The organism is Sorangium sp. So ce128 (assembly GCF_051525245.1).
Taxonomy (GTDB): domain Bacteria; phylum Myxococcota_A; class Polyangia; order Polyangiales; family Polyangiaceae; genus Sorangium; species Sorangium cellulosum_B.
The window spans coordinates 8731159-8788141 of sequence record NZ_CP150313.1; the positions used below are offsets into that span (position 1 = coordinate 8731159).

General features: G+C 71.1%; 48 protein-coding genes (2 of these 48 running past the window's edge). 25 read left to right on the forward strand and 23 right to left on the reverse strand.

Annotation, left to right across the window (positions count from 1 at the left end; translation table 11 throughout):
- The 4 genes in view from WME82_RS33185 to pilM are tightly spaced (each overlapping or abutting the next) and all read right to left on the reverse strand, a layout consistent with a single transcriptional unit that may run on beyond the window.
- Window positions 1–287: the beginning of a pilus assembly protein PilP gene (locus WME82_RS33185; RefSeq protein ID WP_438038570.1), read on the reverse strand. It extends 367 nt beyond the left edge of the window; only the first 287 of its 654 coding nucleotides appear in the window; its start codon is at window positions 285–287; its stop codon lies beyond the left edge, outside the window.
- Window positions 284–922 (reverse strand): type 4a pilus biogenesis protein PilO, encoded by a 639-nt coding sequence (locus WME82_RS33190; RefSeq protein WP_437740496.1) that lies wholly within the window; start codon window positions 920–922, stop codon window positions 284–286. The genes WME82_RS33185 and WME82_RS33190 overlap by 4 nt, the downstream gene beginning before the upstream one ends.
- Window positions 922–1566, reverse strand: a complete 645-nt coding sequence (locus tag WME82_RS33195; protein ID WP_438038571.1) for a PilN domain-containing protein — start codon at window positions 1564–1566, stop codon at window positions 922–924. The genes WME82_RS33190 and WME82_RS33195 overlap by 1 nt, the downstream gene beginning before the upstream one ends.
- Window positions 1563–2624 carry a type IV pilus assembly protein PilM gene (gene pilM / locus WME82_RS33200; RefSeq protein WP_012238809.1) on the reverse strand — a complete coding sequence of 354 codons (1062 nt, stop codon included), beginning with the start codon at window positions 2622–2624 and terminating at the stop codon, window positions 1563–1565. The genes WME82_RS33195 and pilM overlap by 4 nt, the downstream gene beginning before the upstream one ends.
- A 294-nt stretch (window positions 2625–2918) precedes the next feature.
- Between pilM and WME82_RS33205 the strand changes: the two genes are divergently transcribed.
- Together WME82_RS33205 and WME82_RS33210 are read left to right on the forward strand one after the other, a co-directional pair.
- Window positions 2919–4091, forward strand: a complete 1173-nt coding sequence (locus tag WME82_RS33205) for a DUF882 domain-containing protein (RefSeq protein WP_438038572.1) — start codon at window positions 2919–2921, stop codon at window positions 4089–4091.
- A gap of 380 nt (window positions 4092–4471) precedes the next feature.
- The gene (locus tag WME82_RS33210) at window positions 4472–5209 is read left to right on the forward strand and encodes a sigma-70 family RNA polymerase sigma factor (RefSeq protein WP_438038573.1); all 738 of its coding nucleotides are present in this window, start codon (window positions 4472–4474) and stop codon (window positions 5207–5209) included.
- 13 nt (window positions 5210–5222) lie between these two features.
- On the opposite strand, the gene WME82_RS33215 is transcribed toward WME82_RS33210, so the two are convergent.
- Both WME82_RS33215 and WME82_RS33220 read right to left on the reverse strand, forming a co-directional pair.
- Entirely contained in the window at window positions 5223–7961 is a 2739-nt protein-coding gene (locus WME82_RS33215; protein ID WP_438038574.1) for a hypothetical protein, read from the reverse strand.
- Window positions 7958–9340 (reverse strand): 3-keto-5-aminohexanoate cleavage protein, encoded by a 1383-nt coding sequence (locus WME82_RS33220; protein ID WP_437851583.1) that lies wholly within the window; start codon window positions 9338–9340, stop codon window positions 7958–7960. Before WME82_RS33220 ends, WME82_RS33215 begins: the two co-directional genes overlap by 4 nt.
- Window positions 9341–9398: 58 nt before the next feature.
- Here WME82_RS33220 and uppS point away from each other — a divergent pair, with 58 nt between their 5' ends.
- The 3 genes from uppS (at window position 9399) to WME82_RS33235 (ending at window position 12646) form a co-directional block, all read left to right on the forward strand.
- Window positions 9399–10250: a polyprenyl diphosphate synthase gene (gene uppS / locus WME82_RS33225; protein ID WP_438038575.1), complete on the forward strand. Its 852-nt coding sequence runs from the start codon at window positions 9399–9401 to the stop codon at window positions 10248–10250.
- Between the two features lie 2 nt (window positions 10251–10252).
- A complete protein-coding gene (locus WME82_RS33230; protein ID WP_438038576.1) occupies window positions 10253–11074 on the forward strand; it encodes a phosphatidate cytidylyltransferase in 822 nt (273 codons plus the stop codon).
- A 246-nt stretch (window positions 11075–11320) separates the two neighbouring features.
- On the forward strand, window positions 11321–12646 hold the full coding sequence (locus WME82_RS33235; protein ID WP_438038577.1) for a Glu/Leu/Phe/Val family dehydrogenase: 1326 nt from the start codon (window positions 11321–11323) through the stop codon (window positions 12644–12646).
- A gap of 52 nt (window positions 12647–12698) precedes the next feature.
- Here WME82_RS33235 and ygfZ read toward each other — a convergent pair whose 3' ends face one another.
- From ygfZ to WME82_RS33250, 3 genes are all read right to left on the reverse strand, one after another.
- A complete protein-coding gene (gene ygfZ, locus WME82_RS33240; protein ID WP_438038578.1) occupies window positions 12699–13697 on the reverse strand; it encodes a CAF17-like 4Fe-4S cluster assembly/insertion protein YgfZ in 999 nt (332 codons plus the stop codon).
- Between the two features lie 61 nt (window positions 13698–13758).
- Window positions 13759–14310 carry a hypothetical protein gene (locus tag WME82_RS33245; RefSeq protein WP_438038579.1) on the reverse strand — a complete coding sequence of 184 codons (552 nt, stop codon included), beginning with the start codon at window positions 14308–14310 and terminating at the stop codon, window positions 13759–13761.
- A gap of 111 nt (window positions 14311–14421) precedes the next feature.
- Window positions 14422–15000: a hypothetical protein gene (locus WME82_RS33250; RefSeq protein ID WP_438038580.1), complete on the reverse strand. Its 579-nt coding sequence runs from the start codon at window positions 14998–15000 to the stop codon at window positions 14422–14424.
- Between the two features lie 268 nt (window positions 15001–15268).
- On the opposite strand from WME82_RS33250, the gene WME82_RS33255 reads away from it, so the two are divergent.
- The 4 genes from WME82_RS33255 to WME82_RS33270 all read left to right on the forward strand — a co-directional run bounded on the left by WME82_RS33255 (window position 15269) and on the right by WME82_RS33270 (window position 19429).
- Entirely contained in the window at window positions 15269–16615 is a 1347-nt protein-coding gene (locus WME82_RS33255) for a vitamin K epoxide reductase family protein (RefSeq protein ID WP_438038581.1), read from the forward strand.
- A gap of 7 nt (window positions 16616–16622) precedes the next feature.
- Window positions 16623–17321: a hypothetical protein gene (locus tag WME82_RS33260; RefSeq protein WP_437740508.1), complete on the forward strand. Its 699-nt coding sequence runs from the start codon at window positions 16623–16625 to the stop codon at window positions 17319–17321.
- The gene (locus WME82_RS33265) at window positions 17318–18037 is read left to right on the forward strand and encodes a TlpA family protein disulfide reductase (RefSeq protein ID WP_437851596.1); all 720 of its coding nucleotides are present in this window, start codon (window positions 17318–17320) and stop codon (window positions 18035–18037) included. The genes WME82_RS33260 and WME82_RS33265 overlap by 4 nt, the downstream gene beginning before the upstream one ends.
- Window positions 18038–18127: 90 nt before the next feature.
- On the forward strand, window positions 18128–19429 hold the full coding sequence (locus tag WME82_RS33270) for a MopE-related protein (RefSeq protein ID WP_438038582.1): 1302 nt from the start codon (window positions 18128–18130) through the stop codon (window positions 19427–19429).
- On the opposite strand, the gene WME82_RS33275 is transcribed toward WME82_RS33270, so the two are convergent.
- Window positions 19394–19921, reverse strand: coding sequence for a methylated-DNA--[protein]-cysteine S-methyltransferase (locus tag WME82_RS33275; RefSeq protein WP_438038583.1), 528 nt, complete (start codon window positions 19919–19921; stop codon window positions 19394–19396). The genes WME82_RS33270 and WME82_RS33275 overlap by 36 nt on opposite strands.
- A complete protein-coding gene (locus WME82_RS33280; RefSeq protein WP_438038584.1) occupies window positions 19902–21419 on the reverse strand; it encodes an AlkA N-terminal domain-containing protein in 1518 nt (505 codons plus the stop codon). The genes WME82_RS33275 and WME82_RS33280 overlap by 20 nt, the downstream gene beginning before the upstream one ends.
- A 171-nt stretch (window positions 21420–21590) precedes the next feature.
- On the opposite strand from WME82_RS33280, the gene WME82_RS33285 reads away from it, so the two are divergent.
- On the forward strand, window positions 21591–22640 hold the full coding sequence (locus WME82_RS33285; protein WP_438038585.1) for a Glu/Leu/Phe/Val dehydrogenase dimerization domain-containing protein: 1050 nt from the start codon (window positions 21591–21593) through the stop codon (window positions 22638–22640).
- Window positions 22641–22643: 3 nt separating this feature from the next.
- On the opposite strand, the gene WME82_RS33290 is transcribed toward WME82_RS33285, so the two are convergent.
- The 3 genes from WME82_RS33290 to WME82_RS33300 all read right to left on the reverse strand — a co-directional run bounded on the left by WME82_RS33290 (window position 22644) and on the right by WME82_RS33300 (window position 26083).
- A complete protein-coding gene (locus tag WME82_RS33290) occupies window positions 22644–24407 on the reverse strand; it encodes a carbon starvation CstA family protein (RefSeq protein ID WP_438038586.1) in 1764 nt (587 codons plus the stop codon).
- Window positions 24408–24639: 232 nt separating this feature from the next.
- Window positions 24640–25443, reverse strand: coding sequence for an SDR family NAD(P)-dependent oxidoreductase (locus WME82_RS33295; RefSeq protein ID WP_438038587.1), 804 nt, complete (start codon window positions 25441–25443; stop codon window positions 24640–24642).
- 82 nt (window positions 25444–25525) lie between these two features.
- Window positions 25526–26083, reverse strand: coding sequence for a DJ-1 family glyoxalase III (locus WME82_RS33300; protein WP_437740516.1), 558 nt, complete (start codon window positions 26081–26083; stop codon window positions 25526–25528).
- A gap of 205 nt (window positions 26084–26288) precedes the next feature.
- Between WME82_RS33300 and WME82_RS33305 the strand changes: the two genes are divergently transcribed.
- Window positions 26289–28748 (forward strand): SUMF1/EgtB/PvdO family nonheme iron enzyme, encoded by a 2460-nt coding sequence (locus tag WME82_RS33305; RefSeq protein ID WP_438038588.1) that lies wholly within the window; start codon window positions 26289–26291, stop codon window positions 28746–28748.
- 359 nt (window positions 28749–29107) lie between these two features.
- Here the strand turns inward: WME82_RS33305 and WME82_RS33310 are convergent, their stop codons facing one another.
- From WME82_RS33310 to WME82_RS33320, 3 genes are all read right to left on the reverse strand, one after another.
- Window positions 29108–29698 carry a Uma2 family endonuclease gene (locus WME82_RS33310; protein ID WP_438038589.1) on the reverse strand — a complete coding sequence of 197 codons (591 nt, stop codon included), beginning with the start codon at window positions 29696–29698 and terminating at the stop codon, window positions 29108–29110.
- 192 nt (window positions 29699–29890) lie between these two features.
- Window positions 29891–31036, reverse strand: a complete 1146-nt coding sequence (locus tag WME82_RS33315) for a hypothetical protein (protein WP_438038590.1) — start codon at window positions 31034–31036, stop codon at window positions 29891–29893.
- A gap of 480 nt (window positions 31037–31516) precedes the next feature.
- Window positions 31517–32881 (reverse strand): thrombospondin type 3 repeat-containing protein, encoded by a 1365-nt coding sequence (locus WME82_RS33320; protein WP_438038591.1) that lies wholly within the window; start codon window positions 32879–32881, stop codon window positions 31517–31519.
- Window positions 32882–33391: 510 nt separating this feature from the next.
- Between WME82_RS33320 and WME82_RS33325 the strand changes: the two genes are divergently transcribed.
- Complete coding sequence (locus WME82_RS33325) at window positions 33392–34567, forward strand: hypothetical protein (RefSeq protein ID WP_438038592.1); 1176 nt, start codon at window positions 33392–33394, stop codon at window positions 34565–34567.
- Here WME82_RS33325 and WME82_RS33330 read toward each other — a convergent pair.
- Both WME82_RS33330 and WME82_RS33335 read right to left on the reverse strand, forming a co-directional pair.
- Entirely contained in the window at window positions 34454–35038 is a 585-nt protein-coding gene (locus tag WME82_RS33330) for a transposase (RefSeq protein WP_438038593.1), read from the reverse strand. The two genes, WME82_RS33325 and WME82_RS33330, sit on opposite strands and share 114 nt — an antisense overlap.
- Window positions 35035–35421, reverse strand: coding sequence for a helix-turn-helix domain-containing protein (locus tag WME82_RS33335; protein ID WP_438038594.1), 387 nt, complete (start codon window positions 35419–35421; stop codon window positions 35035–35037). The genes WME82_RS33330 and WME82_RS33335 overlap by 4 nt, the downstream gene beginning before the upstream one ends.
- A gap of 423 nt (window positions 35422–35844) precedes the next feature.
- On the opposite strand from WME82_RS33335, the gene WME82_RS33340 reads away from it, so the two are divergent.
- The gene (locus WME82_RS33340; RefSeq protein WP_438044952.1) at window positions 35845–36813 is read left to right on the forward strand and encodes an NAD(P)-dependent alcohol dehydrogenase; all 969 of its coding nucleotides are present in this window, start codon (window positions 35845–35847) and stop codon (window positions 36811–36813) included.
- Between the two features lie 13 nt (window positions 36814–36826).
- Entirely contained in the window at window positions 36827–37786 is a 960-nt protein-coding gene (locus WME82_RS33345; RefSeq protein WP_438038595.1) for a helix-turn-helix domain-containing protein, read from the forward strand.
- 33 nt (window positions 37787–37819) lie between these two features.
- On the opposite strand, the gene WME82_RS33350 is transcribed toward WME82_RS33345, so the two are convergent.
- On the reverse strand, window positions 37820–39259 hold the full coding sequence (locus WME82_RS33350) for a family 43 glycosylhydrolase (RefSeq protein ID WP_438038596.1): 1440 nt from the start codon (window positions 39257–39259) through the stop codon (window positions 37820–37822).
- 242 nt (window positions 39260–39501) lie between these two features.
- On the opposite strand from WME82_RS33350, the gene WME82_RS33355 reads away from it, so the two are divergent.
- The 8 genes from WME82_RS33355 (at window position 39502) to WME82_RS33390 (ending at window position 48819) form a co-directional block, all read left to right on the forward strand.
- Window positions 39502–39723: a helix-hairpin-helix domain-containing protein gene (locus tag WME82_RS33355; RefSeq protein ID WP_437740524.1), complete on the forward strand. Its 222-nt coding sequence runs from the start codon at window positions 39502–39504 to the stop codon at window positions 39721–39723.
- Between the two features lie 102 nt (window positions 39724–39825).
- A complete protein-coding gene (locus WME82_RS33360) occupies window positions 39826–41358 on the forward strand; it encodes a Kelch repeat-containing protein (RefSeq protein WP_438038597.1) in 1533 nt (510 codons plus the stop codon).
- A gap of 575 nt (window positions 41359–41933) precedes the next feature.
- Complete coding sequence (locus WME82_RS33365; RefSeq protein ID WP_438038598.1) at window positions 41934–43493, forward strand: S1C family serine protease; 1560 nt, start codon at window positions 41934–41936, stop codon at window positions 43491–43493.
- Window positions 43493–43930 carry a hypothetical protein gene (locus tag WME82_RS33370; RefSeq protein WP_438038599.1) on the forward strand — a complete coding sequence of 146 codons (438 nt, stop codon included), beginning with the start codon at window positions 43493–43495 and terminating at the stop codon, window positions 43928–43930. The genes WME82_RS33365 and WME82_RS33370 overlap by 1 nt, the downstream gene beginning before the upstream one ends.
- Window positions 43931–44054: 124 nt before the next feature.
- Window positions 44055–45377, forward strand: a complete 1323-nt coding sequence (locus WME82_RS33375) for an ADP-ribosylation family protein (protein WP_438038600.1) — start codon at window positions 44055–44057, stop codon at window positions 45375–45377.
- A gap of 538 nt (window positions 45378–45915) precedes the next feature.
- Window positions 45916–46479 carry an RNA polymerase sigma factor gene (locus tag WME82_RS33380; protein ID WP_438038601.1) on the forward strand — a complete coding sequence of 188 codons (564 nt, stop codon included), beginning with the start codon at window positions 45916–45918 and terminating at the stop codon, window positions 46477–46479.
- Entirely contained in the window at window positions 46469–47752 is a 1284-nt protein-coding gene (locus WME82_RS33385; protein ID WP_438038602.1) for a FecR domain-containing protein, read from the forward strand. The genes WME82_RS33380 and WME82_RS33385 overlap by 11 nt, the downstream gene beginning before the upstream one ends.
- Window positions 47749–48819 carry a hypothetical protein gene (locus tag WME82_RS33390; protein ID WP_438038603.1) on the forward strand — a complete coding sequence of 357 codons (1071 nt, stop codon included), beginning with the start codon at window positions 47749–47751 and terminating at the stop codon, window positions 48817–48819. Before WME82_RS33385 ends, WME82_RS33390 begins: the two co-directional genes overlap by 4 nt.
- Before the next feature lie 12 nt (window positions 48820–48831).
- Here WME82_RS33390 and WME82_RS33395 read toward each other — a convergent pair whose 3' ends face one another.
- Complete coding sequence (locus tag WME82_RS33395) at window positions 48832–50142, reverse strand: RICIN domain-containing protein (RefSeq protein WP_438038604.1); 1311 nt, start codon at window positions 50140–50142, stop codon at window positions 48832–48834.
- Between the two features lie 808 nt (window positions 50143–50950).
- On the opposite strand from WME82_RS33395, the gene galB reads away from it, so the two are divergent.
- Both galB and WME82_RS33405 read left to right on the forward strand, forming a co-directional pair.
- A complete protein-coding gene (galB, locus tag WME82_RS33400) occupies window positions 50951–53473 on the forward strand; it encodes a beta-galactosidase GalB (protein ID WP_438044953.1) in 2523 nt (840 codons plus the stop codon).
- A 353-nt stretch (window positions 53474–53826) separates the two neighbouring features.
- Window positions 53827–54975 (forward strand): glucuronyl esterase domain-containing protein, encoded by a 1149-nt coding sequence (locus WME82_RS33405; protein ID WP_438038605.1) that lies wholly within the window; start codon window positions 53827–53829, stop codon window positions 54973–54975.
- A gap of 43 nt (window positions 54976–55018) precedes the next feature.
- On the opposite strand, the gene WME82_RS33410 is transcribed toward WME82_RS33405, so the two are convergent.
- Window positions 55019–55276, reverse strand: coding sequence for a hypothetical protein (locus WME82_RS33410; RefSeq protein WP_437748060.1), 258 nt, complete (start codon window positions 55274–55276; stop codon window positions 55019–55021).
- Between the two features lie 273 nt (window positions 55277–55549).
- Entirely contained in the window at window positions 55550–56203 is a 654-nt protein-coding gene (locus WME82_RS33415; RefSeq protein WP_438038606.1) for a hypothetical protein, read from the reverse strand.
- A gap of 87 nt (window positions 56204–56290) precedes the next feature.
- Here WME82_RS33415 and WME82_RS33420 point away from each other — a divergent pair, with 87 nt between their 5' ends.
- Window positions 56291–56983: the 5' portion of a hypothetical protein gene (locus tag WME82_RS33420; protein WP_438038607.1), read on the forward strand. The gene runs 3 nt beyond the window's last position; only the first 693 of its 696 coding nucleotides appear in the window; it begins with the start codon at window positions 56291–56293; its stop codon lies off the right edge, out of view.

The following is a 56983-nucleotide window of genomic DNA, read 5'->3' on the forward strand; positions in this document are numbered from 1 at the left end:
AGCGACTCGAAGCTCCGGAACGGGTCGCGGCTCCGGTCGCTCTCGGAGAAGTCGGCCTCCTGGAACTCCCGGAGCGGCAGCGGCGGCAGCTCTGGCGCGCCGGCGTCCGCGGCCGCGGACGCCGCGCCGGCCGCGGGCGCGCGCGGCGGCGAGGCGGAGGCCGGCGCCCCGGGCGGGCGCGGCTGGGTGGAGGAGGTCATCGGCTCTTCCTCCTCGCACCCCGCGAGCGCGAGGGCCGCGGCGGTGGTCGCCCCGAGGGCGAGCAGCATCATCCGGCCGGCCTTCACCGCACACCTCCGCCGCTGCGACGCTTCACGCCGCTCGTCGCGGTCTCCCCGGCGCGCACGGCGCGGAACGCTGTCGCGAGGCACTCCACCTTGACCTCCACGTCGCTCCCCACGACCTTCGGCTCCTTGATCTCGACCTCCTCGAGGTTGATGATGCGATCGAGCTGACCCACGCCGTGGAAGAACTTCGCCACCTGGTGGAACTTGCCGGAGAGCGTGAGCTGCATCGGCACCTTGGAGAAGAACTCCTGCGGGATCTCCTCGGTGGGGCTCCATGACGTCAGGTTGACGCCGGAGACGGTCGCGACGCCCTGGATGGCGGAGAGGAAGGCCGGCGTCTCGGACTCGTCCGGGAGGATCTTCTTCTGCTCGCGGCTCATCTGCTCGCGGCGGGTCTTCTCGTCGAGGTCCTTCTGGTAGGCGGCCTTCGACGCCTGCGCCTTGGTGAGCTCCGCCTGGAGCACGCCCTGCTTCTGCGCGGCGCCCTCGATCTGCGAGTCGACGTCGGCGTAGAAGCCGACGAAGTACAGGATGCCGACGAGCGCCGCGAAGAGCGCGCCGACGCCGAGCTTGGCGAGCGGCGGCAGCCGGTCGAGCGCCGAGCCGGCCTGCACGGGCATGGGCTTCGTGGCCATCAGTACCTCACCTTCAGCTGCAGCGCGAACGAGACGAGCTCGAGCCGCGACTCCTTCTCGTTCTCCTTCTTCCCCGGGAGCAGCTGCACGTCGTAGAAGTACGAGGACAGCTTCAGCCGCTGGGCGAGCTCGTAGACGTCGGTGCCGTCGCGCGCGAGCCCCTCGACGCGCACGGTCCGCTCGGACTCGACGTAGCTCGTGAGCCACAGCCGGCGGCTGTCCCAGGAGGGGTTGTAGACGGCGAGCGGGTTCTCCTTGCGGAGCTGCGCGAGCTTGTCCGGGTCGGCGGTCGGCCCCTTGCCGTTCGTGAGCAGCTGCGCGAGCTCGAGGAGCACCGCGGTCGGCCCGCTGCGCGCGGCCTGGAGCTTCGCGATCGCGTCCTCGCGCGCGCGCAGCACCTCGAGCGCCTTCTTGATCTCCTCGTGGTTCGCCACGAGCGTGCGGATGTCCTGGATCTGGCTCTGCAGCAGCGAGTTCTTCCGGTTCTGCTCCTCGAGCTCCTCGACCTTCGTCTGGTGGAAGAGGAAGAGCGCGACGATCTCGAGGATCACGACGCCGAGCGTGACGAGCAGCCACCGCTGGCTCGCCTGGGGCGCGGCCCCGCGCGTGCCGCGCCGCTGCGGGAGAAGGTTGACGCGAATCACGAGCGCTTCTCCCGGTCCTTGCGCATCGCGAGCCCGAGCGAGACGCAGAACTGCGCCGCCCGGAGCCGGAGCAGCTCCTGGTTGACTTCCTTCGCTTCCACGGTGATGCGCTCCATCGGCTGGATCAGCTCGACGGCCACCCGGGCGCGCCGCCCGATCGCGGCGGGCAGCGCCGGCAGGTTGGACGAGCCGCCGGTCAGGTAGATGCGGTGCATGTCGCCCTCACCGCTCGTCGCCAGGAAGAAGTCGAGCGAGCGCTGGATCTCCCCCGCGATCGAGTCGCACACCTGCTCGATGGTCTCGATGACCTGCGCGGGCACGCCGCCCGGCCCCGAGGTCACGCTGGCGCACTTGAACTCCTCGGCCTGCTCGAAGCTGATGCCGAGCTTCCGCTGGATCTGCTCGGTGATGTAGTTGCCGCCGTTGCCGATATCGCGGGTGAACGCGCTCGCGCCGCGCGACACGATGTTGATCGACGCGAGGCTCGCGCCGACGTTGATGATGGCGAACGTCTGGTCCGGCGGGATGCCGCGGTTCACCTCGAACAGGTTCTGGACGGTGAACGCGTCGATGTCGACCACCATGGGCTTGAGCTTCGCCGTCCTGGCGATCTGGGTGTAGTCGTTGATCTCGTCGCGCTTCGCGGCGACGAGCAGGAGGTCCATCTGCCCGGCCTCGGGGCGCCGGCGCAGCACCTCGTAGTCGACGTGGACGTCCTTGATGTCGAAGGGGATGTGCTGCTCGGCCTCCCACTGGATCTGCTCGTCCAGCTCGGCGGCGGTCATGAGCGGCACCGTGATCTTGCGGATGATGACCGCCTGGCCGCTGATGCTGAGCGCGATCTCGCGCTGGCGGATCTTGGCCTCGGAGAAGGCCCGGCCGAGCGCCTCGACGATGGCCTGCGCGTTCATGACGTGGCCGTCGACGATGGCCTGCGGCGCGAGCGGCGCGTAACCGAGCCGCACGAGGCCATAGCCCCTGCGGCCTTCCTTGATCTGAGCGATCTTGATCGCGCTCGATCCGATATCGACCCCGATCAAGTTCTTGCCTTCCGACATCCCGTCCGTCCTGCTCCGCGCCCGCCGTGGTGAAGCAAGGGAAGCCCGGGCTGCGTTGCCCGGCTCCCGGGCGCCCGATCCCCTGTGATCGCCTCTGGTCGCTTCTGGCGAAGCTTCGCACCACCGACGATCGCTGGGCAAAAAACCGCTTTACGCTCGCCTCCCGCCCGCCTATCGAAGTTCGATATGCGGTGCGGCGCCGCCGGCTCGGGCCGGCGAGCGCGCGCCAGCCCAGGGTAGCACCGTCCGGGGCTCGGTCGTCGGGCACGGATGACGTCAGGTCAGAGTCCCCTCATGCATCCGGAGTTCTCCCGTTTCTGCGGCATCGGCCCCCGCGCCGGGGCCGCGATGGAGCCCACCTCTTGGTCATCGCCGCCGTCGCGGCTGCGATGTGCGCTCGCCGCCCTCGCGGCGGCCTTTCTCCTGAGCGCCGCGCCCGGCGCGGCGCTCGCAGAGGACGGCCAGCACACGGTCTACGCCGGCCAGACGCTCGGCAAGATCGCGAAGCGGTACCGCATCACGGTCGACGCGCTCCGCGAGGCGAACGGGCTCAAGCCTGGCCAGCGGATCCATCCGGGCCTCGTCCTCGTGATCCCGGAGCGGGGTGAGCCCGGCGCGCGCGCGCGGTCCACGCGCGCCGCGCCCGGCCGGGCCGCCGCGCTGCGCGACGAGCGGGAGCGGAGCCGCGGCGCCAGCGCGAAGGAGCGCGACGCCGAGGGCCGGCCCCCGGGGAAGGGGTCGACGAAGAGGGACGGGGCGATGCCGCCCAACAAGCGCTATGCGCAGCGACCCAAGCGCCCCGGATGGGTCCGCCTGGTGCGAGGCGCCGAGCGGCTGGACGTCCAGCTGCTCACGCCGAAGGGGCGGCTCGTGCCCAAGGCCCTCCCCAAGCTCAGCCGGCTGATGCGCGCGTCCCCCACCGCCTCGATTCCCATCGATCCGCGGCTCGCCACGCTGATTGGCATGGTGAGCGACCACTTCGGCGGCAGGCCCCTCCGCGTCGTCAGCGGTTATCGCCCCTACTCACCCACCCAGTACACCCCGCACTCCAACCACAACCACGGTCGCGCCGTCGATTTCATGGTCGAGGGCGTGCCCAACACCGTGGTCCGCGATTTCTGCCGAGGTTTCCGCAACGCAGGTGTCGGATATTATCCCAACTCTACGTTCGTTCACCTGGACGTCAGATCAGATAAAGTGTACTGGGTGGATTACTCGGGACCTGGAGAGGCGCCGCGCTACGGGGGAGCGAAGGGTTCTGTCGCGGCCGATGAAGCGGCGCGCGATGTCCCCGTGTCCGCAGAAGAAGAGGTATATGGGTCAGGCGAGCCCCGTGTCCCTCAGCCGCAACCCATGAATACTACAGGGACAAACTCGGACACGGTGCGCGGCGGCAGCGAGACGGAGAAGGTCCTGGGGTCAGGTTCACCCACCCCTGCTTCTGAAACTTCGCCCGCGAAAAGGTGAGCTGTCCCGGCCGCTGGCTATAATCCACACACTGAACATCCGCACCAGACACAATTGCACGGCTCTACCTTGCACGCTGCGAGAGTTGTGGCACCAATCCACCTCACGTGCAGCAATCGACCCGACTGCAGCGGGAGGGGCTCGCCCCTCCCATGTCGCTCCCCGCGTGCTGTGACGCGGGCGGGTTCGTCCAGCCGGTCGCTTTTGGCGCGACGTGTCCGGTCGTTCCGTGTGAGCACGCGCTGATCGAGGCGCCTTCCGCCCTCGGCCTCGATGGAGCGCCGAGCGTCGCGGTGCAGGAGCCGGGGGCGTCGCTCTCCCGCGAGCTTTGGGAGTCGGCGGAGGCCGCGTCAAGATGCACGCACGAAATTTGGGAATCCGTGGAGGTCACGTCGGCCTGCACCTACGAGGGTCCGTGGCAGCTGCTGGAGCCGGACAGCGAGCCGGACGTCGAGCCGGACAGCGGCCCGTGTAGCTTGCCGCGCTGTCCCGAGGCGGCCTGCACGGGCGGGCCGCGCGACCACGAGCCGACGTGCGCGCCGCTCCGCCCGGAGGTGCTGCGGGGGTACTTCCCGCTCGTCCGCAAGCTGGTGCGGCAGGTGTCGCGCCACCTGCCGCCCAACGTGCAGCGCGACGACCTGCTCAGCGCAGGGATGCTCGGGCTCGTCGACTCGCTCCGCAAGAACGGCGGGAGCGACGGCGAGACGTTCGCCGGCTACGCGAAGCTCCGGATCCGCGGCGCGATCGTCGATGAGCTCCGCGCGCAGGACTGGCTCTCGCGGCGAGCGCGCGAGGCGGTCGAGGCGGAAGCCGCCAGCAGGGTCGGCGGCGCGACGGTCTTCGTGAGCCTGAGCGAGGTGACCCCGACCGAGGAGTCGGCGCACATGTCCGGCGAAGACGACCCGATCGAGGCGATCTCGGCGCAGGCGACCCGGCGGGCGCTGTCCTTCGCGATCGCGCAGCTCCCGGAGCGGGAGCGGCGCGTGATCGGCATGTACTACTTCGAAGGGGCGAAGCTGAAGGACATTGGCGCAGAGCTCGGGATCGGCGAGCCACGCGTCTCGCAGCTGCACACGCGCGCGCTCGGCATGCTGCGAGGCATGCTGTCCCACGCCTGACCGCCGCCCGCGCTCAGGGGACGAGCCGGCGCGCCCGGCCGGGCATCGCGACGCCGACCGCGAAGAGCGCGGTTTCCTCGTAGGTCTGCTGGAGGGCGGGGTCCCCGGAGGCCCGGTGCACGAACGCGTTGCGGTGCGCGCCGCGATCGAGCGCGACCACGCGGGCGCAGCCGAGGTCGAGCAGCGCCTCGGTCGTCGCCTCGTCGCTGTCGAAGGTGGTCGTGGCCACGAGCAGCGTGCCGTCGTCGAGCACGCAGACAGCGCTGCGCCGGCGCATGGTCCCGATCTCGCGCGCCTCCGGCCGCAGCCTGCCGTCGTCGGCGGTGAGCGGCAGCTCGGTCGCGTCCGCGCCCGGCGCGAGCGGGGCGCCGCCCGCCGGGCGGATCTCGACGCGGCCCTGGCGGACCAGCAGCAAGCCTCCCTCGCCGCGGAAGCGAAGGCCGACGGTGCCGCCCACGGCGAGCCCGCGCGGGCCCCGCCGCCGGCCGGTGCCGACGCCGATCGCCGCGAGGACCTGCCGCCGCTCGTCGGCCGGCACCTCGGCGTCGAGCTTCGGCGCGCTCCGCGGCGAGATCTCGCGCGAGCCGGCGCGGAGTCGGAACAGGAACCGGCCCGGAGCGAAGGCGTGGACGCGGACCTGCGCGCCGAGGTGCACGGTGTCGGCGGCGTACACGGCCGGGCTCCACGCCGGGGGCGGCTGCGCGCCGCCGTCCTCGGCCCAGCCCACGCTCTCGCCCGGCAGCGACAGGTCCGGCGCCGGGGGACCGTGCGTCCAGCGCGACTCGAAGAAGAGAAAATGGCGCGGCGACGCGGCCGCGGCGTGCTCCGGCGGCGCGATCGACATCGCGGGCGAGAGGCGCTCGGCGGTCAAGACGCCGTCCTGCTGGGGGCTCAGGAAGGCGACGCCGAGGGGGTCCGGCGCCCTGCCCAGCGAGACGCCGGCGAGGCACCCGGCGCGCTCGAGCGCCGCCCGGAGCGCGGCCGCGTCGAGGGCGCTGCCCCACGCGTGGACCACGAAGCCGCGGTCGGTCATGCACAGCGCCGCGCGCTCGACGACGAGGTCGTCGCCGTCGTCGGGAGAGAGCGTCGCGCTGGCCGGGGCGCGCTCCGCGGGAGGGCCGGCGAGGATGGCGAGCGGGGCCGCGGCGCTCCCTGCCTCGAAGAGCGAAGGGCCCTGCCAGAGCGCCCAGGGGAAGCGCGTGGCTCCCTCCGCGCGGGGCGCGCCGGGGCTCGCCGCCGCCGGACGCTGCCATAGCGCCCAGGGGACGCGCTCGACGTCCCCGCCGGACGGCCACGCGCCGAAGTACGGCCGGCCCGAGAGGTCGACCCCGAGCGTCGCCGCGCCGTCGCGCGGGGGCACGAGCGCGCGGCCGCCGACGACCATGCCGAGCGCCTCCGTCCCCGCGTGGGGCGCGCCCGGCTCGCGCGTGGAGGCGCCGAGGCCGATGGCGCCGCGGAGCGTCGACGCGTGGGGGAGCTGCCCCGTGCCGCGCGGGCCGACGGTCGGCCTGGGGGCCTCGTATCCCGCCTGCAAGGTGAACCGGATGTGCCGCGTGTCGATCGCGAGCAGGTGGACGCGCAGCTCTGGCCGCCGCGGATCGGGCCGGAGGGTCGTCGCGGCGAACGGGCTGGAGGGGCGCTGCGGATCCTCCTCGACGCCGGGGAGCGCGCGCGGGAGCGAGGGAGCCACCAGCACCCAGGCGCCCTCCCCCGGGAGCGGGGGATCGACCGCCGGCGCGACCGGCGGCGGCGGCCAGAGCGAAGGCCACCCCTCCGGCGCGGGCTCGGCCGACGCGGGGCCGCGGGTCACGTACGCGGCGGCCGGCGCGGCGCGCAGCTTCGCCGCCGCGCGATCCGCGGCGAGCGCGAGCCGCTCGACCGCGGCCGCCGCCGTCGGACCGAGCAGGCGCTCGGCGGACGGCCCGGCGAGCTCGCCGAGCGAGGGCACGCGGCGCGGGAGGTGGTGCGCGCGGGCGACGAACGGATCACGTCCGCCCGTGTCGACCTCGCCGGTGCTGGCGTTGAGCGCCGCCGGGACCGCCTCCGGCCCGAGCGCCATCACCAGGCCCTCGTCCACGAGGTCGAGCCGCGCAGACGCGGGCGGGTTGTCGAACGAGATCTCGGTGCGCGACGCGCCGTCCACGCTCCCGGTCTCGAGCCAGCCGTCGATCGCCGCGCGGAGCCGCTCGCCGACGGGCCGCGCTCCCGCGCGCCCATCGCCGCCCAGATCGAGCTGCGTGATCCCCTGCACGACGCCGAAGGCGGTGGTGGTCACCGCGACGCGGCTGCCGCGGGCGACGAGGCCGCGATCGTCGCCGAGGGGCGTCCCGGTCAGGTTGCGCACGCCGTCCAGGCTCACCGGCCGGCCGGAGCGGGTGAGCCGCACGCGCGCCCGGTACAGGTCGGCGGCGCCGCGCCCGTCAGGCGCGCGCTCCGCCTCGGGCCCGCGCTCCGCCTCGGGCCCGCGCTCCGCGGCGCCCGGACGCGCGACGCGCGGGACGCCAAGGAACAGCACCCGGCGGCCCAGAAGCGCGTCGGAGAAGAACCCGCCGCGCTCCTCCCATACGAAGTCGTCCGGATTGACGGCGCCGCCGATCGCCTCCCCGAGCATCCCGGCGATGGCGTCCGCGGTCCGCGCCGGCGGGGGCGGGGTCGAGAGCCGCGCGACGGCCCCGAGAAGAGCGACGCCGAGCGCGATCGGGAGCCGACCGCGCAGGTGATCGATCCACGGCGAGAGCGGTCGGTCCGTCATCCCTGCGCGCGCGCGCTCCCTCCGGAAGCCGCGCCGGCCTGGGCCGCCGCGGTGCGCGGGCGGATCCCGAGGAGCTGGCGCGCGCGGTCCGGCTCGACCACCTCGCGGCCGACGCTCCGCGCGAAGGCGGCGGCGCGCGCGACGAGCGGCGCGCTCCCCTCGGCGAGCACGCCCTTGTCCAGGTAGATGTTGTCCTCCAGCCCGACCCGCGCGTGCCCGCCGAGCTGCATGGCGAGCTCGGTCATCGGGCGCTGGTGGCGGCCGACGGCGGCGACGCCCCAGGTGGCGCCCTGGGGGATCTGGGTGATCATGAACCGGAGCACGTCCTCGCGCGCCGCGATGCCGCCGGGCACCCCCAGGACGAACTGGAAGTGGAGCGGCTCCGCAAGCAGCCCCTCGGCGAAAAGGCTGAGCGCCTCATGGATATGGCCGACCTCATAGCACTCGAGCTCGGCGACGCTCCCCCCGGCGCGGATGCGGGCCGCCATGTCCCGGATGAGGGGCCGGGTGTTGTCGAAGATCCCGTCGCCGAAGTTGATCGTGCCGCAGTTCAGGGTGGCCATCTCGGGGCTGCAGAGCAGCGGCTGGGCGCGCTCGTCGACGCCCATCCCGACGGCGCCCCCGGTGGACGTCTGGACGATGACGTCCGTCTTCTCGTTGATCGCGGCGATCGCCTCGGCGAACAGCGCGCGCGACTGGCTCGGCGACCCGTCCGGGTTCCTGACGTGCAGGTGGACCACCGAGGCGCCCGCGTCGCGGCAGCGGGCGGCCTCGTCGGCGAGCTCGCGCGCCGTGATGGGGAGGTGCGGCGTCTGCGCCCGGGTCGTCTCCGCGCCGACGATCGCGGCCGTCAGGATGAGGGCGCTCTGCGGCGGCGTGACCAGGATCCGGGGGGGCGGCGTGATGATGGGCCGCGGCTCCGGGAGCTGCGCGTGGTCCGGGGGCGGCGCCGACAGCGCCGGCAGGACGAGGCGCGGCCGACGCTGGAGCTCCTTCGGGACGACACAGGTGCCGAGCGCCCGGCAGACGATGACCGGCTCGGCCAGCGCGTCGGCCGCCGAGGGCGCCACCCCGGCTTCGCGGACGCTGGCGACGACCTTGCGCGCCTCGAACGCCATCGCGCGCGACGTGGCGCCGACCTTGGTGACCACCCCGGTCGCCTCGATGAAGTCGCCTGCTCTGACCGGGGCGAGGAACTCGACGGCCTCGTACGCGCGGAAGAGCCCCTCGTCGCCGTCGAGACGGATCAGGAGCTCGGTGGCGACGTCGCCGAAGAGCGCGAGAATACGCGCTCCATCGCACAGCTCGCCCGCGTAATGTGCGTCGTGCGCGCCCATCCTGACGCGCAGCGTGACCGTGAGACCAACCCCTGTGCTCATGGGCGTGAAGACTCAACAGTCGACAGTCGGTAGTCAACAGAGGAAACTGCCCCCGCCGATGAACCTCGTAGAAGCCAGAAATCTCCCGCGCCACGTCGGAATCATCATGGATGGCAACGGTCGCTGGGCGGAGCTGCGCGGCGAGCCGCGCGAGGCCGGACACAAGGCCGGCAGCGCCGCCGTGCGGCGGATCGTGCGCGTCTGCCGGAGGCTCGGCGTCGAGGCGCTGACGCTGTACGCGTTCAGCGAGCAGAACTGGGCGCGGCCTCGGAACGAGGTCGACGCGCTGATGGGGCTGCTGCGCGAGTACCTGATGAGCGAGCGCTGCGAGATCCTCGAGAACGACATCCGCCTGGTCGCGATCGGCGACATCAGCCGGCTCCCCGAGGGCGTGCGCGACGTGCTCGACCCGCTCCGGAAGGCGTCCGCGACGAACCGCCAGATGACGCTCGCGCTGGCGCTGTCCTACGGCGCGCGCGAGGAGATCGCCGCCGCGGCGCGCGAGCTCGCGATGGAGGCGGTCGCCGGCAGGCTCGATCCGGAGTCGATCGACGGGGAGCTGCTCGCCGCGCGGCTGCCGAGCCTGAGCGTGGGCGAGCCGGATCTCATCATCCGCACCGGCGGCGAGCAGCGGCTCTCCAACTTCCTGCTCTACGGGGCCGCGTACGCCGAGCTGTCGTTCACCGAGCGGCTGTGGCCCGACTTCACCGAGGACGACCTGTTCGCCGCCATCGCGGTCTACCAGCGGCGCGACGGCGCCGCCCCGCCCGCGAACGACGCGGAGGGCGGCGCCGGGGGCGAGCCGGCCAGCGCGCGGGGCGCGCTCGACGCGGAGCGGCCGTGGCGCGCGCACGAGATCGCCGCGCCCGCCTCGCATGCTTCCCACGATGGCTCACGGACGGGGGTCTGAGATTGGCTGCTTCCAACCTCACGATGCGGGTCGTCACCGCGCTCGTGGCCGCTCCCCTGCTCCTCTCGCTGCTCTACCTCGGCCCGAGCTGGGGCTGGGCGGCGCTCGTCGCGGTCGCCTCCGCCATCGGCGCGCTCGAGCTCTTCGCGATGACCCACGCGGACGACCGCGTCGCGCGGGCCATCGGCGTCGCGCTCACCCTCGCCGTCCTCGGCGTGATCTGGCGATTCAGCGGCTCTCCTGGCGCGCTCCTCGCGCTGATCTTCCTGCTCCCGTTCGTCGCGATGCTCATCACGCTGGTGCGCCTCGGCGAGATGCGCACCGCGGCGCTGCGCGTGCTGGCGATGACCTTCGGCCCGCTCTACGTGGGCGGCGGTCTCGGCGCGCTGGCGCTCCTCCGCCGCGACGGGGGCGCCGACGGCCCCTCGTTCGTCGTGCTGGCGATGCTGCTCTCCTGGTTCTCCGACACCGGCGCCTACTTCGCCGGCCGCTTCCTCGGCCGGCGCAAGCTCTACGAGGCCGTGAGCCCGAAGAAGACCGTCGAAGGCGCGCTCGGCGGCCTGCTCTTCGCCGTGATCGGCGCGCTCCTTGCTCACTTCTGGTTCCTCCGGTCGCTGCCGCTCGTGGACGCGCTCGCGCTCGCGATCGTCGCGGGCGGCCTCGGTCAGGCGGGAGACCTCGGGGAGTCCCTGTTCAAGCGCTCCTTCGGGATCAAGGACTCTGGCGGGATCGTGCCCGGCCACGGCGGCATCCTCGACCGCGTCGATGCCCTGCTCGTGACCGGGACCATCACGTATCTGTATGTCCTGTGGTCGAGGCCCTGAACGGCGCCGCGCGCGGTGCGCCGTGCGCCGTCCGAACACCGCGCATCCATCGATGCGCGACACCCACATCGCACGCACGCGCCGCAGCCTCGCCCCCGACGCGGCTTTCCCGCCGTCAACGCGGCGCCTCCTCGCACACTGGCAGCCTGACGCATCGCTCCGCCCGTCCGGAACCGCGATGACGCATCGCATGGTTGCGCCCGACGTTGAACGGAAGGGCTCAGCGCACTAGAAAGTTACATAGCCATGGAAGAACAGCTCAGTACCAAGACCACGACTCCGCCAGTGAGCGTCCCTGCTGCTCCGAGCCACAGGCACAAATACGAGTTCTTCAAAGTCGTCCAGGGTTACCTCGACGAGGCTGCCCGACTGATCGAGCTGCCGGGTTACATCACCACGATCCTGAGCCAGCCGAAGAACGAGATCATCGTCAATTTCCCTGTACGGATGGATGACGGCAGCATCCGGCTCTTCAAGGGTTACAGGATCCAGCACAACAACCTCCTCGGGCCGTTCAAGGGGGGCATTCGATATCACGAGACGGTATCGCTCGATGACCTCAAGGCGCTGGCCGCGATGATGACGTGGAAGTGCGCGCTCATGAACCTGCCGCTCGGCGGTGGAAAGGGAGGAATCAAGTTCAACCCGAACGAGGTGTCGCGCGCCGAGCTCCAGCGGATCACCCGCCGCTTCTTCCATGCGCTCGGCGGAAACATCGGCCCGGAGACGGACATCCCGGCTCCCGACATGGGCACCGACGCAAAGACCATGGCCTGGGCCATGGACACGTACATGAACACCGTCGGCCAGCTCTTCAAGCAGGCGGTGAAGGGCGTCGTGACGGGCAAGCCGGTGGCGTCGGGCGGCACGTTCGGCCGCGAGAAGGCGACGGGCCAGGGCGTCGTCCACTGCATCACCGAGTGGGCCGAGGACAACGACGTGAACCTCGGCGGCTCAACGCTGCTCGTGCAGGGCTTCGGCAACGTCGGCTCGCACACGGCCGTGCTCCTGTCGAAGCTCGGCGCCTCGACCGTCGCTGTCGGCGATCACACCGGGTATCTCTACAATCCGGAAGGGTTCAATCCGCACAAGCTGCAGGACTACGTGAAGAAGAACCGATCGATCGCGGGCTACCCTGCCGGCAAGCCGATCAGCCGCGAGGAGTTCTTCCGGCTCAAGGCGGACATCTTCATCCCGGCGGCCCTGGAGAACCAGGTCGGCGTGGAGGAGGCGAGCTGGCTGCAGGTCCGCCTCGTGGCCGAGGGCGCGAACGGGCCATGCACGCCCGAGGGGGAGAAGATCCTCCTGGAGCGCGGGATCCATATCCTGCCCGACGTCCTCGCCAACTCGGGCGGCGTCACGGTGAGCTACTACGAGTGGGTGCAGAACAAGCGCTCGGAGACATGGACGCTCGAGGAGGTCGACTCCCGGCTCGAGAAGGCGATGAAGCGGGCCTACCGCGAGGTGACCGAGCTGGCGCGGCAGAAGAAGTGCACGCTGCGCCTCGCCGCCTATGCCGTGGCGCTGCAGCGGCTCGCCGCGGTGTATGGAGAGCGCGAGATCTTCCCCTGAAATCGCTTCTCCGCGCTCCTCTGGCCCGCCGTCCGTCCGCGACGGCGGGGCGCTAGACCTTGGCCCGACCCGGCCCGTCCCCCGCCCTCGGCGCGCGCGTGATCTCGGCCGCCCGGCCGGCGACCCGGAGCGCGGCGCCCTGGACGGCGTGTTTGTATTTGACGTAGCCGAGCGCGAGCAGCCCTGTCCCGCGCGGATCCTCGACCTGGCTCGTGACGGCGCCGACGGCCGCGCCATCGGGCAGCGCGATCTCCGCGCCCGCGGGCACGCCGCCCTCCCCCTCCACGGCGAGCTGCACGAGCCGTTTCTTGGCGTGACCGCGCGCCTGGAGCATGAACACCGTCTCCTGCCCCAGGTAGCACCCCTTGTTGAACGACACGGCGCGCTCCTCGATCGAGGCCTCCTGCGGGAAGTTCTGGTCGTCGAAGTCGACCCCGAACCGCGGGACGTTGTTCTCGACCCGGAGCACCTCCCACGCCGCCGCCGTCACCGGCAGGACCGCGCGGGCCTCGCCCTCGGCGAGGAGCGCCTCGACGACGGCGCCCTCGGCCTGCCGGGGCGCCACGAGCAGCGCGCCCCCGAGGCCGGTCCAGTCGACGATCGCGGCCTCGGCGCCGGCCGCGCGCCCGGCCGCCGCGAGCTCGGCGGACCGCGGGCCGTGGACGAACGCCCAGGCGTGCTCGCCGGAGGCGTCCTGGACCTCGGCGTCCTCCATGATGAGGTAGCGCTCGAAGATCTCCCGGAGCTGCTCGACGCGCTCCCGCAGCGCGCCGACGTAGATGCGATCGGCCGCGATCACGATCCACACCTCGGCGAAGATCCTCCCGGTCTTCCCCACGTTGAGCCCGTACGCGCCGCCCGCGGGAGGCGCGGCCTTCGCCCCGGCAGGCAGCGGCTTCTGCGGCGCGAGATCGCAGGTGACCAGGCCGTTCAACCAGGTCTGCCGGTCCGAGCCGGTGACGATCAGCGTCCCGAGCTCGGGCATGGCCTGCACGAGCGCCCCTTCGCGGAGCGCGCGCCGCCGCTCTTCCAGTCCGTGAGCGTTGCTCATCGAGGCCGGATCGTGGAGGAGGGAGCCCGCGCCGTCGAGGGGCGGCCCGAACTTTCAGCGCTCAGGGATCGACCTCGGCGACGAGCGCCGGGAACTGAGCCGACTTGTGGACGCCCGGCGGGACGATCGCCGCGTCGACGTGGCCGACGAGGCGGCGGAGCGCGTCGACGTCGGCCGAGAGCACCTCGGCGACGACGGTGAGCGCCCTCGGGAGCGACGCGACGGCCTCGATCACCGCGTCCGCCGACGCGCACCGGACAAGGACCACGCGCGCGCCGACCTTCGCGGCGGCCTCGGCCCCCTCCTTGCTCTCCGCCAGCGCGAGCGGGAGCATGCGCATCGTCCTCGCCCCCTTCGCGAGGCGGTCCCAGTCGTCGAGCGGCAGCGTCGCGTCGATGCAGACCCCGTCCGCCCCGTGGTAGCGCGCCGCGAGGGCGCCGTCGCGATCGCTCACCCGCGACAGGCAGAGCGACGGCACCGTCCTCGTCGCCAGCGCGGCCCCCTGCATCGCGGGCCCTGCCTCGGCGAACGCGAGCGCGGAGATGTTGAGCTCATGCAGCCGCGCCGCATCCTCCGCGGGCGCCTCCGAGCCGACGAGCCCGACAAGAGCCATGTTCTTCCTGCGGGTGGAGATCACCTGGAGAAGATCGCGTGTGGACGGGACGATCGATCCTGCATCGAAATCCTGCATGGGGAGGGCGGGTAGACGAGACGAACGCGCGGGTCAAGCGAGGGATCGCTCTGGGTCCTCGAGCGCGGGTCGGGAATCCGTGGCTGGAACGTCGTGCACGCGCATCCACACGGCGGTCTGATCGCCCTCGTAGCAGACGCTGCCTTCGTGACGGAACTCGAACGAATAGCGGATCATGTGCCGCTTGACGCCGAGCCGGGAGCGCGTCGCCACGCACGTCGCCTCGATGGGCGCGCCCGGCTGGACCAGCTTGCGAAAGACCACCCGGTGAATGTTGGTGCCATAACCGATCCAGCCCTCGCGGTGGCGCAACCCGAGCAGGTGGTAGGCGTGCACGAAGCCGAGCATCCCCGTCGCGTGCACCATGATGGCGCCGGCGACGTGGCGCGGGTGCAGCAGCGGATGCGCCCGCTGCGCGTCGACGAGCGGCATCGGCCTGTCGGTCGGCATACGACAGCGCACGAGGCCCTTCTCGGCGTCCATCTCGAGGAGCTCGTCGAAGAAGAGCACCGAGGGGTCGTAAGGGAGGTCCGCGAGGAACTCGGCATCGAACGGACCGAGCTTCACAGGAAGGGGCGCGCCGCTCGCCGCGCCGGGTGCAGAGGTCGTCATCGGTTGGCTCTGGGATCCCGAATCCCCCCGGGCCGGCTCCTAGCAGCGGCCGATCGCGTGGGCAACGCCGACCAGCGGCGCGCGCCGCGAGGCGCTGGGCCGGCGGGCTCGGCGAAGCCTGCCGGCGGGCTCAGCGCGGCGCGCGCGGCGCGGGGGCGATCGCCCCGTGGGCCGCGCGGTGCGCGTGCGTCATCGCGCGCGGGCGACGCCCGGGCGCACAGACGTCCTTATTTGACGCGTTGCCCGACGTCGCGTAATCCACTCGGCCATGTCAGGCAGTCGTGGACCTCGCGGGCCTGCGGCGCTCGCGCTCAGCGGGTCGCTCCTGGGACTCGCGTTCAGCGCCTCATCGACGTTCGATTACATCCGGCACCTCGACCGGCAGGTCCACGACCTGCACTGCAGCTTCGTCCCGGGGCTCGGCGCGCAGGCGGGCGCCGACACCGCGTGCCGCGTCGCCATGTACAGCCCCTACTCCGCGCTGTTCCGCGAGAGCTTCTGGGGCGGTATCCCCATCTCGCTGTTCGCCCTGGGGGCGTTCGCGTTCTTCGCGGCGTTCGCGCTCTATGTGCTGCTCTCGGCCCAGCACGCGCCGCGGCGCGCGGCGCACTTCCTGTTCGTCGCGGGCCTCACGCCGCTCGCCGTGTCGCTCCTGATGGCGACCATCTCGGCGATGCGCCTCGGGGTGTTCTGCAAGACGTGCGTCGGCATGTACATCTCGTCGGCGCTGCTCGCGGCCGGCGGCGTCTGGGCGTTCCTCGAGGACCGCAGGGCGGCCCGCGCCGCGGCCTGGTCCAGCGCGGCGCCGCGCGCGTCCTCGTCGGCAGGCGCGGCCGGGGTGGGGCCCACCGTCCCCGGGGCGCCCCTCGGGGTCGACGGGCCGGGCGGCGCCGCCGCAGCGCCCGCCGGCCCCCCGCGCCGCGTGGGCTCGCTGCTGCTCCTGCCGGGGTGGCTCGTCGCGCTCGCCGTGTGCACGGTGACGCCGGCGCTGCTCTACGCGAGCGCGCTGCCGAGCTACGCGAGCTACATGACCGGCTGCGGCAAGCTGGAGAAGCCGACCGAGCCGAACGGGGCGCTGCTCCACGTGACGCGCCCGGGCGCGGTGCAGCCGGCGACCCTCTTCGTCGACCCGCTCTGCCCGACCTGCAAGGCGTTCCACCAGCGGCTCGTGTCCGAGGGGGTGTTCGACAAGCTCGACGCGACGCTGGTGCTCTTCCCGCTGGACAGCGAGTGCAACTGGATGCTCGACCGGCCGGTGCACCCGGGCTCGTGCCTCCTCTCGAAGGCCATCCTGTGCAGCGATCACCGGGCGATGGATGTGCTCGAGTGGGCCTACGAGAACCAGGAGACGCTGCTCGAGGGCGCGAAGGCGGGCGCGGGCATCGCCAACGTGCAGGCGGCGATCCGGCAGCGCTGGCCGGGGCTCGACGCATGCATGGACTCGAAGGAGACGGCGCTGCGGCTGAACCGTATGCTCCGCTACATCGTGGACAACAAGCTCCCTGTCTCGACGCCACAGATGTTCCTGGGCACGACGCGGCTCTGCGACGAAGATACGGACATCGGGATGTCGTACGCGATAAGGCAGCTCGCGCCGGCGCTCCGGACGAAGTGAGGTGTTCATGAGAGGCGCAGGGATCATCGGGATCGTGGCCGGGTGCGCGCTTCTGGTCGCGTCCGGGGTGACGGTGCACAGCGAGGTGCAGGCCGCGTCGCAGCGCCTGAAGACGGGCGTGGCCGCGGCGGTGAAGCCGGCCGTGGCCATCGCCAACGACGCCGAGGCGCCGTATTGCACGCCCGCGTTCAAGACGGTGCTGCAGCGGGTGCTCAACGCGTGCGGCCTGGTCGGGGCGGAGGCGCGGCGCGGCTGCCAGCCGGCCGACGTGAAGACGCTCGCGTCGATCAGCGACGACGACTTCAACGCGCTCTTCACGCCGCTGAAGCAGCGCGGCGGGGTCGTGATGTTCGACGACGGCTCGGAGAAGCTCGACGACGACGGGAAGAAGATGCTCGAGGAGATGTGGCTCGACCGGCGGGGCGCCCGCTATTTCTTCATCGTCGCTCGCGCGTCGAAGACGGGGACGCCGGAGTTCAACCGGACGCTGTCGCACAAGCGCGCGAACAGCGCGTTCTTCGACATCTCCGACAAGTTCAAGGAGCAGGACCTGGACAAGAAGGTCGGGATGCTGTGGCTCGGGAACGAGTTCGCGCAGCTCGGCGCGGAATACTGCCAATGGAACGTCTCGCGCAAGAACAAGGCATGTGCGGCGGAGGCCATCAACCGGAGCGCGTTCGTCTCATGGGTGGACTGTCAGCTGTGAGCTCCGCGAGGAGGAGCGGCGCCCTCCGGGGCGCCTTCGTGGCCCTCGCCGTGGCCGCGGGGCTCGCGGGCGGGTGCGACGCGGACAGGAAGGCCGACCTGCCGCCGCCCCCGACGCCCGGCCAGGGGCGGAGCAACGCGGTGACGGCGCCGGGGGCCGCGGCGCCCGCGAGCGCCAAGGCGCCGGCGAGCGCCACGGCGGAGGCGGCGCCGGCCGCGCCGCGGCTCCTGTGCGCGGGGCAGTCTCCGCGGCCTGCGCCCTCGTCGGGCGGGCTCACGGCGGTCGCCGCCGGCGGCGCGGAGAAGCTGCCGGCGAACATCGGGTTCGGCGTCGGCAAGTGGGTGTGGGTGAACTTCTGGGCGGCGTGGTGCAAGCCGTGCCTGGAGGAGATGCCGCGGCTGCTCGGGTGGCAGCAGAAGCTGCGGGCGGCCGGCGTGCTCGTCGACCTGGCGTTCGTCTCGATCGACGACGACGAGCGGCAGCTGTCGCGGTTCCTGGAGGCGCAGCCGGGCACGGGGGTGCGCGCCTCGTACTGGCTGCCCGACGGGCCCCAGCGGGCCGGGTGGCTGCGGGCGCTCGGCGTGAAGGAGACGACCGAGCTGCCGATCCACGCCATCGCGGCGCCGAGCGGGCAGGTGACGTGCGTGATCCAGGGCGCCGTCGAGGACAGCGACTACCCGACGATCGCGGCGCTCCTGGGGGCGAAGAAGCAGTAGGCGGGGGCGCTCCTCGAGGCGCGCCGTCGCAAAGCGGCGCTCGGCTTGAGCGGAGGTCGCGGTCGAACCTATCGTCGAGGGAGCGCCCTCGTGAAAACCTCCCTGCTGAGACGCCGGTTCGCCTTTCTCTTTCGTCTGTCCTCGTTGGTCGCGTCGACGGCGCTCCTCTTCGCGAGCTGCAAGGGCAGCGCCCCGCAGCAAGGGTCAGGCGATCCCTGCGAGAGCGCGCAGGACTGCGCGGACGGCGTCCCCTGTACGGTCGATCGCTGCGTCGGCGGTCGGTGCGCGTCGGAGGCGGACGACACCCGCTGTCCGGGCGGGCGCTGTGATCGGGCGAGGGGCGCCTGCGTCAACGACAAGGCGTGCGCGACGCCGGCCGACTGCGTGGACGCGGATCCGTGCACCCAGGAAGAGCGCTGCAACGAGTCGCTCCGGCAATGCGTCTTCGAGGGGCTGGACGGCGACGGGGACGACGCGCTGCCCGCGATCTGCGGCGGCGCGGACTGCGACGATGCCGATCCGCGCAACGCCCCGACGCTCGCCGAGCTGTGCGACGGCGCCGACAACAACTGCAACGGCGCGGCCGACGAGGGCGAGGACAGCGCCCTCTGCGGCGCCGACGGCGCGCGCTGCGTGAGCGGGCGCTGCGAGTGCCCGGCCGGGCAGGGCTACTGTCCGCTCGAGTCTGCCACGGGGTTCCACTGCATCGACGTTCAGTCCGATCCGGAGAACTGCGGCGCCTGCGGGGCGCCGTGCCCCTCGATCACGACCTGCGTCGGCGGGCAGTGCACGTGCGCGGATGGCCTCGCGCTGTGCGGGTCCACGTGCGTCGACCTCTCCGAGGACGAGCGCAACTGCGGCGCGTGCGGCGAGGCGTGCGGCGAGATGGACTGCATCGACGGCGCCTGCACGGCGTGCGGCGAGGTCGGCGAGCCCTGCTGCGACGGCGTGAGCTGCCGGGACGTCCTCAGCGAGTGTGGGGAGGGCGGCACGTGCGTCGTGAAGGCGTGCGCGGAGCCGATCGAGGCGCTGCCGGACACCCACCTCCCGCGGTGCTCGGCCGACACGGAGCCGTGCATCGACGCGTGCACGGTGAGCTCGTGTGTCGACGACTGCTTCGCGGCGGACACCACGGCTCCCCGCGCGTACCGCGGTGTGTCGTTCGACTGCGCCGGCTGCGTCGACCATCAGATCCAGGCCTGCACGTCGCGGATGTGCCAGCGGAGCCTGTCCGTGGCGTCTTGCTGCGTCGTGGAGCGCTGCCGCGGGGTCATCGACAAACTGTGCGAGGGCCAGTGCGGCGAGGAGCTCGACGCGTTTTATAGCTGCTCCGACGCGACGGAGTGCGGCTTCTTCCTAGTGGCGGAGGAGCCGCTCTCCTGCTTCCCCTGAGGCGCCCTCGTGCGCGAGCAACCACCGCTTCCGCTCGATGCCGCCCGCGTAGCCCGTGAGGTCGCCGCGGGCGCCCACGACGCGGTGGCAGGGGATGACCAGGCAGACCGGGTTCCTGCCGTTCGCCAGGCCCACCGCGCGGGACGCCGACGGCTGCCCGAGGGACGCCGCGACCTCGCCGTAGGAGCGCGTCGCGCCGGGAGGAATGCGCTGGACCTCCGCCCAGACGCGGCGCTGGAACGGCGTGCCGCCGGGCTCGACCGGGATGCCTGAGAGCGCGCCGAGATCGCCGCGCCAGTAGGCCCTCAGTCGGCCGGACAGGCCGTAAGGATCCGCGGCGCTGCGCAGCGTGACCGCGCCGTAGCGCGCCTCCAGCAACGTGCGAAGGCGGGGCGCGCAGTCCGAGAAATCGAGCCCGTGGACCGCGCCGCCGCCGGCCGCGAGGAGCATGACCCCGACCGGCGACTCGACCTCATCCAGCAAGAGATCCATTCGACACCTCCCTCTCCGCGGGCCGCGCGCCCTGCGCGTCCGCCGTCCACAACAGCACCGCTGCGTAGGCGCGCCACGGGCGCCACGCCTCCGCCATCGCCGCGAGATCCGCGCCGGAGACGCCGCCGAGCGCGCGCCGCAGGCCGAGATCCGTGGCCGGGAACGCGTCCGGCTCGCGAAGCGCGCGCATCGCGATGTAGTGCGCGGTCCACGCGCCGACGCCAGGGACCGCGCAGAGCGCGCGCACCGTCTCCTCCAGGCCGCGCGAGGCGTCGAGCGCGACCTCGCCGGAGGCCACGCGCGCCGCGAGCGCCGCAATCGTCGCGGCGCGGGCGCGCGGCAGGCCGAGGTCCGTCAGATCGGCCGCGGCGAGCGCCTCGGGCGCCGGGAAGACGAAGCGGAGCCCCTCGGCGCCCTCGGGCAGGCCGCCGCGGACCGCGAGCGGCTCGCCGTGCCGCTCGACAAGGCGGCCCGCGAGCTGCGTCGCGGCGCGGACGCTCACCTGCTGGCCCAGGATCGCCCGCACCGCGAGCTCGAAGCCGTCCCACGCGCCCGGCACGCGCACGCCCGGCATCGCGAGGACCCGCGGGGCGAGCCGCGGATCGGCCCCGAGGTGCGCGGCGATCGCGTCGGGATCGGCGCCGAGGTCGAAGAGCCGCCGCAGCCGCTCCGCGCAGTGGATGAGCCCCTCGGTGCCGGGCAGCCGCAGCCGCGCGAGGAGGTACGGCTCGCCGGGCGCCGGGCGCACCTCGACGACGCCGTGGCCGCCGGCGACGCGCACCGTGCGGCGGTACGCGCCGGGTCCCGCCGACTCCACGCCGGGGATCGCGCGCGCCCCGAGGAAGCCCGCGAGCGCGCCCCAGTCGAGCGGCGGCCGGAACGGGAGGCGGAGCGCGATGTCCGGCGCGCCCCCACCCTCCCCTCCCCCGCCCCGCTTCGCTACGGCCTTTCGCAGCTCGCGCGGCGAGCGCTCGTAGGCGGCGCGGATCGCGTCGTTGAAGCGGCGGACGCTGGAGAAGCCCGACGAGAGCGCCACCTCGGTCATGGAGAGCGCTGTCTCGTCGAGGAGCTTCTTCGCGAAGAGCAGGCGCCGCGTCTGCGCCACCGCGAGCGGGGAGGCGCCGACGTGCCGCAGGAAGAGCCGCCTCAGGTGGCGCTCGCCCACGCCGAGCCGCGCCGCGAGCGCCGGGGCGTCCGCGTCGTCGAGCGCGCCCTCCGCGATGAGCCGGAGCGCCCGCGAGACGAGGGCGGACGTGCCCAGCCACGCGGGCGTCCCGGGCGAGGCCTCGGGGCGGCAGCGCAGGCACGGGCGGTAGCCGGCCTCCTGCGCGGCGGCCGCCGAGGGGAAGAACACGCAGCGCTCCCGCTTCGGCGTGCGCGCGGGGCAGATGGGGCGGCAGTAGATGCCCGTCGAGCGCACGCCCGTGAAGAAGCGACCGTCGAAGCGACGGTCGCGGGTCTCGAGCGCGCGGTAGCACGCGTCCTCGTCGATCCGCATGCAGGCGTCGTAGCGCGGGTGCCGCCGCGGCTCTGGCGCTTTTCGGACCTGTGAGGGCGGACGGGTCCCGCCGCCCCCGACCGCCCCGCCCCGACAGGCCGCTTCGGCGCGGGACGCCCGCCGAGCGCGCCGGCCCTGGCGGTCGCCGCGGAATGGTACGCTCGGCGCGGCATGAAGAGCGTGTTCGACACCCTTGCCGCCATGGGGCACGAGCAGGTGCTGTTCTGCGCGGACGAGCCCGCGGGCTACCGCGCGATCATCGCGATCCACAGCACCGCGCTGGGCCCGGCGCTCGGCGGGACGCGGCTCCTCGGGTACGCGAGCGACGAGGAGGCGCTGGTGGACGCGCTGCGCCTGTCGCGCGGGATGACCTACAAGAACGCGCTCGCCGGGATGGACGTCGGCGGCGGCAAGGCGGTCGTCCTCCGCGGCGGCGCGGGGCCGCTCGACCGGGAGCGGCTGTTCCGCGCGCACGGGCGCTTCATCGAGCGCCTCGGCGGCAGGTTCATCACGGGCGAGGACGTGGGCACCACCCCCGCGGACATGGAGCTCATCCGGCGCGAAACGCGCCACGTGAAGGGCCTCGCCGGCGAGGGTGGCGACCCGTCGCCGTGGACCGCGCGGGGCGTGCTCCGCGCGATCCAGGCCGGGGCCCGCCACCGGTGGGGCAGCGACGAGCTCGCGGGCCGGACCGTCGCGCTCCAGGGCTGCGGCAGCGTCGGCGCCCGGCTCGCGGCGGAGCTCCACCGGCTGGGCGCGCGGCTGCTCGTCGCGGACGTCGACCCGGATCGCGCCCGCCACGTCGCCGCCGAGCTCGGCGCCACGATCGTGCCGCCGGACGCGATCGCCTCGGCCCCGGCCGACATCTTCGCCCCGTGCGCGCTCGGCGGCGTCCTCGACGACCGCGCCGTGCAGGATCTGCGGGCCGAGATCGTCGCGGGCGCGGCCAACAACCAGCTCCTCGAGCCGCGCCACGGCGACGCGCTCGCCGCCCGCGGCGTCCTCTACGTCCCCGATGTCGTGGCCAACGCAGGCGGCGTGCTGAGCGGCGGCGCGGATCTCTTCGGCTGGTCCCGCGCCGAGGTCCACCGGCGCGTCCAGGCGATCTACGACACGGTCCTCAGGGTCCTCGAGATCGCGGCGAGCGACGGCGTCTCGCCGCAGCTCGCCGCCGAGCGGCTGGCCGAGGCGCGCCTGCGGCAGCGCGCCGCCGCCGGGTGATCGCTAGAGCGGTTCCCCCCCGCCGCTGGTACGAGCGTCGCGGAGCGCCGGCTCGGTGGCCGGGCCGTTCTTCAGCGCCTTCACCGACTCGACCATCAGCGACACAGCGAGCCCGATCAGCGCGAGCCCCACGACGCCGTTCATCGTCGTCGCGTTCAGCGCGAGCCCCTCGGTCCGCACGGCGGCGAACGCGGTCCGCACCTGGAGGATGAGGGCCCACACCGTGATCGTCATGACGAACACCATCGGGATCGCCGTGTACCAGATGCGCCGCTTCTCGCGGTGCAGCCAGACGGTGACCGCGAGGAGCGTCAGCGCCGCGAGCAGCTGGTTGCTCGTGCCGAACAGCGTCCAGAAGTCGAGGTACGCGGGCCGCACGCCGGGCGCGGGCGGGCGCGCGGTCATGATGAACAGCGTGGGCGGCGCCAGCGAGATCGCGGTCGCGGCCGCGGACACCACGCGCCCCTTCCAGTTGAAGAGCTCCTGGAGGATGTAGCGGCTGAGGCGCGTCGAGACGTCGAGCGTGTCGAACACGAAGGTGGAGAACGCCATGGCGCCGAACGTCGCGGCGAACAGGAAGTGCTCCTTGCCGATGATGACGGTGAGGAACTTGCCGATCCCGTCGCCGTAGATCTTGCCCGGCCCGGGCAGCTTCGTCCCCTGCGCCACGATGACGAGCGTCGCGAGCGCGATCAGCGCGACGAACGCCTCGGCCAGCATCGCGCCGTAGCCCACCGGGTGGGTGTGCGTCTCCTTCGAGATCTGCTTCGACGTCGTCCCCGAGCAGACGAGCCCGTGGAAGCCGGAGCATGCGCCGCAGGCGATGGTGACGAACAGGAACGGGAAGAGCATGCCGGTCGCGCCGCCGGTGTTGAACGTGGTGAACGCGGGCTGCCGCAGCTCGAACTCCCCGGGGTAACGGAGGTTTCCAAAGAAGATGCCGATCACGCCGACCGCGAGCGCGATGTAGAGGACGAACCCACCCAGGTAGCCGCGCGGCTGGAGGAGCAGCCAGACCGGCAGGAGCGAGGCGATGAGGCAGTAGACGAGGATGATGAGGCCGAACGCGCGCTGCGGGTTGTCGAGCGGCAGGACGAACGCCGTCGAGATCTTCGTGCCGAGCCAGACGACGCCGAGCGTCGCGGGCACGAAGAGGAGCGTGGTGAGCCAGAGCGGCGGCTTGAGGTACCGCTCGACCACGCCCATCACGATGGAGAGGCCGAGGTAAGCGGCGCTCGCCGCGGCGACGGCGCCGCCGGGGTTGAACTGGAACGCGCCGCCCTCGAACTCCTCGGTCTTGCCGACGAAGGTGCTCGCCGTGATGTCCGTGAAGGCGACGATCACGTAGGACAGCGCGAGCCAGATGAAGATCATCATCGACAGCCAGGCGCGCCGGCCGATGTGCCGCTTCGCGATCTCGGCGACGCTCTCCGCCTCGTGGCGGACGCTCGCGATGAGCGCGGAGAAGTCGTGCACCGCGCCGATGAACACGACGCCGATGGCGATCCAGAGGATGCACGGGAGCCATCCGAACGCCTGGCCGGCGAGGATGGGGCCGGCGATCGGCCCGGCGGCGGCGATGGCGCTGAAGTGCTGCCCGAAGAGGTAGAACGGCTTCGTGGGGACGTAGTCCTCACCGTCGTTCACCTTCACCGCGGGCGTCACGGCGCCGTCGTCGAGCGCGTAGTTGCGCGCGACGATCCGCCCGTAGAAGCGGTAGCCAAGGCACAGCACGACGATGACGGTCAGGGCGAGCAGCGGCAGCACGCGGCGGAGTATAAGGCCATCCGCGGGCGACGGTGATCCGGCAAACGAAGGGGAAGGGCGGCGGTGGGTCGCCGGACGGGCGCAGGCCCCCGCCCATGCCCCGCGAAGGCCGCGAGCAAGAGGGCTCGGCCGCACCGGCGGCGCCTCGGGGCTCCGGGTCGATGCAAGGCTCTACGACGCCAGAGAGCCCGATGGTGCCGTCCGGAGGAGCCCCCTCGGAGACGCGCGGCCCTCAGACGCTGGCGTTCAGCGTGTCCCAGTAGCTGTGCAGCCCACGGAGGTTGTTCCCGCCGTCGACGAACATCGTATCGCCGGTGATCCAGCGCGACTCCTCGCTGCAGAGGAACGAGACAACGGGCGCCACGTCGGTCGTCTCCCCGATCCGCCCGAGCGGCGTGCGCTCGAGGAACCTCTGGGCGCTGAGCCCCGACGTGAGCCCGAAGTCGTCGACGAGCGGGGTCCGGATGAGCCCCGGCGCCACCACGTTCACCCGGATGCCGTGGCGCCCCAGCTCGGACGCGGCCACCTTGGTGAGCTGCGCGAGGGCCGCCTTGGAGGCGCAGTAATGCGACAGGCCGTCGGTCGCCAGCACCTGGTTGATGGAGCTGATGTTGACGAAGGCGCCCGGCTGTTTCGCGGCGATGAGGCCGCGGGCGACCGCCTTCATGAAGAGGAAGGGGCCCTTCAGGTTGGTGCCGAGGACGCTGTCGAAATCCTCCTCCGGCAGGTCCGTCAGGAGCGCGAGCGTGGCGATCCCCGCGTTGTTCACGAGGATCCCCGGCAATCCGAACGCCGACGTCGCCGCCTCGACGGCGCGCGACACGTCTTCGGCGCGGGACGCGTCGCCCAGGAAGGGCAGCGCGCGCGCCGGGCCGTCGGCCGCTCGGTTCAGCGCCTCGGCCGCCGCCTCGACCTTCGCCGCCGTCCGGCCGAAGAGCAGCACGTTGCTGCCGCGACTCATGAGGTCTTTCGCGATCTCGAGACCGATCCCCTGACCACCCCCGGTAACAATTGCGCTCTTGGAAATAAGCTTCATCTCGACCTCCGTGACTGCGGAAAGCAGATCCAACGTCCTTGATTGCCCAGAGGAACTTCGGCCGACCGAGCGCCGATCTCGCTCAGTCCGTCAGCATCATCGGCGCGCGCACCTTCTCGGCGATCTCCTCGCCCCGGAGCCGCGCGACGAGCGCGAGCGCGAACGCCATCGCGGTGCCCGGCCCCTGGCTCGTGACGAGCAGCCCGTCCTCGACGACCGGGCTCGCGAGGAGCTCGCCGTGCGCCGACACCACGTCGTTCACGGACGGGTGGCACGCCATCCTGCGGCCCTGGAAGAGCCCGTGCGCCGCGAGCGCGATCGGCGCGGCGCAGATCGCCGCGACGACCCGGCCCGCCTGCGCCTGCGCATGAAGGCGCTCCCCGACGGCCGGCGAGCTGGCGAGCCGGTCGGCCCCGCCCTTGCCGCCCGGGAGGACCACCACGTCGAAGTCGCCCGTCACCGCCGAGAGATCAGCGTCCGGCACGAGGCGCACGCCTCGGCTGCAGCGCACCGGGCCCGGGCCATCGAGCCCGGCGAGGACGACCTCGACCTCGGCGCGGCGCAGGACATCGACGATGATCGTCGTTTCCATCTCCTCGGCTCCCTCGGCAAGGATCACGAGCGCTCGCGGCGTCTTCATCGGCGTCGGCATGGGGCCGCGGGCCGCCGGATGCAAGCCGGACGCAAGCCGGACGCAAACCGCGTACAAACCGAGCGCTGCGCGGACGCAGGCTGAGCGAGCGCATGCAAGCAGGTGCGAGCCGATGCAAGCGCGCGCGAGCTTGCGGTGGCGGGCGGCGCGGAAGCCCCTTTGCCTGGGCACGGCGACGCGCTAGGAGCGGGGCATGGCGGAGCCGTCCGACGATCCGTTTGGCCTCTCGGGGCAGACCATCGAGGGGAAGTACCGCGTCGCCGCCGTCATCGGCGACGGCGGGTTCGGCGTCGTCTACCGGGGGATGCACGAGGGCTTCGGCGAGCTCATCGCGATCAAGTGCCTGAAGCTGCCGGCCTCGCTCGACGCCGCGGAGCGCGACGCGCTGCTCGAGACGCTGCGGGGCGAGGGGCGGATCCTGCACCGGCTGTCGCGGGCCACCTCGGGCATCGTGCAGGCGCTCGACGTCGGCGCGTTCACCACCCAGGCCGGCGTGTGGGTGCCCTACCTGGTGCTGGAGTGGCTGGAGGGCCAGACGCTCGGGCAATACCTCCGGGAGCGGCGCGAGCGGGGCGAGGCCGGCATGTCGATCGCCGAGGCGATCCAGCTGCTCACCCCGGCCGCGCGCGCGCTCGCCGTCGCGCACGCGCACAAGGTCGCGCACCGGGACGTGAAGCCGGCGAACCTGTTCCTCACCCACGTCGGCGGGGCGCGGACGCTGAAGGTGCTCGATTTCGGCATCGCCAAGGTGCTGTCCGACCACCCGACGTTCACCGAGGCGCTCGCCGCGACCCGGCAGGGGCCGAGCGCGTTCACGCCGCGCTACGGCGCGCCCGAGCAGTTCAACAAGGCCCGCGGCGCGACGGGCCCGTGGACCGACGTGTTCGCGCTCGGGCTCATCTTCGTCGAGCTCGTGAGCGGCAGGCGCGCGCTCGAGGGGGACGACCCCACGCAGCTCTACGTCGCCTCCGCCGATCCGGCGGTGCGCCCGACGCTGCGCGCGCGCGGGCTCCCGGACGCGCCCGAGGCGATCGAGCGCGTGCTCGACAAGGCGCTCGCGATCGAGCCCAAGCACCGCTTCACGAGCGCAGGCGAGTTCTGGGACGCGCTCTCGGCCGCGGCGCACGGCGAGCGCGCGGGGTCCTTCGCGGGTCGCGGCGGCCCCTCCGCGGAGCACGCGGCGGGGCAGTCGACCGCGGAGTACGCGGCCGCGCAGGGGCTCGGCGTGGCCGTCGGGCCGAGCGAGCCGACGATGCTCGCCGACGCGCACGCGCCCGCCCCGGCGCGGCCTGCCGTCGTCAAGGTGAGCCACGGCGCGAGCGGGCCGCAGGCCGCTGGCGCGACGGGCGGCGCGGCGCCTCGGGCGAGAGACGGGGGCGGCGCGCTGGCGACGGGGGGCTCCAGGACCGCGCAGGTCGAGGACTCCATGATCGAGACGGTCGCGCCCGCCAGCCCCCCTGCGGCCGGCGCGGCCCCGCATCCCGGCGCGGCCCCGCACCCTCAGGCCGCGGCGGGCGGACCGCCGCACGCCGCGCCGCCGGTCGCAGCGCCGCCGCAGCGCCGCAGCGCCGCGCGCGCGGCGCTTCCCTGGTTCGTGGCGGCGCTCGTGCTCGGCGGCGCCGGCGCCACGGCGTATGTCCTGACGCGGGCGCCCGACAAGAAGCCGGCGAAGGCGCCGGCCGCACGCGCCACCGCGGCGTCGTCCGCCGGGCGCGCTGCGAAGACCGCGGCGGGCGTGCCGGCGCCCGCCAGCGCCGCGCCGACCGCGAGCGCCTCGGGCGCGGCGCCTTCCGCCGAGCCCGCCGCGCCCGCGGCGCCGCCGGCGGACATGGTCTTCATCGGGCCCATCTCGACCACGATCGGCGCCGCGGGCGAGGCGCGCCAGGTGACGCTCACCCGCGGGTTCTACATCGATCGCAACGAGGTGACCGTCCGCGCCTACCGGGCCTGCATGCAGCAGCGCATGTGCTCCACGGCGGATCACGTCTCGCTGACGCCCGAGCTCCTGCCCGGCGCGCAGGCGCCGGCGGCGCCCGAGGAGCAGCGGGAGGTCGAGCTCTGGACGCGGCGCTGCAACGAGCCCCGCAGCGCGACAGGGCACCCGATCAACTGCGTCGACTATTCCCAGGCCGAGAGCTACTGCCGCTTCCGCGGCCGGCGGCTGCCCACCGAGGCGGAGTGGGAGGTCGCCGCGCGCGGCGCGGCCGGCCGGGCGTTCGTCTGGGGCGACGAGGCGCCAGCCTGCGAGCGCGCCTGCTACGATCGCAACGAGAGCTGCCTCGCGCGCGGCGCCGACGTCTCGACCTGCGCGTCCGGCGCCCACCCCAGCGATCGCACCCCGGAAGGCGTCTACGATCTCGCCGGCAACGTGTCCGAGTGGGTCTCGGACGGCCTCGTCTTCCCGCCGCCCGGCGGCGAGAACCCGCAGGGCGACCCGTCCTTCCCGCTCAAGGTGGTGCGCGGCGGCAGCTTCCTGGACGGCCCGGAGAAGCTCTCCGCCACCTACCGCACCGCCGCGGCGCCGGTCACCGCGCACGCCTGGATCGGCTTCCGCTGCGCCATGGATGCGCCGGCGCAGGAGGGCGCCGCCACGCAGCCGCCCGCCCCCGAGCAGCAGGCTGCGCCGGCCGAGCAGGGAGCGGCGGCGCCCTGAGCTGAAGCGCCGAGCCCCTCGTCCTCCCGCGCGGCATGGCCGGATCCGGTGCCGTGCGTCCACGGCTCACCGATCCGACAGGGCCGGGCGGGTCGTTTCGCTCGATTCCCGAGCGTTTTCTCTGGATCCTGGGCAGATTGAGCTGGTTCCCAGAGTCGATTCTCTCGATGTGGCTTTCCATCATCTGGATCCGAGAGATGCAACTCTGGATGGAGCTTTCATTTAGCCGGAATCAGAGTTGATTCTCTAGATTACGTCTCTATTCAGCCAGTTTCCTGGCCGCATTGTCTCGGTGCCGCTGATCCCATGGCCCCGGTTCTAGGCGAGGGCGAGAAGATCGGCCCTGGGCGGCGAAGCGACTACTTCGCCCAGAGGACCGAGAGGTCGAGCTCGATCGCCTCGAAGGGCGCGACGCGAACGCGTGCGGCGTCGCGGTGGCTCGGACCGCGTTCCCAGCTTCGACCGGACACGAGAGAGAACACCTCGAGCGTGCGTGCGATCGGGTCGACCAGCCACGCGTGCCGCACGCCCTCGCGCGCGTAGATCGGCATCTTCTCCCTGCGGTCGACGTCCTCGGTCGACGGGCTCAGGACCTCGCAGATCCAGTCCGGGGCGAGCGCGAAGTACGCCGTCTCGGGCAGCTCGGGCATGCGCTCGCGGCGCCAGCCCGCGAGGTCGGGCACGAGCGCGTCGATCTCGCCGGGCGCGGTCGGGTCGGGGAAGTGCAGCTCGGGCTCGTCCAGGATCCACCAGCCGCCCGGGCCGCCCTTGCCATGGTCGAACGGGCCGGTCAGCTCGGCACCCAGGCCCGAGCTTGCGCGCGCGTGCCGCGGCGCCGGACGGGGGAACACATGCAGCGTGCCGCGAACGAGCTCCGCCACCTTGTTCGGCGGGACGGCCTCGAGGTCGGCGTACGTGGCGCGGCGCTGCTTCTCGGCGGGCTGGCCCATGGGCGAAGCCTGCCCGGGGCGGGGCGGCCGGGCAAGGCGGGGCAACGTGGTGCGCGGCGAAGCGAAGTGGCGGAACCGCGCCGCGGCATGGTGCGCACCGGCGCGTGTCGCCGCGGCTCGGCGTGAGCCCGCAGCATCACCTCACGTCGTCAGTCCTTGAAGTCGATCGACATGTGGTCCCCGCCCAGCAGCTCACAGGACGATGAACTTGTCGTCTGTGTACACGAGGACGAAGCGCGTGTCCGCCGGCGCGCCGCTGGCATCGAAGCAGGCGACGTTGACGTTCGCGTTCGTCTCGTTGCCGGACCAGCCGACGACCTTGCAGTACTCCGGTCCGGTGCCGTACGCCGTGATCTGCACGTTCGAGCCCGACGCCGACATGCCGGGCAGGCTGACGGAGTAGCGGCCTGCGGACGTGCGCCCCGCGGTGATGTCGGTCTCCACCTCGCCCAGGTCCCCCGCGATGTAGCCTTCCTGATAGGAGAGGCTCGGCGTGTACGCCGCCGCCGTGGCGTTGTTCGCCCAGGCGTAGCTGTAGGAGAGCCCGCCGTTCACCTGCCTCGAGCGCGCGAAGTTGAGGGTGAACTGGCTATCTGACGGGGCGCCCGAGCTGTCGAAGCAGCGCACGCGGACCACCGCGTCGTCTCCGGACTGCCCCCAGCTGCTGACCTTGCAGTGTTCGCTGCCCGGGCCGTAGGCCGTCACCTCGACCGTCGCGCCGCCCGCGGTCTGCCCCGGCAGGGTCACAGCATAGCAGCCCACCCCCTCGCGCGCGATCGTGTTGTTCACGCCGCTCGAGTTGAACTGGTACGTCGCGGCGGGCGTGTACGCCGACGCCGTCGGGTTGTTCGCCCAGACGTACGCCTCGTCCGAGGATCCGGTGCCCGACTTGTGGACATAGGCGACGCTGAACTGGGTGTCGACCGGCGCGCCGCCGGCGGTGAAGCAGTTGACATGAACATCCACGTCATCGCCGCTCCTGACCCAGGAATTGACCTTGCAGCGCTCGGCGCCCGCGCCGTAGGCCGTGACCTGGACATGACCGCCCGGCGCCGCGCCCACGTCCGGAAACCGCACGCGATATTGACCCGCGCCGAGCTGCGTTACGGTGTTGTTCACGCCCTGCCCGGATACGTCTCCGGAGGAGTTCCGCGAGTAGCTCGAGCTCGCGGTGAACGAGCCCGTCGCCTGGTGCGCCCACGCATACGCCCACGCACGGGACACGAACGCTTGCTGGGCGTCGCCCACCTCGCTCTCCTCGGCCTCGTACGCCACGGCGCAACCTGCGCCCATGATGCCGACGACAAGCGATCCCAGCAGCAGTGCCTTGCTCCTCATGACATGCTTCCTTTCCACGAGTTCGATGTTGGATGACGGTCATCGCTGCCCCGGCGCGACCGCGACAAGGTGACTGCAACGTGCAACGCGCATGCCGCGCGCGGCCACCCGGCGCGTCCAGCGATGGCTCTGCCTCCTGTTCCGGGGGCGAGACGCCGGATCGGGCGCGATCAGGCCGTGATCGCGACACGCCGGCCGCGACCGGCGACCGGGTTGCCGCACGTCGCCGTCACGCGCTCATGACACCCTCGCTGTCACGCTCCCATGACGGGCGTCATCTCCGCGTGTCAGCGCGAGGGGGCCAGCGAGGAGCGCGGCGCTCAGGGGATCTCCAGGCGATCGCCGGGCTCACGATCGCGCCGCTGGGTGAGCGACCTGGAACGTCGGTCGACTCGCCGAGCGCGGTGAGAGGCGGGCTTCCGGGCGCTCGCGCGCGAGCACGAGCGCCCGTGGTGGCAGAGCGCCGGGCGCGGCAGCGCCTCAGGGCCGGTGGCCGCTGAGATCGAAGACCGCCTCCGAGTAGAACTCGAAGGAGCCCGACATCGTGGTCTCCTCGAATGTCGTCCCGCGGAGCTCGTAGGTCACGGTGAGCGGCACGGCGGAGCAGAGCGGCGCGGAGAGGTAGTTGAAGCGATCATCGCGGTAGTTCGCGGGCCGGTCCATCACGAGGAGCGCCTCCGTCTCGAGGGTGCCGACGGTCGACCCGCGCTCGGCGACCATCACCAGCGGCCCCAGCGTCTCGAAGCGGAAGTGGGCGGAGTGGTCGCCGCTGTTGTAGTCGGTCTTCTCGATGATGAGGAAGCCCTCCGGCACCATGTGATAGCGGATCGTCGAGCCCTCGACCTCGACCCAGCCGAGGCTCATCCGACCCAGGGAGGTGCTTCCGGCGCCGCCATCCCACGCGCTGCCGTCGCTCAGCTGGTACTCCGCGTGGATGCCCATGATCGGCATCGACGTCCCCGAGGCGCCCCCGCCGTAGTACCGGCCGAAGCTCGCCCTATCGATGGTCTCGGGGCTCGGAGGGCTGGCAGGGTTCGGCCAGCTCGTGTCGTGGTCGGGATCGACGACCCCGACGGCCAGGCATGCCCCGCCGCGCTCGTCGATGCCCAGGTCGCAGGCGTCGCCGATTCGATTGCCGTTCACGTCGAGCTGGTCGGGGTTCACGTCGAACGGGCAGTTGTCCTCCAGGTCGGCCACACCGTCGCCGTCGTCATCCTCGTCGCACGCGTCCCCGAAGGCATCGCCGTCGAAGTCCGCCAGGTCCGCGTTCGCCACGTGGGGGCAGTTGTCCAGCGTGTTGGACACCCCGTCGCCGTCGACGTCGTCGTCACAGGCGTCGCCCCTGCCGTCTCCATCCATGTCGGCCTGGTCCGCGTTGGAGACCCACAGGCAGCTGTCCGACGCATCCACGGCGCCGTCGTCGTCGTCATCGTCGTCGCAGGCGTCGCCGTACAGGTCAAGGTCGAAGTCCGCCTGGTCGGCGTTGCCGACCGCGACGCAGTTGTCGACCGCGTTGGGCACGCCGTCGTCATCGAGGTCGTCATCGCAGGCGTCGCCGAGCCCGTCCCGATCGACGTCGCTCTGGCCGTGGTTCGGGGCCTCGGGGCAGTTGTCGATGTCGTCGTCGTATCCGTCGCCGTCGCGGTCCGTGTCGCTCGGGTCGGGCGCGCCGCCGCCGCCGCCGCCATCTCCGTCATCGTCGCTGCCGCCCTGAGCACCGGCACCGCCGCTGCCGCCGGCTCCGCCGTCACCGCCGCCGTCGCTCCCGCCCTGCGCGGGGCCGATGCACGCCGCGAGCGAAGAGCACAGCAGCACACACGTCGCGATGTGGTTCCAACGCATCATCAATCTCCTCAAGCCATGCCTGGATTCAAGGACCCGATGGCAGCCGCATGAGATCCGCCACGAGGACGAGCTGGCTCCGGTATTCGCTGACATCCGGGCCGTCACCGTGGTCGCTGGTGCAGGCGGCGAGGGCAAGCGGTAGCCATCGTCGTCGCTGCTCGGCTCCCACGGCTCGCGAGGATCGGCGCGCATCCCGTCCGTGTCCACCACACCGCAAGAGTCCAACTCGCCGGGGTCCGGGCATCGCCGACGCCGGCCGCCCCCGGGCTCGCGAACGCCGGGAGGGCCCTCACCGGTCGGGGACGGAGACCCGTGGACGCGGTCCTCGGACCAACGCTTCGAGGACGGCGGCGCGATCTGACGGGCGTCGGGCCTGCTCGCCGCCGGATCGAGCGAGCGAACCGATCTCACCGGCGTGGTGCTCAGCCAGCGTCAACCCGCAGCAGGATTGACCTTGCGGACGCCAGGTTCCTATGATGCCTGGCCCCTGAAATTTCAGGAGGGCCATCAATGACATTCATCACGCTGGCACATTCCTCGGGCAACCGCCCGCCGCTTTACATTCGGCCTCTCGCCATCGAATTTTTATTACAAGAGGAGAAGGGGACGCTCCTCAATGAACTTCATGGACGACGCCACCTGGAAAGTCGCCCGATCGAATCCTTGTTGAGCGCCATCCAAGGGGATGACCCATTCGCCAAAATTCCGTTCTCAAAGAACTCGACACCCGCATGGGGATATCTTCGCCTCAGCGCAATTGAGTATATCACGAGCATCAACGACACAACGACGGTCCACACGTCAAGCGGCCGAGATTACATGGCCGCAGAGCCGCCGAGCGAGCTCATGGCCAGGTTTCCCGACGAGACGTTCGATTGCATGCACGGCAACGAGGGACAAGTCATTTACTTTCGTCGCGAGCGATTGCTCGGAGCGTCTCCCCTCGAAGACTCGTCCACCTATGTTTACACCTTCGACAGCCGGGAGAGCATGCACAGCGACCAACTCGAGCCGAATTGGACAATGAACATGACAGCCGCTCAGGTCAAAGACGGTCGAGCATTTTTTCGGGCGAACCGGATAAAAGGCTTCCGGACGGACCAAAGCGGAACCATTGAATTACACGGCGCAATCAAGCTTGCAGGCCTACCGGCCGAGGCTGTACTGAAAGCATGCCCGATCGCGCATCCGGTGTCTTTCGCGCAATGCGCCGCCGGACAAGGCGGATCGGAATATAGATACGATTGGGTGCTGGATCGGGACACGATCCATGCGATTGTCCCGAGAAATCCGGGATTAGGCCTGGACACCCATATCGGCACCCCATTTTCAGGTCTCGACACGGTCGATCCGATCAACGAACTCATAGCTCAGCTTGATTTGACGTCATTCATTCGACTGACTCGCAATTCGGACGGACGCGGCACGAACGTTCCATCAGACTACAACAGCCAGCATCCGTGGGCCTACTATCGTCCGGAATCTATTCTGACCATGGAAGCGAGAGGCCATGGAACAGCAATCACAACGAGCACCCATTCGCATGTCGTCGATGAAACACCGGAGGAAGTTCTAGAGCGGGGAGCAGGTCCGAGGGATACAGTACCCGCAGTGGTTGAACCAGCCGCGTGCGTCCGTCGGAGTGATCGCTCCGATCGCGTGGCCCATCGACTTGTAGACGGCTGAGGGCGTTCGAGGTGCATCCGCTCGGATCGACTCTTTGATCTTGGAACCACAATTCTCGACCGGTGAAAAGTCCGGGGAGTAGGGCGGCAGGTACATCAGCTTCGCGCCAGCGCCTTCGATCGCCTCGCGAACGCCCCGCGTGCGGTGTGACCCGAGGTTGTCCGCGATGACGACCTGGCCTGGCCTCAGCGCGGGCACGAGCTGCCCCTCGACGTACGCGCGGAAGGCTACGCCGTCCATCGTGCCCTCGAACGCGAAGGGAGCGACGACACCGTCGAGGCCCAGCCCGATCGTGAGCGTGATCGTGGGGTCAGTGTTGATCGGCACCGCACCGTGGGCACGGACTCCCCGTGGCGCCCATGCATGCCTCCGCGTCATGCCCAGATTGGTCCCAAATTCGTCAATAAAAACCAGTTCTTGTGGATTGAGTCGAGCGAGCTTCTTCGCGAAGGCCTGGCGAGCCGCTGTCACATCTTCCGTGTCGCGCTCGGCTGCGTGGAGCGCTTTTTTTTCCGGGTGATGTTCAGCCGCAGCAACGCCCGGCCGACGGTATGGCGGCTGGCTACGATGTGAGCACGGCGCGCGAGCTGGTCAGCCAAATCGTCCAGGGTCGCGTCGGAGGACGTCGCCACGAGCGACCTCAGGTCATCCAGGGCTTGCCCGTCGATCTTCGGTCGCGGCCCGTTGGCGCGAGGGCGCGGCGCAACGCTGCCGGTCGTCCGGTAGAGCGTGAGATAGGACTGCACGGTTTTCGGTGCGACTTCGAACTGCTCGGCCAGGTCGCGTACCGATCCTTCCCCATTCTCGTACGCCTTGACGATGCGCTCTCGAAGGTCGAGTCCGCAGGGTCGCATCCTTGCTGCCCTCCCGCCACGGGGATGCAAGCAGCGTGCACCTCGGACCTGCGCCCCGCTCTAGAGCGACAAACGGGTTGAAACCCCAGAAAAGAGCAGGAATTTGAACCGCCAAGCGCGCCAAGGACGCCAAGATTGTGTTTTGTTCTTGGCGTCCTTGGCGCCCTGGCGGCTCATTTCTCGCTCGATCAACGTGATAGATGGGATGAGGCAGCCCAAGCGGCGCCTGGATCCACGATGCCGACCGCACCGACCCGTGCGTCTGCTCGACGCGTTCGCGCGGCGGTTCGGGCGTGGCGCGTCGCCCCGTGAGATCCCGCGCCGGCGCGCCCGCGCCGAGCACATCCCGGAAAGAGATCCATCTTTCCCGGATCCGATGCTTTCGGGCACACCCGCCGCGTCCTTAGTCTGCTCCTCATGCAGATGAAGGCAGCCGTCTACGAGCGATACGGTTCTCCATCGGTCCTCGAGCTGCGCGAGATGCCCGCGCCGGAGCCGCGGGACGATCAGGTGCGCATCCGAGTGCATGCGACCACGGCGACGGCGGCGTGCCAGATGATGCGGCGAGGCGACACGCTCATGGCGCGGGTCGTGCTCGGCTTCTTCCGGCCGCGGCGGCGCTTCCGGGTGCTCGGGATCGAGGTCGCCGGCACCGTGGAGCGCGTCGGCCGGCGCGTCACGCGGTTCCGCCCCGGCGATCGCGTGTTCGGCTTCACCGGGTTCGGGTCCGGCGGGTACGCGGAGTACGTGTGCCTGTCCGAGGACGCGTCGATCGCGCACGCCCCCGCCGGCCTGAGCCACGAAGAAGCGTGCTCGCTCGTCGACGGACCGACCACCGCGCTCTACTTCCTCCGCGACCGGGCGCGGCTCCGGACCGCCGAGCGGATCGCGATCGTCGGCGCGTCCGGGAGCATCGGCACGGCGGCCGTCCAGGTCGCGCGGCACCTCGGCGCGGAGGTGACGGCGGTCTGCAGCGGGCGAAACGCCGAGCTCGTGCGTTCGCTCGGCGCGCACCACGTCGTCGACTACACGCGAGACGACTACGCGGCGCGCGCCGACGCGTTCGACGTCGTGTTCGACACGGTCGGCGCGAGCTCGTTCGCGCGCGCGCGGCGCTGCCTCTCGCGCGGAGGCCGATACCTGATCACGGTCGGGGGCGCCGAGCTCTACCTGCGCGACGCATGGAGCCGGCTCTTCGGGAGCAGGAAGCTCGTCTTCGGAATGTCCGTCGACAAGAAGACCGCGCTCCCCGAGGTCTCGGAGCTCGTCGCGCGCGGAGCGCTCCGGCCGGTCATCGACCGGCGCTACGCGCTCGAGGCCATCGCGGATGCGCACAGGTACGTCGAGACGGGACGCAAGCGGGGCAACGTTGTGATCGAGGTAGGCGCGTGATACCCCGATTCGCGTGAGCACACGCGACGCGCTGAGGCTCGGGTCGATCGAGCAGATCCACGGGCTCATCGGGCGCCCGCCGCCCGCGCATCCGCTGATCTCCGTGATCGCCGCGTCGTGGCAGGAGCCGCTGCGCATCGAGATCCCGATCATCGGGCGCCCCATCGAGTCCGGGCTCTACGTGATCAGCCTGAAGCGCGGGGACGAATGCCACGCCGAGTTCGGGCGACAGGTGCACGACGGGCAGGAGGGCATCCTCGTCTTCGCGTCACCGGGCCAGGTGATCACGCCGATCGGCGGCGAGAGCGAGCTCGCCCACGAGGGAGAGGGCTGGACCGTCGTCTTCCACCCCGACGTGCTACGCGACACGCCGCTCTCGGACGCGATGCACCAGTATCGGTTCTTCGGCTACGCGACGCACGAGGCGCTCCACCTCACACGGCCGGAGCGAGAGACGTTCACCGGCCTCGTCCGGCAGCTCGAGCGCGAGTCCTCGGTCCCTCCCGACTCGTTCGCGCCGGACGTGCTCTCGGCGCAGCTCCAGCTCCTCTTCACGTACTGCCAGCGCGCGTACGCGCGCCAGCTCGAGATCCGAGCGCGGGCGGGCGGCGTGGCGGAGCGACTCGACCGTCACCTCGACGCGTGCTTCGCGTCGGCCGCGCAGGTCGAAGGCGGGCTCCCCACGGTTCGATCCTGCGCGCGCGCGCTCGGGTACTCGCCCGACTACCTGAGCGATCTCCTGCGCGCGGAGACAGGAACGAGCGCGCGCGACCACATCCACCGAGCCCTCATCGAGGCCGCCAAGGCGCGGCTCCTCGCGTCGGACGCGAGCGCGAGCGCGGTGGCCTACGCGCTCGGATTCGAGCACCCGCAGCACTTCTCGAAGCTCTTCCGGCAGAGGACCGGACAGTCGCCCGGCGAGTGGAGACGTGCGGCGAAGGGGCCGAATACGCGCCGCGAGACCTCGGCGTGATCTCACGCGCCGCACACGTAACAGGCGGTCACCTCAACCAGGGTCGGGTCGCGCCGCCGGCCAGACCGACGTGTCCAGCGAGACGACGCCGCCCTCGAAGCGGATCGGCGCGGCAAGCAGCGCCCGGAACGCCTTGTACCCTGCCCCCCCCGAGCGGAAGGCGTGCAGGAACACGTGGTGGCGCCCGTCGGCGCCCACGGCCACGGACGGGTGCCCTGGCCCCCACCATTCCTCGCTGGAGCTCAGAAAGACCTCCGACGACTTGCGGTACGGGCCCGTGGGGGCGTCCGCCACGGCCGCGCCGATGCCGTAGTGCGCGGTCGAGAAGTCGTTGCCGGCGTAAAGCAGATAATAGCGCCCGCCCTCCTGGGTGATCCAGACGCCCTCGATGAGGTGCGCTTCCCAGGGCTGGTCGTTCTCGAGGATGACGGCGGGCTCCCCCTCCAGCCTGCGGCCGTCCGCCGACAGCCGCTGAGCGTAGATGCGGGTCCTGAGCGCCCGCGATATCCCGGCGATCTCCTCCGCCTCCGCGCCGCACGCCCGCGCCCGCAGCTCCTCCAGCCGCCCCGCGAACCCCGTGAATTCCGCGGTCGCCGCCTCGATCAGCGGCTGCAGGACGAAGAATTGCTCCATGGGCTCGAGGGTCGCCACCCACGGCCACAGCGTCAGCGCCAGGACCGCGGTGCGCTGGTCTTTGCGGGCCACGAACAGCTCGCGCACCAGGGCGGGCTCCCGGTGAAGCAAGGCGGCCAGCTGGCGGGGCCACACGCCGTTGTCATCCTTTTTCCAGACCAGCCAGGGCGTGCCGTGGGCGTCCACGAGGAGGTGGGCGTCGATCACATCTCCGGTGACGATCGGCGCGTGTTCCGCCTCGAACGGGCCGTCCGGGCTCGCGCCTCGGGCGAGGCCGATCGCGAGCGAGCGGTCGTGCATGCGGGCCGTGAAGCAGAGCCAGGTTTCGTTCCCGACCCGGTGCATCTCCGGCGCCCAGAAATCCGCCTGGTTGCGGCCGGTCAGCGTCCAGGCCGGCGCGCGCCCCTCCGGGAAGACGAAGCCGGTCAGCCGCCAGGTCGTCAGGTCGCTCGAGGCCAGGATGGGAAAGGCGTTCGGCGCGTCGTTCGAGGTCACGAGCAAGCGCCACGCGCGCTCGCCCACCCGCACCACGCACGGGTCGCCATAGCCGTAGAGGATCTCCGGCGCGATGGACTCGGTCAGCAGGGGCCGCAGCCGCGCCCCGCCCTTCCGCGGCGGCGGCGGGGTGCGGGCGAGCGGCATGCGGGTCCCGAGGTCGCGCGCCAGCGCCTCGAAGAGGTCGAGGTAGTCCGTCTGCTCCACCCCGGCGAGCTCATAACGCCGCGTGTCCTGCCCCGGCTCGGTCACCTGGAAGCTGCGCGGCCCTTGGAGGTTGACGGTGACTCCGAAGGTGAACGGTGCGCCAGGCGGCGTCTGCAGGACGATGGCGTCGGCGTTCATGCGACGGGCTCCTCGATGACTGCCATGCTCGACAACAGGGACCTGGGTCCGGTCGCGCCGCCGTCCGCCGGAGGCTCGCCGGGTGCGGCACGGCCCCGGCCGCTGCTACCCCGGCCCGGGAATGCTGCGATGTTGTACCACGGTCGCTGTCCTCGACATGCTGTACGTGTTCATGACGCTGGGGCTCGCCGGCGAAGCTGAGCGCCAGCGACCCAGGCGACGACCGACATGGAACGAGGCGCATGCCGAGCAGAACGAAAGAACGACCGGAATCTCCACTTCCGAAGGGCATCGGGAAGCCAGCGCTGCGGGCGCTCGCTTCGGCCGGCGTCTCTCGCCTGGACCAGGTCGCTCGGCTCACGGAAGCCCAGCTCATGGCGCTTCATGGCGTGGGCCCCAAGGCGATCGGGGTCATCAAGGCTGCCCTCGAAGCAGAAGGAAAGTCTCTTGCCAAAGACGCGTAGCCCCCGTCGTCCAGGCGCCGCATCCCGCGTGCACCTGCTCCGGGGGGCGCCGACGCTCCGGGCGCGTGGGCGCCGACCGAACCGATCGACGGCTTGCGGAGCTTGCTGACGCCCACATTGCTTCCGGACGGGACGGTCCTGGTGATCGGCGACAGCCCGTTCGTGTACCCCGATTATGGCCCCGCGCCGACGAGGCGCTTCGATCCGGCGACGGGCGTGTGGACGCCGGCCGCGTCCACGGTCGCGCCGCGCTTCGGTCACACGGCCACGCTGCTCCAGGACGGCCTGGTGCTCGTCGCCGGCGGCGACCAGCCCGGCGGTCCCGGCGGCGTCCTGGTCGAGATCTACGATCCGGTCGCCGACACGTGGACCGCGAGAGCGCCCATGAACGTTGCGCGACAGGGCCACTCGGCGACGCTGCTTCGGGATGGCCGGGTCCTCGTCGCGGGCGGCGCTGACGGGTATCCCTCCGAGAGACCGGAGCACCACCTGACGAGCGCGGAGGTGTACGACCCGGCGACCGACGCGTGGACGCCCGTCGCCTCGATGCGCTGGGCTCGCATGCGGCACACGGCGACGCGGCTTCCAGACGGCCGGGTGCTCGTGGCCGGAAGCTGGGGCGCTGACAGCGGCAAGACGGCCGAGATCTACGATCCTGCGACCGACACGTGGGCCTCGGCGACGGAGATGGCCACGGCGCGGAGAGCTCATGGAGCGGTGCTCTTCGCCGACGGCAGGGTCATGGTCGCGGGCAGCTCGCAGGACGTGAACGATGGGGCCCTCGCCGTCGAGCTCTACGATCCGGCGAGCGACACCTGGGCGCTCGGGCCGGCGCTGGCCGTGATGGTCCACGGCCACGCGACGGCGCTGCTCAACGACGGTCGTGTCCTGATCGCCGGCGGCGCCGCCGGCTCTCTGGCCGAGCCTTATCAGAAGATCGACCATGCGTGGCTCTATGTCCCGGCGCAGCCCGCGTCGGGCGGGGCGTGCCAGGCGGGCGCCTGCGTGCCGGGTGGAGGCGGCACGAGCGGAGACGGCGCGGGCGGCGGTGCGAGCAGCGGTACGGGCGGCGACGGCGGGGCGGGTGGCACGGCCACAAGCGGTGACGGCGGTGGCATCAGCGCTGGTGTCGGCGGCGGCGCGAACAGCGGTGGTGGCGGCGACCCGAACAGCGGTGGCGGCGGCGCGAACAGCGGTGGCGGCGGCGCGAACAGCGGTGGCGGCGGCGCGAACAGCGGTGGCGGCGGCAGCGCAACCGGCGGTGCCAGCGCAAATGCAACCAGCGGCGCCGGCGGCGATGCGACCAGCGGTGGTGGCGGCGACCCGACCAGCGGTGGCGGTGGCGAAGGCGGCGCTGCCACCGGCGGCGACGGCGGAGGTGCCAGCAGTGAAGTTGGCGCCACATCCACCACGACCAGCACGACCGCCGCCGGCGGCGATGACGCCAGCAGCGCCGGCACCGGCGCAACCGGCGCGCAGAGCAGCGGCGGCGGCGACCTCCCGAGCGCAGGAGGGGGCGGCGGCTGCCGCATGACGCCAGGCAGCCAGGGCGCGCCGGCCTGGCTGCTCGCCCTCGGGGCGCTCGCCACCGCGCGGCCGCGCCGGCGCCTCGCGAGGTCCAGCCGCTCCACCTGAGTGGCGGCCGGCGATCCAATCCGGGTTGTTCCCCTGGACGGCACAACCCGGGTTGGCCATCCGTCGAGCGCATCGCTGGACGGACGGCCGGCGGCGAGGGAGATCGCGCGGCAGGAGACATCGGCGTCGAGGCAGAGCGCCTCGCGTCCCCCGATGCCGAGTCGACATCAACAGGCACCAGAAACGATGAGCCGCACAGGGATTCGGCGTCCCCCTCCCTCTTCCTTTCCCGCGGCTACGCCGTGTCGACGTTTTCATTCAGGCGCCGCGGCGAGCGCGCACGGGGGCGTCCAATCCGGGATTGCCTGTCCGTTGACAGCCGAAACTTCCGCGTCGATTGCGGCGGCGGACTGAGCAATGGGGGCTCGACACCGCGCCTGAGGTAGATATCGTGGGCGCTACCGAGGAGCATAGGGTTTCTTGGTCGCTGGAAATGGCTTCCAGCCGGAGCTGCGAACGCGGAGAGGCAGCTCAGAGGCTAGGTTTCAGGATTTCGTGAGCACGGGATGAACCAATTGCGAACCCTCGGGGGTTGGTTGCGCTGCGCGTTGCGGTTCGGATTCGGCGTTTCGGCGTTGTTGCTGACGCCGCGCTTCGCGGAGGCGAAGTCGGTGCGGCCGGTGGAGCCGATCAAGGTGAACGGCAGCGAGCTCGGGACGATCACGATCTCGAACGTCATTCTGAAGGCGCCGAACCTGGACGACGTGCTGATCGTCAAGGAAAAGTTCCTGGTGATGTTTCTGGAGGAGATGCGCGAGCTCGGCTACCGCGCGCTCGGCCGCGAGAACCTGGCGCTGAACCTGGATCGCTCGAGCGAGGCGGCTTTCATCCTGGCCGGGACGATGACGGCGGCGGACTGCGCCGACGAGCGAGGCCTCACCTGCGGCATCACCATCAAGTGGGAGCTGCTCGATCGCTCCTCCAAGACCGTGGTCTATCAGATGACGTCGAACCACGAGGAGATGGAGATGCGCGAGCTCGACCGCGCGGCGGCCGGCAACGCGCTGCTGCTCGGCAGCCTGCGCTCGCTGCTCGCCCGGCCGATGTTCGTACAGGCTCTCCGGGGCTCGGGCGCCCCTGCGGAGGCGCCGGCCGCGCCCGAGTTTCCGCCCGGAGAGATGCGCGGCTGCCCGGCCCGCACCCTGGCGATGCCGAAGATGAGCGAGGATGTCTTGAACGCCACGGCGCTGGTCAAGCTCAACGACGGCGTCGGCAGCGCGGTCGTGATCTCTCCGGATGGCTTGCTGCTCACCGCGGCGCACGTGGCGACGACGCCCGAGGTGGTGGTGAGCTTCCGCGACGGCAAGGAGTTTCCGGCGACCGTGATGCGCGTCAACGAGCAGTCGGACGTCGCGCTCTTGCAGCTGAAGGATGGCTCGCGCGAGACGCCGTGCTTGACGCTGCGCATGCCGCCCCCCAGCACCGGCGACGACGTGTTTGCGCTCGGCGCGCCCGGCGGCGAAAGGCTGTCGTTCTCCGTGACGCGCGGTATCGTCAGCGGCCAGCGCACGTTCGACGGCAACAGCTTGATCCAGACCGACACCAGCATCAGCCCAGGCAACAGCGGCGGGCCGCTGGTCGACGACGAGGGTCAGGTGGTCGCTATCATGACGTTCAAGGCGACCGGGCAGGGCATCGAGGGCCTGGGCTTCGGCGTGCCTTCGGCCACCGCGCTGTCGTCGCTCGGGCTGAGCTTCGGCGAGAAGACCGGGGCGCTCAAAGTCGAGCGTAAAACGGCGTCGGGCGGGCTCGCGCTCAGCGGCGCGGCCGACAGGCCCGATCCGCCCTGGTTCTATGTGGGCAAGGACGCGCCCGGCAAGACGCCGGGTTGGGTCGGGCAGACGCGCGGCTGGGGCTGGGTGACGATCGTCGCCGGCGGCGCCACGGTCGGTACGACCGCGCTCCTGAACATCGGCAGTACGCCCTCCAGCTTCGGCACGCTCCGCACCTGGAACACCGTAGGTTGGGCCGTCGCCGGGCTCGGCGCGGGCATGGTGCTGAGCTCGTACGTCTTTGCGCCGGACAAGAAGCCGCCCGCGACCGGGGGGCGTTCGACGTCCGGCCGCACCTTCGCCGCCGGTGTCGGCGCGCCCGGCATCGGGCTCACCTCACTTTCCATCATGGGGACGTTCTGATGTTGCTCCGCACGCTGTGTGCTGCGCTGCTCTTTCTGCTGCCGGGAGGGTGCCTGCTCTTGCAAGAGCCGCCGCCGACGCGCCCGCTGGGCGGCGAGTGCGAAGACGACGACTGGTGCAATGAAGGCCTGATCTGCGTCTTCCCGTATGGGACGAACAGCCCGGGGGAATGCGGCGCGCCCGGTACGTGCACCGCCGACAGCGATTGCTCCGCAGGTCAGCTCTGCCAGGGCTCCACGATCGACACGTTCGGCGTGTGTCAAGCGAACACGGGCTGCATCTCCGACACGGCGTGTATGGAGGGCGCCACCTGCTACCGCGGTAGCTGCTTGTTCTTGTGCGAATCCTCCTCGGAGTGCCCCGAGGACACGTACTGCAGCACGCTGGATGATTGCCCGTACCGTATGACCTGCTCCAAGGCGTGCGCGTACCTCTGAGGCGCCGCCGAATCGCGTGCTTTGGCCGAGGTTCTGCCGGTGAGGGAGCGCGGTCCGTGGCGGGCGTCCAGCGGGTCCGCCTCCGCTCCCGGCGGGGCCGGCTTCGCGTAGGATGGCGAACGCCATGAACAGCCCGGAGATCGAGGCAGCGCTAGCGCTCGCGCGCGAGCGCTGGGAGAAGATGTTCCCCGTCAAGGACGAGCGCGCCCAGCTCGCGAGCTGGGACCCGCCGCACTTCGCGCCGGGGCTCGGCCTCGTCGCGGAGTTCAGCCTCTTCGAGGCGCGCACGAACCGAGGGCCGTCCGGCGAGCTGGTCGTCGTGCCGCTCGCGCGGATGAGCGAGCCCGCAGCGGCGCTCGACGAGCTCGCCGCGACGCTCGAGGGGCTCAGGTCGCGCGGCCTGGCCTCGCAGCTCGACGCGCCGCTCGAGGCGACGGTAGGCCTCGCGCCGGCGCGTTACACCGAGGGCATGTTCGCGACCGACGAGGTCGGGGCGCGCCGCCGCGCCGAGGCGCTCGCGTCGATGAACGCCCGCTTCGAGGCCGTGGCCGCACGAATGAAGGAGGTCTATGGCCTGCGGCTGCCGCGCTACCTCGCGACCTTCGCGGCGTTCTGGCGCAGCCTCGACGAGATGGAGCGGCAGGGGATGAGCCACCTCGGGCGATCGCCGGGCGGGATCATGATCTGGTTCGAGGACGGCGGGCTCGAGCGGAGGACGCGCGGCGGGCTCGACCCGCGGCTCGAGTGCCGGTTCCGCGCCGACCCGCCCGAGCTGGTCACCGTGATGTGGGGCGACTCCGACGGGCTGCACTATGGCCTGTGGTACGACGACCCCGCGGATCCGCCGACGTGCATCGCGCACAATTACGCCCGCGACTCCGCGGAGACCTGGAGAGACAGCGAGCCCACGCCCCTCGCGGTGCTCGCCGCCCGCGCGCGCGAGCTCATCTCGAGCCCCCACGAGGAGGAGCCGGCGCCGCTGCCGGTGCACGCCGCGCTCGCCGCCATGGAATGGTTCGAGGAGGCCGACCGCAAGGCCCTCGCCGAGGACCCGCCCGCGCAACGCTGGCTCGACGCGGACCGCATCCCGACCCTCGGCACGTTCGGGCCCGCGCTGCCGCCCGGCGCCGGGAGCATCCGCGTGGGCTCGCCCGACGAGCGCGTGAAGGCGTGGAAGACGCAGCCGCCGCGCGTGCAGAAGTGGATCGAGTCGGCGAAGCGCGATTGCGCCGAGGGGCGGCCCGCGGCGGCGCTGACGTTCGGGCTCGACCTGCACTGGCTCGGTACGGAGGAGTACCGCGACGCCGCGCTCGAGCTGCTGGTGATGGCGTACGAGAAGCTCGGGCGGCGCGCGCACGCGTGCACCGTGAAGGTGCATTATGCGCACCGCGATCTCCGGAGCGTGGGGGTGTTCCTCCGGCCGGGCGAGGAGGACGGCGGATCTTAGAGCTGCGAGCGGCTCACCGCCTTCATGACAGGAATTTTCCATCCACACGATATTTTCTCTCGAGGTGAGCCGGTTCGAGGGCGCGCCGCTACTGCCTGACAGACGTGCCGCTTGGCTGGCTGGGTCGAAGTACCCACCGAGATCCTTGCGACCTCCGCGGACATCCGTGGTGGTCGCCGTGCCGAGATCTGGGCAACGCAGCTCGGGAGCGCCCGATGCGATGTTGACTCCACTCCAGGTCATCTGATGAGCCGTTGCCGCAGCGCGGGTGTACAGGGACCTCGCTGCCGGCTGCCTCGCGCGGCTCACTCCGATGGTGGCTGCGACGATCGCACCCCATTTGGGACCAGGGCAGCTCGCAGGAACGACCTCGCCGGCGGCGCGCGCTGACCGCCTTGCGCCGGGAACTTCGGCTCGGTACTGTGCTCGCTCATCACGACCGATCTGCGAAGTCACGAGCCCTCGGAGCGATGACGTCGTGCGTAGAGCCAGCCTTGCCATCGCTCCGTCAGAGCGTGGTGGTACTGACGCAAGTGAGGTGGTTCGCGCGCTCATCGAAGGGGAGCCGTGGGCGGCAACCGCGGTGTGGAACGCACATGCACCCAAGGTGTTCCGGATCGTCGCGCGCGTGCTCGGGCCCGGCGCCGACGCAGAGGACGTGACCCAGGAGGTCTTTGTTCGCGTGTTCTCCAGAGTATCCGGGCTGAGAGACCCCGATGCGCTGGGGAGCTTCGTGTTCTCGGTGACCGTTCGACTCCTGAAATGGGAGCTCCGCCGCAGGCGCGTGAGGCGCATCCTCCAGCTCGCGGACACGGCCGAGCTCCCGGAGCAGGCGGTCGAGCCGGCGGACAGCGAGGCGCGCGAGGCGCTGGGCCGCCTCTATGCGATCCTCGACACGCTGAGCGCAGACGACCGGACCGCGTTCGTGCTCCGCCACATGGAGGGGATGAGCCTGCCGGAGATCGCGGAGGCAACGGGGATATCGCTGGCCACCGTGAAGCGGAGGCTCAGCCGGGCGACGGAGCGCGTGTCGTCCCAGGTCGAGAAGGACATGGCCCTCGCCGCTTACTGCATGAGGCCGGAGGCGCGGGATGACGCTTGACGAGGAGAAGGACCCGGCGCTCAGCCCGACGGCCGCGCGCGCGGTCGAGCTCGCTCGCAGCTCGCTTGGCGTGATGTCTCCCCAGCAGCGTGTCCAGGGGCTGCTCCGCGTGACGGAGCGGACGGCGAGGCGCCCGGGCTTCCGGCTGTCGCCCCTCCGGGCCGGAGCGCTCGCGCTCGCGGCGGCCGCCGCGGTCCTGCTCGGCGTCAACGGGTGGCAGCGGGGAACGCGCTCCGATCGGCTCTCCTACGAGGTGGAGGGCGGCGCCGTGCAGCAGGACGGCTCCGTCCAGGCGGACACATCGAGCCGTCCGAAGGTCCGGTTCTCCGATGGCACCGAGGTTCAGCTCGCCGAGATGACGCGCGCGCACATCGTGTCGGTGAACGAGCAGGGCGCCAGGGTCGCCCTCGACCGGGGAGAGGTCCACGCGCGCGTGGTCCATCGGTCGGAGGCGCAGTGGCTGTTCGACGCGGGGCCGTTCCTCGTGACCGTGACCGGGACGGCCTTCGCGCTCTCCTGGGCGCCGGAGGACGAGCGCCTCGATCTGCGGCTCGAGAACGGCGCCGTCGTCGTCAGCGGGCCGCTGTCCGGCAAGCCGATCGCGGTGCGCGCCGGGCAGTGGCTGACCCTGCGGCAGCGCACGGGAGAGGTGCTCCTGCGCGATCTCGATCTCCAGCAGGGCGCGGAGGCGTCGCCGGCGCCCGCCCCGCCGTCGTCCGACCGCACCGAGGAGCCCGGCGCGGCGCCGGTTCCGGATCCGCCCGGGATGCCCGCGAGCCCGACCGCGTCGGCGCTCTCGGCCGAGCCGAGGCGCGACTGGGCCGGGAAGCTCGCGGCCGGGAAGCTCGACGTCATCGTCGACGAGGCGCAGCGCCGCGGGCTCGACGTCTCGCTCGCGGAGAGCAGCAACGAGGAGCTCTCGGTCCTCGCGGACGCGGCGCGCTACACGAGGCGGAACGACATCGCGCGGCAGGCGCTCCTCGCCCAGCGCCGGCGCTTTCCGGCGACGCAACGGGGCAAGGAGGCGGCGTTCCTGCTCGGCCGCCTCGCGGAGGCCCAGGAGGGAGGCGCCGCGGCGCTCGCCTGGTTCGAGACCTACCTCAAGGAGGCCCCGCAGGGGGCTTATGCCTCCGAAGCGCTCGGGCGCAAGATGGTGATCGTGCAGCGGCTCCACGGCGACGCGCAGGCCGAGGCCGTCGCGCGGGCGTACCTGCGCCGGTTCCCAGGCGGAACCTACGCGCAGGCGGCGCGGGCCCTCGCTCGAACGCCGTGAGGTTCGCGCGGGCGCAGGCGCTGGCCGGGGCCCTCACGCTCCTCTGCGCGGCGAGCCCCGCGGCGTCGGGGGAGCCTGCGCGTGTGGTCCTCGTGCGGCCAGCCGCCGCCGATCCGTCGATCGCCGAGGCGCTGATCCGCATCCGAGGGGAGCTCGTCGCCGATGGATTCGACGTGGAGGTCCTCGATGCGGCGCAGTCGGCGGCCTCCGCCCCCCGGCCAACGATGGACGACGCCGGGCAGCAGGCCGGCTCCGCGGCCTTGATCGGGCTGTTCCTGGCGCCGGACGGTCAGGCCGCCGAGCTCTGGGTGGTCGACCCGCGGACGCACGAGACGCTCGTGCGGCGGATCGACACGCGCGGCGAGGCGCGGGAGCACATCGTCGAGGTGCTCGCTGTGCGCGCTGTCGAGCTGCTCCGCGCGAGCCTGCTCGAGCTCCTGATGTCCTCGCAGCGCTCGGCGGCGCCCGCGCCCGCCGCCGCGCCGCCCCCGAGCAAGGCGAGCCAGCAGGTGCCTCGACAGGCAGAGCGGCCGCGGGTCCACGCGTCGCGCCGATCGACGTGGGGCGTCGAGCTGGGGGGCGGGCTCCTCGCGAGCCCGGGCGGCATCGGCCCGGCGCTGCTCCTTGTCGCGCGCCTGCGCTTCGCGCCGATCGGTCCGCTCGAGGCGCGCCTCTCGTTCGCCGGGCTCGGGACGGCGCCGCGCGTCGCTGGGCCGCAGGGCAGCGCGACCGTGCAGCAGCGGTTCGGGCTCGTCGAGCTCGCGGCGCTCCCCTGGCCCGAGCTGCGCTTGCGCCCGAGGTTCTCGGTGGGCCTCGGGGCGCTCCACGTCGCCGTCGACGGCGAGGCATCGTGGCCGTACCGGGGGGTCCACAGCGCGCAATGGGCGTTCGCCGCGGACGCCGGCGCCGGCGTCGAGCTCGGGATCGTGAGGCGGCTCGACGTCGTCCTCGAGGCGCACGCGCTCGTCGCGCACCCGTATCCGGTGGTCCGCTTCGTCGAGACCGAGGCGGCGCGCGGCGCGCGCCCGGCGCTGCTCGGCAGCCTCAGCCTCGTGGGGTGGCTGTGATCGAAGGGGGCGTCACGGCTCCGGGCCGCCGGTGGTGCCCGCACCGGCGTCGGTGCCGGTTCCGACCGGGTTCAGCGTGAACAGCTGGCTGCTGCCGCCGCTGGAAGCCCTCTGGAAGAGGGCGGTGCCGTCGGTCGGCGGGGAGCCGTGAGCGTCGATGACCTTGCCGCTGAGGCGCGACGTGATGCGGACGGCACCGCCGCCGGGATCGGTGACGGACCATTGCTGGCTGGGATCGCCGTCGCAGGGGAGCTGGACGATGAAGGCGCCATCGGCGGTCGACCCGCCGCGGACGTCGAGGCACTTGTCGCTCCTGACGCTGCGGATCCGGTGATACCCGCCGTCCACCGCCTCGAAGCGGAAGTGCTGGTTGGTGCCGCCGTTGCAATTCCAGAGCTGCAGGACGAGGTCGTCGGTCATGTCCACGGCGGCGTCGACGTCCACGCAGCGCCCGCTCTGGACGCCGACCAGGGTGTAGGTGGTGCCCGTCGAGAGGTCCGCCTCGACCTCCGCCGGGACGGCGTGCTGGAAGAGCTCGGCGATCTCCTCCGGAACGAGCGCTCGGCTGTAGATCGCGATGTCGTCGACCTCCCCGACGAGGAGCCGCCCCTCCTGCGGCCATCGACCGACGTGGAGGCTTGTGGAGCCGGGCGAGATCGTCCTCTCGATGGGCTCGGTGCGGTAGAGGCGCCCATCGATGTAGAGGCTCATGGAGAGCCCCTCGCCGTCGACGACCGCGGCGGCGTGCGTCCACCGCTGGAGCTCAAGGCAGGAACACTGGACGCGGTGGTGGTCGCTGCTCTCGGGCCCCTTCCAGAACCCGAAGTCCATGCCCCGCGCCTCGCCGTCGTAGTCGATGTTGAGCTCCCATCCGCCGGTGTTCTCCGTGCTGATGACGGTCCTCAGGGTGTCGCTGGCCGGGGGCTCGTCGGCCAGCGCACGAACCCACGCCGAGACGGTCCAGCTCGAGGTGGCGTTCGGGAAGTCGCCCACCGTCATGAACTCGCCCTCATCGAGGTGCAGCGCCTGCCCAAAGCGGCCGCCCTTCACCCACGTGCCGCCGGTGAGCTCGCCGTCGCGCCGGTTGCCGGACCAGTCGGTCACGATCGTCCCCTTGCCCTCGTCGAACGTCCAGTAGGCGACCATGCCCTGGGTCAACCTCGTCGGCGTCAGCTCGACGGCGTCGATCGGCCCCTGCTCGCAGGCCGCGAGCCCGAGCGACGCGACCGCGGCCAGGCAGCGGGGCGCCGCGCGTCTGCCCGCCATGGCCGTCGTGCTGAACGTCCCGGCGATGGTGCGGTGCGGTGTGCGCGACGGCTGCATGTCAGGCCTTCTTGCGTACTCCAAACGTAACTGCGCTCGGCGTGCGCGCGCACGCCTTCCTTCGTCAAGAGCTCGCCTGCCTGCGCGACCCCACGTGAAGAGCCAGCGGAGCACGCGTCAGGCAGTAGCGGCTGGCCCTCGAATCGGCTCACCGCGAGAGCAAAACCAGCGGTGACAACGCTCTGCTTCGGGAGTCGCAGCGAGGCGTGCCACGTCGCGGCGAGCAGGCCCACGCTTTGACGGCAACATTTCATCCTGGCGCCATTCGCTCTCGTCGTGAGCCGGTTCGAGGGCCAGCCGCTACTGCTTGACGAAAGCTCCACTGACGCTCGCGCGCTCGCGTTCTTTCTTCCCTCCCCTGCGGCCCGCTGCCGGGGGGCGGGCGCGCTCCAGCCCGACGGGGGCAGATAGGCGATGTCACGCCCGCCGCGAGGCGGCACTCCCTGGAGTTCGCCTCGCTGCTCCCATGGCACAAGCCACGACCTCGAGCGGACGGTGATCCAGGAAACCCACGGAGACGGTCATGAGATCAAGGTCGATCACGTTGCTCGCGGTCGGGCTCGCAGTCCTCGCCCATGGCAACCTTGGTTGCAGCAATGATTCCAGCGGCGGTGAGGCTGGCGCCGGCGGCAAATACGGCGGCAACGGCGGGGCGACCCCTGGCTCGGCCGGCAACGGCGGGGCGACCCCTGGCTCGGCTGGCAACGGCGGGGCGACCCCTGGCTCGGCTGGCAATGGCGGGAGCTCCGGAAACGGCGGGGGACCGGAGGCGCCCGGCGGAGGTGCTCGACCGCGGACGCGACTGCGGATCGATGATGATTGGCGTTTTACCAGGGGCGATCCGCCAGGGAACACGACAGACCTCGCTTACTCGACACCTGCCGTGAGATCCTGGGTGCTGCCCAGCGGGAATGATTTCCTCAAAGACCCGGCGAAGAGGGCGGCGCGCCCGGACGGCAATCTCGGGGACGGCGTGGCCTACGTCACGGCGAGCCATGATGACAGCTCATGGAAGAGCGTGAACCTGCCGCACGACTACGCCATCGAAGGCCCGTTCACCACGAGCGTCAGCGGCAGCATGGGACGCCTGCCTTCTCCGGGAGTCGCGTGGTACCGGAAGAAGCTGACCCTGCCAGCGAGCGACGCCGGAAAGTCACTATTTATCGATATCGACGGCGCCATGTCGTACAGCATGGTCTGGTTGAACGGCCAATTCGTGGGCGGGTGGCCCTACGGATACGCCTCCTATCGCCTCGACCTGACGCCTTACGTGAAACCCGGCGAAGACAACGTCCTGGCGATCCGGCTCGACAATCCAGTCCCCAGGGACTCCAACTGGCAATCAGGATCCTCCCGCTGGTATCCAGGAGCAGGCATCTATCGGAGCGTATGGCTCGTGAAGACGGAGCCCGTGCATGTGGCTCAGTGGGGCGCCTACATCACCACGCCGGAGGTCTCCGAGGCATCGGCGACCGTCGCCCTGAAGCTGACCGTCGACAATGACTCGAAGCAGGATGCCGACGTGAGCGTGGCGACAGCCATCTTCGAGCTCGACGCAGACGGTCGCAGGTCGGACGTCGCCGTGGCATCCATCGCGCCCGTGGCTCTGCAGATCCCCGCCGGCACGAGCGCCACGGCCGACACCGAGGGGGCGATCGCCAGCCCGAAGTTATGGGGAACCGGCCCTCATCAGAGGCCCAACCGATACGTGGCGGTGACGACCGTGCAGCAGGAAGGCGAGACCGTCGATGTCCATGAGACGCCGTTCGGTGTTCGAACGCTCAAGTTTGACCCCGACGCGGGCTTCTTTCTGAACGGCGAGCACATCAAGCTGAACGGAGTGAACAACCATCATGATCTGGGCGCGCTGGGGGCCGCCGTGAATGTCCGCGCGCTGGAGCGGCAGCTGGAGATGCTGGCGGAGATGGGGTGCAACGCCCTGCGGACCGCCCACAATCCCCCTGCGCCGGAGCTCCTCGAGCTTGCCGACAAGATGGGCTTCCTCGTCATGGACGAGGCGTTCGATGTGTGGGTGCGCGAAAAGGCGGCTCTGGACTTTCACCAGATCTTTCCGGATTGGCACGAGCAGGACCTGCGGTCCCTGTTGAGGAGGGACCGCAATCACCCTTCCGTGGTGATGTGGAGCATCGGCAACGAGGTCGGTGAACAGGGCGGTGGCGCGGAGGGCGCCGCGATCGCCAAGGAGCTCACGGGGTTCTGTCATGAAGAGGACCCGACGCGCCCGACGGTGAGCGGCATGAACTCTGCCAAGGCCGACGGTCCATTTCCTGGGCCGATCGACGCCGTGGGCCTGAACTACCAGGGGACCGGGGTTCGCAGCGGGCCGGCACAATACCCGGTGTTTCATTCCAGCCTCCCGGACAAGTTCATCGTGGGCACCGAGACCACGGCCACCCTGAGCAGCAGAGGTGTCTATACGTTCCCTGTCGCCTCTGGCGCCGGCGTTCCGGCGTCGGACACCGCGGGCCAAGACAGTCCAGGTCGACAGGTCAGCTCCTACGATCTGTACTTTGCGTCCTGGGCCTATTCCCCCGACAAGGAATTCGCGTCACAGGACCGGTACTCCTTCGTGGGCGGAGAGTTCGTCTGGTCGGGCTTCGACTACCTGGGAGAGCCGACGCCCTTTGACTCCTCGCGGAGCTCCTACTTCGGGATCATCGATCTGGCGGGATTCAAGAAGGATCGCTTCTACCTCTATCAGGCGTATTGGCGCCCCGAGCTCCCCATGGCCCACATCCTGCCGCACTGGACATGGCCGGAGCGGACAGGCCAGGTCACGCCAGTCCATGTGTACACCTCAGGGGACGAGGCGGAGCTGTTCCTCAATGGCCAGTCGCTCGGACGCAAGCGGAAGGCGCAGCTCGAGTACCGCCTGCGCTGGGATGACGTGAGGTACGAGGCGGGTGAGCTGGCCGTCGTTGCTTACAAATCCGGAATGGAATGGGCGACGGCTTCGGTGAAGACCGCCGGCGCCGCCAGCAAGCTCCTCCTGACGCCTGACAGGTCGACCATCGCGGGGGATGGGAGGGATCTCTCGTTCGTGACGGTCGCGGTGGCAGACGACGAGGATCGAATGGCCCCTCGCGCGATGAACTCGATCCATTTCGAGGTGAGCGGACCGGGCGAGATCGTCGCGACGGACAACGGCGATCCGACGGACATGACAGCTTTTCCGTCGAAGGATCGCAAGGCGTTCAATGGGCTGGCGCTCGCGATTGTTCGAGCCAAGGCTGGACAGAAGGGGCAGATCGTCGTGAGCGCGAAGTCGAATGGTCTGGCCGAGGCCAGCACGACACTGGTAGCAGAATGACGCGTCCCCACCGCTCTGCCGCCGTCTTTTCTGCAACGTACAAGCGAGGATTTATGCGCGCTGAACTGACCGCATCCGCAAGTTTGCTCATCCTTTCTGGACTCGTCGGCTGCAGCTCCGAGAGCGGAGCGGGCCCTGACCCCGCGGGAAGCGGCGGGTCCGCCGTCGAGCCCGGGAGCGGCGGAGCCAGCGCCAGCGCCAGCAGCGGGGCCAGCGGCGAAACCTCGGCGGTGGGCAGCGGCTCTTCGACAGGCAGCGTGGCCGCTGGCACGGGCGGAATGGACGGGTCCAGCAGCACGAGCACGGCCTCGACAGGGGGCCAGAGCAGCGGTCCGCCGCCGCTCGTCCATGACGTGGAGGACACCGGCGAGGACTGCCCAGAACCGCCGCTCCCTGCGTTCAGCGAGCTCGAGTCGATCTCGCACCTGCCCGATCCATTCGAGATGGCAAACGGGGATCGCATCAGCTCGGTTTCAGACTGGCGCTGCCGGCGCGCCGAGATCAAGGCCGAGATCGAGAAGTACGGGGCAGGGGAAAAGCCGGGCAAGCCGGGCACGTTCGAGGCGAGCCTCAGCGGCAACACGCTCAGCATCAAGGTGGGTGAGGGAGGCAACTCGTTCACCATCACCGCCCCCATCAACCGACCCGCGGGCGCGCCGAGCGGCCCGATCCCTGCGATCATCGGCGTCAACTCGCCCACGGGCAGCCTTCCTGCCCAGGTCTTCAGCAGCCGAGGCATCGCCACGATCACGTTCAACTCCGACCAGCTGATGTCGAACGGCTTCTCCGGCGGCTCGCGGACCGACGGGAACTTCTACAAGCTTTACCCGGGCACCACCGCGGGATCCATGATCCGCTGGGCCTGGGGGATCAGCCGCATCATCGATGCGCTCGAGATGCTCCCCGAGGCCAACATCGACACCAAGCACATCGCCGTGTCCGGCTGCTCGTTCCAGGGCAAGATAGCCCTCTATTCCGGTGCCTTCGATGAGCGCATCGCGCTCACCATCCCCCATGAGTCCGGAGGCGGGGGGACGATCTCGTGGCGCTACTCCGACATGCTCGAAAAGCGTGATAAAACCGAGGTGGAGAACCTGCTGCACGCGCAGGGGGCCCCCTGGTACGCGGCGGCCCTCATGCAGTTCAACAATGCGCCCGAAAAGCTCCCCTATGATCACCATGAGCTGATGGCCATGGTGGCTCCTCGCGCCCTGCTGGCGATCGAGAGCACCGCGATCGCGCGAATGGGGGCCGAAGCGGCCCGGGTCGACGCGCTGGCGGCGCGCGAAATCTGGGCGGCTCTCGGGGTCCCTTTCCGGCTGGGCGCATCGGAGGAGAACACCAACCACTGCGTCTGGCACAACGGCTTCACGCCCGACCTCGAGGCGTACGTCGACAGGTATCTCCTTGGCAAGGAGGACGTCGACACGGACATCCTGCGCTCCAAATACACGATCGACACCGATACCTGGATTCCCTGGGAGACTCCTACACTCCAGTAGTCGTGCTCGTCGCGAGCCGCGCCGCAAGTTCGCTCGAGACAGCTCAAGGACCGGCGTCGCGCGCGCGGTACTCGGCGATCATCTCCTTCGTCACGTCGTGATCATAACAGAGAGGCGCGGTGCCTCCCGGCCGCGAGTAAGCGCTGCGCTTGCCGCATTGTCTGCCCGCTCGATCCGTATCGTAAGGACACGGGCAGCTCCCGCTGTACGCCGCTCGTGACTCGGCGATGAGCGCCTTCCGGATCGCGGCGTCCGTCTTCGGCGCCTCTGCCCTGGCCGAAGGCGCCGCGAACATCGCCATTCCAACGACGAGCCAGTACCCAAGCCGCATAACCCGGCATCGTACCGCCCCTCCGGAACTTCACAACATGTTCTTTCGTTCAGGTGCCCCCGTGTATTCACATCGGTCGAACGGCTCCCTCGACGAGTGAGTCGATGGACATGACCCGTGCCGCTCCCGCGCGGCTTCACGGCGGACATCGCGTTCGCTCCACGCAGGTGGGTGCCGATCTGGGCAAAGCAGGCATCCAACCGAACCTTCGCTCGGACGGCCGCCGGCCCCCTTTCCTCTCTCCTACGCCAGCGACGCCGCTCCCCCCGGCGCCTCCCGCGCGGGGGCGCGCAGCACGGGATCGTCACCCGACAGCTGCGGCAGCATCGCGACAAATGCCCAGTCTTGCACGCCCGAGTCGTCGAACGTCAGGTGAACGCGGTCGCCGTCGCGCTCGAACGTGATGGCGAACACCGCACCGTCGAGCGCTGCGTCGTCCGGCGTCGTCTCGAACTGCTCCTCGTAGTCCTCCTCGACGAGGAACTCCCCCGACGCCGCCGCGTGAGCCTGCGGGTCGTCCACGCGCACCCCCAGCTGCGGCCAACCGGTGCAGCGCACCGCGGCGAGCCCGCGCTGCAGCACCGCACGCAGCCACGCGCCGCCGAGGTCGAAGCCGCCGCCCCAGAAGAACACCAGGCGATCGACGCGAAGCACGTTCGCCTCGTCCTCGAACAGGCCCTTGAGCAGGAACCGCGACGTCGAGTCGCCCGGCCACGGCACCCCGTGCCGCCGACCGAACTCGACGAGCGGCCCGGGCACGGCGTCGTCGCTCCACGGCGCGTCGGCGGTCTTCTCGTAGGTAATGTAGTCCGCGACGAGCTGCAGCAGCTCCGCCTCAGCGCGCGCCGCCGCATCGACCGTCGAGAACTCCGCTGCCTGCATCACGACGTGGCTCACCCATGCAGTTGTACGCGAGCCCGCGGGCGACGGGAAGGACACCGCCTGATCACCACGGCAGCGCCCGGGGATGGGCCGAGCGCGCCGGTGCGGGTCGGCGACGCGCGCGTCACTCCGAAGGACGTTACCCAGCTTGCGATCGACCTGCTGGACGCCACTCTTCGCCGTGATCTTCGCCAGGTTCGCGTAGAATCGAGCGGAGTGAACAGATCGTCGACGTCACGGGGACCTCTCATCGACGCGCCGCACCGGTCGCTCACCCAGGCGGGTGAGCAGCACCAGCTGCGCGCGAGCTGTCAGGTCGTCGAGGCGACGGTGGATGTTGCGGTAGGCTATTGGAGCTCCCTGGCCACCGCGGTCTGGATGAAGACGACCCACCCGCACCACGCCGCCTCCCTGAAGGCGGCGATCGTGGGGGCGCAGGCAAGCTCCCCGTCCCGCAAGGTGTGGCTGCTGCAGATCGTGACCCCGGAAGCCATCGTACCCGACACGCGCAGCCGCAGCGCTCTCGCCGGGATGTTGTCTTCGGTGGATGGCATCGTGTCCCACTCGGCGGTGATCCACATCGGGTCGGGCTTTCGCGCGTCCGTCGTGCGCAGCATCGTCACGGGGCTCAACGCCCTGGGACGCCAGCAGTTTCCACATCGTGTCTTCGCCAGCGTCGAGGAAGGCATTGCCTGGCTGGCCACCAGCGGCCTGCCGGACCCGGCGGCCGCCCATCACGACCTCTCGGCGTTCCATGAGGCCGCGGTCGCGGGCCAGCTCACGAGCGTTCGGACG

Bases quoted from the DNA above. Each gene is read 5' to 3' on its own strand.
- WME82_RS33410 (WP_437748060.1), bottom strand. From the start codon at position 55,276: ATGGCGATGTTCGCGGCGCCTTCGGCCAGGGCAGAGGCGCCGAAGACG.
- WME82_RS33395 (WP_438038604.1), bottom strand. From the start codon at position 50,142: ATGCAGCCGTCGCGCACACCGCACCGCACCATCGCCGGGACGTTCAGC.
- WME82_RS33375 (WP_438038600.1), top strand. From the start codon at position 44,055: ATGAACAGCCCGGAGATCGAGGCAGCGCTAGCGCTCGCGCGCGAGCGC.
- WME82_RS33245 (WP_438038579.1), bottom strand. From the start codon at position 14,310: ATGGCTCTTGTCGGGCTCGTCGGCTCGGAGGCGCCCGCGGAGGATGCG.
- ygfZ (WP_438038578.1), bottom strand. From the start codon at position 13,697: ATGAGCAACGCTCACGGACTGGAAGAGCGGCGGCGCGCGCTCCGCGAA.
- WME82_RS33370 (WP_438038599.1), top strand. From the start codon at position 43,493: ATGTTGCTCCGCACGCTGTGTGCTGCGCTGCTCTTTCTGCTGCCGGGA.
- WME82_RS33340 (WP_438044952.1), top strand. From the start codon at position 35,845: ATGAAGGCAGCCGTCTACGAGCGATACGGTTCTCCATCGGTCCTCGAG.
- WME82_RS33190 (WP_437740496.1), bottom strand. From the start codon at position 922: ATGGCCACGAAGCCCATGCCCGTGCAGGCCGGCTCGGCGCTCGACCGG.
- WME82_RS33355 (WP_437740524.1), top strand. From the start codon at position 39,502: ATGCCGAGCAGAACGAAAGAACGACCGGAATCTCCACTTCCGAAGGGC.
- pilM (WP_012238809.1), bottom strand. From the start codon at position 2,624: ATGTCGGAAGGCAAGAACTTGATCGGGGTCGATATCGGATCGAGCGCG.
- WME82_RS33315 (WP_438038590.1), bottom strand. From the start codon at position 31,036: ATGAGGAGCAAGGCACTGCTGCTGGGATCGCTTGTCGTCGGCATCATG.
- WME82_RS33220 (WP_437851583.1), bottom strand. From the start codon at position 9,340: ATGAGCACAGGGGTTGGTCTCACGGTCACGCTGCGCGTCAGGATGGGC.
- WME82_RS33235 (WP_438038577.1), top strand. From the start codon at position 11,321: ATGGAAGAACAGCTCAGTACCAAGACCACGACTCCGCCAGTGAGCGTC.
- WME82_RS33255 (WP_438038581.1), top strand. From the start codon at position 15,269: ATGTCAGGCAGTCGTGGACCTCGCGGGCCTGCGGCGCTCGCGCTCAGC.
- WME82_RS33320 (WP_438038591.1), bottom strand. From the start codon at position 32,881: ATGATGCGTTGGAACCACATCGCGACGTGTGTGCTGCTGTGCTCTTCG.
- WME82_RS33310 (WP_438038589.1), bottom strand. From the start codon at position 29,698: ATGGGCCAGCCCGCCGAGAAGCAGCGCCGCGCCACGTACGCCGACCTC.
- WME82_RS33285 (WP_438038585.1), top strand. From the start codon at position 21,591: ATGAAGAGCGTGTTCGACACCCTTGCCGCCATGGGGCACGAGCAGGTG.
- WME82_RS33260 (WP_437740508.1), top strand. From the start codon at position 16,623: ATGAGAGGCGCAGGGATCATCGGGATCGTGGCCGGGTGCGCGCTTCTG.
- WME82_RS33305 (WP_438038588.1), top strand. From the start codon at position 26,289: ATGGCGGAGCCGTCCGACGATCCGTTTGGCCTCTCGGGGCAGACCATC.
- WME82_RS33300 (WP_437740516.1), bottom strand. From the start codon at position 26,083: ATGAAGACGCCGCGAGCGCTCGTGATCCTTGCCGAGGGAGCCGAGGAG.
- WME82_RS33325 (WP_438038592.1), top strand. From the start codon at position 33,392: ATGACATTCATCACGCTGGCACATTCCTCGGGCAACCGCCCGCCGCTT.
- WME82_RS33250 (WP_438038580.1), bottom strand. From the start codon at position 15,000: ATGACGACCTCTGCACCCGGCGCGGCGAGCGGCGCGCCCCTTCCTGTG.
- WME82_RS33205 (WP_438038572.1), top strand. From the start codon at position 2,919: ATGCATCCGGAGTTCTCCCGTTTCTGCGGCATCGGCCCCCGCGCCGGG.
- WME82_RS33335 (WP_438038594.1), bottom strand. From the start codon at position 35,421: ATGCGACCCTGCGGACTCGACCTTCGAGAGCGCATCGTCAAGGCGTAC.
- WME82_RS33350 (WP_438038596.1), bottom strand. From the start codon at position 39,259: ATGAACGCCGACGCCATCGTCCTGCAGACGCCGCCTGGCGCACCGTTC.
- WME82_RS33275 (WP_438038583.1), bottom strand. From the start codon at position 19,921: ATGGATCTCTTGCTGGATGAGGTCGAGTCGCCGGTCGGGGTCATGCTC.
- uppS (WP_438038575.1), top strand. From the start codon at position 9,399: ATGAACCTCGTAGAAGCCAGAAATCTCCCGCGCCACGTCGGAATCATC.
- WME82_RS33295 (WP_438038587.1), bottom strand. From the start codon at position 25,443: ATGAAGCTTATTTCCAAGAGCGCAATTGTTACCGGGGGTGGTCAGGGG.
- WME82_RS33215 (WP_438038574.1), bottom strand. From the start codon at position 7,961: ATGACGGACCGACCGCTCTCGCCGTGGATCGATCACCTGCGCGGTCGG.
- WME82_RS33280 (WP_438038584.1), bottom strand. From the start codon at position 21,419: ATGCGGATCGACGAGGACGCGTGCTACCGCGCGCTCGAGACCCGCGAC.
- WME82_RS33385 (WP_438038602.1), top strand. From the start codon at position 46,469: ATGACGCTTGACGAGGAGAAGGACCCGGCGCTCAGCCCGACGGCCGCG.